The organism is Streptomyces sp. NPDC054872, assembly GCF_053610705.1.
Genome location: NZ_JBSGYY010000009.1, coordinates 1 through 57,671, shown reverse-complemented (window position 1 = coordinate 57,671; position 57,671 = coordinate 1). Strand labels below are relative to the sequence as shown.

General features: G+C 70.1%; 40 protein-coding genes (1 of these 40 running past the window's edge). 28 read left to right on the top strand and 12 right to left on the bottom strand.

Annotated features, from left to right (window positions below):
* The 4 genes from ACWGIH_RS13315 to ACWGIH_RS13300 form a co-directional block, all read left to right on the top strand.
* On the top strand, positions 1-643 hold the 3' portion of the coding sequence (locus ACWGIH_RS13315) for a polynucleotide kinase-phosphatase (protein ID WP_453443283.1). Its footprint begins 1,964 nt before the window's first position; the window shows 643 of its 2,607 coding nt (coding positions 1,965-2,607); its start codon lies beyond the left edge, outside the window; the stop codon is at positions 641-643.
* A gap of 144 nt (positions 644-787) precedes the next feature.
* A complete protein-coding gene (locus tag ACWGIH_RS13310; protein ID WP_453443281.1) occupies positions 788-2,014 on the top strand; it encodes an arginine deiminase in 1,227 nt (408 codons plus the stop codon).
* Between the two features lie 119 nt (positions 2,015-2,133).
* Complete coding sequence (gene argF / locus ACWGIH_RS13305) at positions 2,134-3,132, top strand: ornithine carbamoyltransferase (protein WP_453443280.1); 999 nt, start codon at positions 2,134-2,136, stop codon at positions 3,130-3,132.
* 111 nt (positions 3,133-3,243) lie between these two features.
* On the top strand, positions 3,244-4,689 hold the full coding sequence (locus ACWGIH_RS13300; RefSeq protein WP_453443278.1) for an amino acid permease: 1,446 nt from the start codon (positions 3,244-3,246) through the stop codon (positions 4,687-4,689).
* Here ACWGIH_RS13300 and ACWGIH_RS13295 read toward each other — a convergent pair.
* The gene (locus ACWGIH_RS13295; protein WP_453443276.1) at positions 4,670-5,086 is read right to left on the bottom strand and encodes an ATP-binding protein; all 417 of its coding nucleotides are present in this window, start codon (positions 5,084-5,086) and stop codon (positions 4,670-4,672) included. The two genes, ACWGIH_RS13300 and ACWGIH_RS13295, sit on opposite strands and share 20 nt — an antisense overlap.
* Positions 5,087-5,370: 284 nt before the next feature.
* On the opposite strand from ACWGIH_RS13295, the gene ACWGIH_RS13290 reads away from it, so the two are divergent.
* Positions 5,371-6,198, top strand: coding sequence for an enoyl-CoA hydratase family protein (locus tag ACWGIH_RS13290; RefSeq protein WP_453443274.1), 828 nt, complete (start codon positions 5,371-5,373; stop codon positions 6,196-6,198).
* A gap of 2 nt (positions 6,199-6,200) precedes the next feature.
* Entirely contained in the window at positions 6,201-8,504 is a 2,304-nt protein-coding gene (locus ACWGIH_RS13285) for a bifunctional salicylyl-CoA 5-hydroxylase/oxidoreductase (RefSeq protein ID WP_453443272.1), read from the top strand.
* Here ACWGIH_RS13285 and ACWGIH_RS13280 read toward each other — a convergent pair.
* Entirely contained in the window at positions 8,488-9,303 is an 816-nt protein-coding gene (locus tag ACWGIH_RS13280) for a PaaX family transcriptional regulator (RefSeq protein ID WP_453443271.1), read from the bottom strand. The two genes, ACWGIH_RS13285 and ACWGIH_RS13280, sit on opposite strands and share 17 nt — an antisense overlap.
* Before the next feature lie 4 nt (positions 9,304-9,307).
* Positions 9,308-10,948 carry an AMP-binding protein gene (locus ACWGIH_RS13275; RefSeq protein WP_453443269.1) on the bottom strand — a complete coding sequence of 547 codons (1,641 nt, stop codon included), beginning with the start codon at positions 10,946-10,948 and terminating at the stop codon, positions 9,308-9,310.
* A gap of 103 nt (positions 10,949-11,051) precedes the next feature.
* Between ACWGIH_RS13275 and ACWGIH_RS13270 the strand changes: the two genes are divergently transcribed.
* On the top strand, positions 11,052-12,257 hold the full coding sequence (locus ACWGIH_RS13270; protein ID WP_453443267.1) for an acyl-CoA dehydrogenase family protein: 1,206 nt from the start codon (positions 11,052-11,054) through the stop codon (positions 12,255-12,257).
* The gene (locus ACWGIH_RS13265; protein ID WP_453443266.1) at positions 12,254-12,652 is read left to right on the top strand and encodes a RidA family protein; all 399 of its coding nucleotides are present in this window, start codon (positions 12,254-12,256) and stop codon (positions 12,650-12,652) included. Before ACWGIH_RS13270 ends, ACWGIH_RS13265 begins: the two co-directional genes overlap by 4 nt.
* Before the next feature lie 61 nt (positions 12,653-12,713).
* Here ACWGIH_RS13265 and ACWGIH_RS13260 read toward each other — a convergent pair whose 3' ends face one another.
* The 3 genes from ACWGIH_RS13260 to ACWGIH_RS13250 form a co-directional block, all read right to left on the bottom strand.
* The gene (locus ACWGIH_RS13260; RefSeq protein WP_453443264.1) at positions 12,714-14,057 is read right to left on the bottom strand and encodes an FG-GAP repeat domain-containing protein; all 1,344 of its coding nucleotides are present in this window, start codon (positions 14,055-14,057) and stop codon (positions 12,714-12,716) included.
* 95 nt (positions 14,058-14,152) lie between these two features.
* A complete protein-coding gene (locus ACWGIH_RS13255; protein WP_160507723.1) occupies positions 14,153-15,682 on the bottom strand; it encodes a helix-turn-helix domain-containing protein in 1,530 nt (509 codons plus the stop codon).
* 142 nt (positions 15,683-15,824) lie between these two features.
* The gene (locus ACWGIH_RS13250) at positions 15,825-17,714 is read right to left on the bottom strand and encodes an amidohydrolase (protein ID WP_453443262.1); all 1,890 of its coding nucleotides are present in this window, start codon (positions 17,712-17,714) and stop codon (positions 15,825-15,827) included.
* Positions 17,715-17,925: 211 nt separating this feature from the next.
* Between ACWGIH_RS13250 and ACWGIH_RS13245 the strand changes: the two genes are divergently transcribed.
* On the top strand, positions 17,926-18,933 hold the full coding sequence (locus tag ACWGIH_RS13245) for a LacI family DNA-binding transcriptional regulator (protein WP_453443260.1): 1,008 nt from the start codon (positions 17,926-17,928) through the stop codon (positions 18,931-18,933).
* Here the strand turns inward: ACWGIH_RS13245 and ACWGIH_RS13240 are convergent.
* Entirely contained in the window at positions 18,915-20,024 is a 1,110-nt protein-coding gene (locus tag ACWGIH_RS13240; protein WP_453443258.1) for an alkene reductase, read from the bottom strand. The two genes, ACWGIH_RS13245 and ACWGIH_RS13240, sit on opposite strands and share 19 nt — an antisense overlap.
* A gap of 87 nt (positions 20,025-20,111) precedes the next feature.
* Between ACWGIH_RS13240 and ACWGIH_RS13235 the strand changes: the two genes are divergently transcribed.
* From ACWGIH_RS13235 to ACWGIH_RS13215, 5 genes are all read left to right on the top strand, one after another.
* Positions 20,112-21,029, top strand: coding sequence for a sigma-70 family RNA polymerase sigma factor (locus ACWGIH_RS13235; protein ID WP_453443256.1), 918 nt, complete (start codon positions 20,112-20,114; stop codon positions 21,027-21,029).
* 156 nt (positions 21,030-21,185) lie between these two features.
* The gene (acnA, locus tag ACWGIH_RS13230) at positions 21,186-23,900 is read left to right on the top strand and encodes an aconitate hydratase AcnA (protein WP_453443254.1); all 2,715 of its coding nucleotides are present in this window, start codon (positions 21,186-21,188) and stop codon (positions 23,898-23,900) included.
* Between the two features lie 98 nt (positions 23,901-23,998).
* On the top strand, positions 23,999-27,232 hold the full coding sequence (locus ACWGIH_RS13225) for an NACHT domain-containing protein (RefSeq protein WP_453443253.1): 3,234 nt from the start codon (positions 23,999-24,001) through the stop codon (positions 27,230-27,232).
* A 130-nt stretch (positions 27,233-27,362) separates the two neighbouring features.
* On the top strand, positions 27,363-29,585 hold the full coding sequence (locus ACWGIH_RS13220; RefSeq protein ID WP_453443251.1) for an ATP-binding protein: 2,223 nt from the start codon (positions 27,363-27,365) through the stop codon (positions 29,583-29,585).
* Positions 29,582-31,156, top strand: a complete 1,575-nt coding sequence (locus ACWGIH_RS13215; RefSeq protein ID WP_453443249.1) for an ABC transporter substrate-binding protein — start codon at positions 29,582-29,584, stop codon at positions 31,154-31,156. Before ACWGIH_RS13220 ends, ACWGIH_RS13215 begins: the two co-directional genes overlap by 4 nt.
* 16 nt (positions 31,157-31,172) lie before the next feature.
* Here ACWGIH_RS13215 and ACWGIH_RS13210 read toward each other — a convergent pair whose 3' ends face one another.
* The 4 genes from ACWGIH_RS13210 to ACWGIH_RS13195 all read right to left on the bottom strand — a co-directional run bounded on the left by ACWGIH_RS13210 (position 31,173) and on the right by ACWGIH_RS13195 (position 38,288).
* Positions 31,173-31,562: a VOC family protein gene (locus ACWGIH_RS13210; RefSeq protein WP_453443248.1), complete on the bottom strand. Its 390-nt coding sequence runs from the start codon at positions 31,560-31,562 to the stop codon at positions 31,173-31,175.
* Positions 31,563-31,660: 98 nt separating this feature from the next.
* On the bottom strand, positions 31,661-33,625 hold the full coding sequence (locus ACWGIH_RS13205) for a HEAT repeat domain-containing protein (protein ID WP_453443247.1): 1,965 nt from the start codon (positions 33,623-33,625) through the stop codon (positions 31,661-31,663).
* The gene (locus tag ACWGIH_RS13200) at positions 33,626-34,270 is read right to left on the bottom strand and encodes a DUF7019 family protein (RefSeq protein WP_453443245.1); all 645 of its coding nucleotides are present in this window, start codon (positions 34,268-34,270) and stop codon (positions 33,626-33,628) included.
* Positions 34,271-34,412: 142 nt separating this feature from the next.
* Complete coding sequence (locus ACWGIH_RS13195; protein ID WP_453443244.1) at positions 34,413-38,288, bottom strand: GH92 family glycosyl hydrolase; 3,876 nt, start codon at positions 38,286-38,288, stop codon at positions 34,413-34,415.
* Between the two features lie 523 nt (positions 38,289-38,811).
* On the opposite strand from ACWGIH_RS13195, the gene ngcE reads away from it, so the two are divergent.
* From ngcE to ACWGIH_RS13130, 13 genes are all read left to right on the top strand, one after another.
* Complete coding sequence (gene ngcE, locus ACWGIH_RS13190; protein ID WP_453443243.1) at positions 38,812-40,245, top strand: N-acetylglucosamine/diacetylchitobiose ABC transporter substrate-binding protein; 1,434 nt, start codon at positions 38,812-38,814, stop codon at positions 40,243-40,245.
* A 163-nt stretch (positions 40,246-40,408) separates the two neighbouring features.
* Complete coding sequence (locus tag ACWGIH_RS13185) at positions 40,409-41,350, top strand: carbohydrate ABC transporter permease (RefSeq protein ID WP_453443483.1); 942 nt, start codon at positions 40,409-40,411, stop codon at positions 41,348-41,350.
* A 21-nt stretch (positions 41,351-41,371) separates the two neighbouring features.
* Entirely contained in the window at positions 41,372-42,265 is an 894-nt protein-coding gene (locus ACWGIH_RS13180; RefSeq protein ID WP_453443242.1) for a carbohydrate ABC transporter permease, read from the top strand.
* A 150-nt stretch (positions 42,266-42,415) separates the two neighbouring features.
* Positions 42,416-43,678: an ABC transporter substrate-binding protein gene (locus ACWGIH_RS13175; RefSeq protein WP_453443240.1), complete on the top strand. Its 1,263-nt coding sequence runs from the start codon at positions 42,416-42,418 to the stop codon at positions 43,676-43,678.
* A 42-nt stretch (positions 43,679-43,720) separates the two neighbouring features.
* Positions 43,721-44,668 (top strand): carbohydrate ABC transporter permease, encoded by a 948-nt coding sequence (locus tag ACWGIH_RS13170; protein WP_453443239.1) that lies wholly within the window; start codon positions 43,721-43,723, stop codon positions 44,666-44,668.
* A complete protein-coding gene (locus ACWGIH_RS13165) occupies positions 44,668-45,552 on the top strand; it encodes a carbohydrate ABC transporter permease (RefSeq protein WP_453443238.1) in 885 nt (294 codons plus the stop codon). The genes ACWGIH_RS13170 and ACWGIH_RS13165 overlap by 1 nt, the downstream gene beginning before the upstream one ends.
* 199 nt (positions 45,553-45,751) lie before the next feature.
* Positions 45,752-46,951, top strand: coding sequence for an ROK family transcriptional regulator (locus tag ACWGIH_RS13160; protein ID WP_453443236.1), 1,200 nt, complete (start codon positions 45,752-45,754; stop codon positions 46,949-46,951).
* Between the two features lie 120 nt (positions 46,952-47,071).
* Positions 47,072-48,190, top strand: coding sequence for a sugar ABC transporter substrate-binding protein (locus ACWGIH_RS13155; protein WP_453443234.1), 1,119 nt, complete (start codon positions 47,072-47,074; stop codon positions 48,188-48,190).
* Positions 48,191-48,409: 219 nt separating this feature from the next.
* Entirely contained in the window at positions 48,410-49,198 is a 789-nt protein-coding gene (locus tag ACWGIH_RS13150) for an ATP-binding cassette domain-containing protein (protein WP_453443233.1), read from the top strand.
* Positions 49,195-50,487, top strand: a complete 1,293-nt coding sequence (locus ACWGIH_RS13145) for a sugar ABC transporter permease (RefSeq protein ID WP_453443231.1) — start codon at positions 49,195-49,197, stop codon at positions 50,485-50,487. Before ACWGIH_RS13150 ends, ACWGIH_RS13145 begins: the two co-directional genes overlap by 4 nt.
* A gap of 201 nt (positions 50,488-50,688) precedes the next feature.
* Positions 50,689-52,659, top strand: coding sequence for a 1-deoxy-D-xylulose-5-phosphate synthase (gene dxs / locus ACWGIH_RS13140; RefSeq protein ID WP_453443229.1), 1,971 nt, complete (start codon positions 50,689-50,691; stop codon positions 52,657-52,659).
* Positions 52,660-52,805: 146 nt separating this feature from the next.
* On the top strand, positions 52,806-54,308 hold the full coding sequence (locus tag ACWGIH_RS13135; RefSeq protein WP_453443227.1) for an amino acid permease: 1,503 nt from the start codon (positions 52,806-52,808) through the stop codon (positions 54,306-54,308).
* 83 nt (positions 54,309-54,391) lie between these two features.
* Positions 54,392-55,870 carry an ArnT family glycosyltransferase gene (locus ACWGIH_RS13130; protein WP_453443226.1) on the top strand — a complete coding sequence of 493 codons (1,479 nt, stop codon included), beginning with the start codon at positions 54,392-54,394 and terminating at the stop codon, positions 55,868-55,870.
* 179 nt (positions 55,871-56,049) lie between these two features.
* Here the strand turns inward: ACWGIH_RS13130 and ACWGIH_RS13125 are convergent, their stop codons facing one another.
* A complete protein-coding gene (locus tag ACWGIH_RS13125; protein ID WP_453443224.1) occupies positions 56,050-56,421 on the bottom strand; it encodes an NTP pyrophosphohydrolase in 372 nt (123 codons plus the stop codon).
* Positions 56,422-56,499: 78 nt separating this feature from the next.
* On the opposite strand from ACWGIH_RS13125, the gene ACWGIH_RS13120 reads away from it, so the two are divergent.
* Complete coding sequence (locus ACWGIH_RS13120) at positions 56,500-57,636, top strand: hypothetical protein (RefSeq protein ID WP_453443223.1); 1,137 nt, start codon at positions 56,500-56,502, stop codon at positions 57,634-57,636.
* Positions 57,637-57,671: the final 35 nt, after the last annotated feature.

Sequence of the window (57,671 nt, the reverse complement as noted above, 5' to 3'; positions counted from 1 at the left end):
GGCGCGCGGTGTGGACACCGGCGGGCTCCTGGCCAAGCAGCGGGAACGCGCCGTGGACGCAGCCGCGTTCACGGACGCCTACCGCCGTTACTGCTGGCCGACCGAGGGCCTGGAAGGCGTGCGTCTCGCGCCGTTCCAGATCCTGGCCGTCCAGGGCCGCAGCCTCGCCGCCCTCCCGCACGACGAACAGCTCGGCCTGATCGACCGCATGGTGGAGCACGACGGCACCGGCCTGCTGCAGACCACCCGGCGGCTCTATGTCGACACGGGCGACGAGGCGTCGGTCCAGGCAGGCATCGACTGGTGGCTGGAGATGACCAGCCGCGGCGGCGAGGGCATGGTCGTCAAGCCGGTCGAGGCGCTGGTCAGGGACGCGAAGGGCAGGATCGTGCAGCCCGGCATCAAGTGCCGCGGACGCGAGTACCTCCGGATCATCTACGGCCCGGAGTACACCCGCCCCGACCACCTCGACAAGCTGCGCAACCGGTTCCTGGGTCACAAGCGCTCGCTGGCGATCCGTGAGTACGCCCTCGGTCTGGAGGCCCTGGACCGCCTCGCGGCAGGCGAACCGCTGTGGCGCGTGCACGAGGCGGTGTTCGCCGTCCTGGCCCTGGAGTCGGAGCCGGTGGACCCGAGGCTCTAACCGACGAGACCCGGCCTCGGGCCACGAATTCCGGCTTCGGCCCGTGAACAAGGCTTCGGCCCGTGAACTCGGGCTTCGGCCAACGGGACCCGGGGTTTGGTCAACGTCGGGCGTCGGCCGTCCGGCAGGGGAAAGATGGACCCCATGGGATTCCATGTCGACTCCGAGGCCGGGCGGCTGCGCCGCGTGATCCTGCACCGCCCTGATCTGGAGCTCAAGCGGCTCACGCCGACCAACAAGGACGCGTTGCTCTTCGACGACGTCCTGTGGGTCCGCAGGGCCCGCCAGGAACACGACGGATTCGCCGACGTGCTGCGCGACCGCGGGGTGGCCGTCCACCTCTTCGGTGACCTGCTGACCGAGGCGATGGACGTGCCCGGGGCGCGCCTGCTCGTGCTCGACCGGGTCTTCGACGAGAAGGAGTACGGTCCGCTGGCGACGGACCATCTGCGGGCCGCGTTCGAGACGTTGCCGTCGGCGGAGCTCGCCGAAGCGCTGGTCGGCGGGATGACGAAGCGGGAGTTCCTCGAGCGCCATCCCGAGCCGACGTCCGTGCGCTTCCACTGCATGGACCTGGACGACTTCCTGCTCGGTCCGCTGCCCAACCACCTCTTCACGCGCGACACCTCGGCGTGGATATACGACGGCGTCTCCATCAACGCGATGCGCTGGCCCGCTCGGCAGCGCGAGACCGTGCACTTCGAGGCGATCTACCAGCACCACCCGCTCTTCCGGGCCGAGGAATTCCACATGTGGTCACAGGGGCAGTCGGACTACCCCTCGACCATCGAGGGCGGTGACGTCCTGGTGATCGGCCGGGGCGCGGTCCTCATCGGCATGAGCGAGCGCACCACGCCGCAGGCGGTCGAGATGCTCGCGCACAAGCTCTTCGCGGCGGGCTCGGCGCAGACGATCGTGGCGCTGGACATGCCGAAGAGACGCGCGTTCATGCATCTCGACACGGTGATGACGATGGTCGACAGCGACACGTTCACGCAGTACGCGGGCCTGGGCATGCTGCGCTCGTACACCATCGAGCCGGGCGTCGACGGACGGGAGCTGAAGGTCACCGACCATCCGCCCGAGCACATGCACCGGGCGATCGCGGCGGCGCTCGGGCTGCCGGGGATCCGGGTGCTCACGGCCACCCAGGACGTGCACGCGGCCGAGCGGGAGCAGTGGGACGACGGCTGCAACGTGCTGGCGGTCGAGCCGGGCGTCGTCGTGGCATACGAGAGGAACTCGACGACGAACACGCATCTGCGCAAGGAGGGCATCGAGGTGATCGAGATCCTGGGCAGCGAGCTGGGGCGTGGCCGGGGCGGTCCGCGGTGCATGAGCTGTCCGGTGCAGCGGGATGCCGTCGACTGAGCCGGAGCGGGACCGTGCCGGAGCGGGACGGCCGGGCCGCGGAAAATGGGCCTGTATAGAAATGTGGAGTGTCGTATAGACTTCCAGTGTCCCCTTACGCGTACCCCTGGAGCGCCATCATGGCCATCGACCTCACCGGCCGCCACTTCCTGAAGGAGCTGGACTTCACCGCCGAGGAGTTCCGCGGCCTGATCGATCTTGCCGCCGAGCTGAAGGCGGCCAAGAAGGCGGGGACCGAGACGCAGAACCTGCGCGGCAAGAACATTGCGCTGATCTTCGAGAAGTCCTCCACGCGGACGCGCTGCTCCTTCGAGGTCGCCGCCGCCGACCAGGGCGCGTCGACGACGTACCTCGATCCGAGCGGATCCCACATCGGCAGCAAGGAATCCGTGAAGGACACCGCCCGGGTGCTCGGCCGGCTGTTCGACGCCATCGAGTTCCGCGGCGACGCCCAGTCCACGGTCGAGGAGCTCGGCGCCCACGCGGGTGTGCCCGTCTACAACGGCCTGACCGACGACTGGCACCCCACCCAGATGCTCGCCGACATGCTCACGATGACCGAGCACAGCACGAAGCCCCTCACCGGGATCGCCTTCGCCTACCTCGGTGACGCCCGTCTCAACATGGGCAACTCGTACCTGATCACCGCGGCGCTCCTCGGCATGGACGTACGCATCGTCGCCCCCAAGGCCTACTGGCCCGCGGCCGACGTCGTGGCCCGGGCCCGCAAGCTCGCCGAGGGCAGCGGCGCGCGGATCACGCTCAGCGAGGACGTCACCGAGGGCGTCGCCGGCGCCGACTTCGTCGTGACCGACGTCTGGGTCTCCATGGGCGAGCCCAAGGAGGTCTGGGACGAGCGCATAGCGGCGCTCGCGCCGTACGCCGTGACCATGGACGTCCTGCGCGCCACGGGCAACGCCGACGTGAAGTTCATGCACTGCCTCCCGGCCTTCCACGACCTGGGCACGAAGGTCGGCCGCGAGATCCACGACCGGCACGGTCTAAGCTCTCTCGAGGTCACCGACGAGGTCTTCGAGTCGGCGCACTCCGTCGTCTTCGACGAGGCCGAGAACCGCCTGCACACCATCAAGGCGGTCCTCGTCGCCACGCTCGCCTGAACGCGTTACCTCACGCTCACACGGGTGGGGCCGGGGAACACCTTCCCCCGGCCCCGCTTTTTTGCGGCACACCCCAGCCGCTCCCCGCACCACCGAAATGAGAACCACCGCATGCGCTCGACCGGTCCGGCAGGACTCCGCATCAAGTCCCCCGAACTCCTCGTCGCCGAATCGGGCGCCGACCTGGAAGGCCACGGCCTCAAGCGCACGATGGGCCTGTTCCAGCTCGTGTGCTTCGGCGTCGGCGCGATCGTCGGCACCGGCATCTTCGTCGGCCTCTCCGACAGCGTCGCCGAGGCGGGCCCCGCGGTCGCCGTCTCGTACTTCCTGGCCGCCGTCACCTGCATCTTCACCGCCTTCTCGTTCGCCGAGCTGGGCGGCGCGATTCCGGTCTCCGGCAGCTCGTACTCCTTCGCGTACGCCTCGCTCGGCGAGCGCACCGCGTTCCTCGTCGGATGGTGCCTGCTCCTGGAGTACGGCGTCTCCGTGTCCGCCGTGGCGGTGGGGTGGAGCCAGTACCTGAACGAGCTGCTCGAAAGCCTCACCGGCTGGCACCTGCCCGACGCGCTCTCCGCCGGTCCCGGCGAGGGAGGCGTCGTGAACCTGCCCGCCGTGGTCGTGATCCTGCTTGCCGCCGTGCTGCTCGTCCGCGGCATCCGCGAGAGCGCGCGGGCGACCGCCGCCATGGCCATGCTCAAGATCGGAATCCTGCTGCTGTTCCTCGCGATCGCGTTCACCGCGTTCAAGGCCGGCAACCTCACCCCGTTCGCGGGCGCCGGAGCCTCCGGCATCACCGCGGGCGCCTCGCTCGCCTTCTTCTCGTTCATCGGCTTCGACGCGATCACCACGGCGGGCGAAGAGGTCAAGAACCCCCGCAGGAACATCCCGATCGCCATCCTGATCTGCATCGGAGTCGCCACGCTGCTGTACGTCGCCGTCGCCCTCGGGGCGATCGGCGCTCTGGGCGCGGACGCGGTCGCCGACAAGCCCGCCGCGCTCTCGCTGGTCGTCAACCAGGTCACCGACTCGGCGGTCGGCGGCGGCATCATCGCCTTCGGCGCCGTCGTGGCCATCGCGTCCGTCGTCCTCGCCGTGATGTACGGACAGACCCGCATCCTGATGTCGATGTCCCGCGACGGGCTCATCCCGCGCGTCTTCGAGCGGGTGTCGCCGAAGACGTCGACGCCGGTCGCCAACACCTGGATCGTCGCCGCGGTCTTCGCCGTCCCGGCCGCGTTCTCGTCGCTCGACGTGGTGGTCAACCTGACGACGATCGGCACGCTGGCGATCATGGTCGTGGTGAATGTCGCGGTGCTCGCGCTGCGCCGCTCGGCGCCGGAGCTGAAGCGCACCTTCCGGGTGCCGCTCTACCCGGTGAGCCCGGTCCTCGGCGTGGGCTTCTGCCTCTACCTGATCTGGGGCACGGGCTGGACGACATGGGTGCAGTTCGCCGTGTTCCTGGTCGTGGGCTCCCTGGTGTACGCGCTGTACGGGCGCCGTCACTCCCGGCTCGGCAAGGCCGCAGAGGCCGAGCCGGCTACGCCGCGGGGAGTGTGAACCAGACCGCCTTGCCGGAGTCGGTGGGGCGGTGACCGCAGGAAGAGCTGAGGGTGCGGATCAGGAGCAGGCCGCGCCCGTGCTCCTGCCAGGGGTCCGGCTCGCTCATCGGGCCGGGATTGCTGAGATCACCGGGCGGCTGCGGGTTCGAGTCGTGGACCTCGACCTGGCAGCCGGTCGGCAGGAGCTCGATGACGAGCTCTATCGGGTCGTGCCCCGAGGTGTGCTCCACCGCGTTGGCCACCAGCTCGGCCGTGAGCAGCTCGGCGGTGTCGCTGTCGGCGGGCGACTCGATCTCCGTGAGCGCGGTACGCACCAGCGCGCGGGCGATCGGTACTGCCGCGGCGGTGTGCGGCAGCGCGATGCGCCACGAGGTGGGAGCGGAGGGTTCGGGCAAGGGGTGTCCGTTCAGGGCAGCAGGCGATCCTGCTTTCAACCGTACGAATCTTAAGCGCTATGTCGACAGGGTCGACGGTCGGGCATGTCCGGGACGTCCGGCCCTGAAGGGCTTCAGGGGAAAAGACGTGTATGTCACCACGTGAGTTCCCGCCGGGACGTGTGACGCGCGTCGTATATAGCGCGCTCGTGACGGCAGTCACGGATGGGTGATAACTTCGAGAGGCAGCGAGAACGTCAAGAGCTGGACCGCCGCCGCCCCTACCGAGGAGGCCGCACGTCGCCATGAGTCCCTTCACCGGCTCCGCCCCCCGCACCCCCGACTGGCAGCACCTGCGCTTCGAGGTGGACGACGGGGTCGCCACGGTCACCCTCGCCCGCCCCGACAAGCTGAACGCGCTCACCTTCGGGGCCTACGCCGACCTGCGCGATCTCCTCGCCGAGCTGTCCCGCGACAAGTCCGTGCGCGCCCTGGTGCTCGGCGGGGAGGGGCGCGGCTTCTGCTCGGGCGGTGACGTCGACGAGATCATCGGCGCGACCCTCGGCATGGACACCGCGCAGCTGCTCGACTTCAACCGCATGACGGGACAGGTCGTCCGCGCCATCCGCGAGTGCCCCTTCCCGGTGGTCACCGCCGTGCACGGGGTGGCAGCGGGCGCGGGTGCCGTGCTCGCCCTCGCGTCGGACTTCCGGGTGGCGGACCCCTCGGCGCGGTTCTCCTTCCTCTTCACGCGGGTCGGCCTGTCGGGCGGCGACATGGGGGCGGCCTACCTCCTGCCCCGCGTCGTCGGACTCGGCCACGCCACCCGCATCCTGATGCTGGGCGACCCGGTGCGCGCCCCGGAGGCCGAACGGATCGGCCTGATCAGCGAGTTGACGGACGAGGGTAAGGCCCCCGAGGCCGCACGGGCCCTGGCCCGCCGCCTCGCCGACGGCCCCGCGCTGGCGTACGCGCAGACCAAGGCGCTGCTGACCTCGGAACTCGACATGCCGCTCGCCGCCGCCGTGGAGCTGGACGCGGCGACCCAGGCCCTCCTGATGACCGGCGAGGACTACAAGGAATTCCACGCGGCGTTCACGGAGAAGCGCCCGCCCAAGTGGCAGGGGCGCTGACGATGGCAGCCACCGGCCAGGGAACGGCCCACCGCATCGCCGTCATCGGCGGCGGCCCCGGCGGGCTCTACGCGGCGGCCCTCCTCAAGCGCCTCGACCCGGAGCGCGAGATCACCGTGTGGGAGCGCAACGCCCCGGACGACACCTTCGGCTTCGGGGTCGTCCTCTCGGACGAGACGCTGGGCGGCATCGAGCACGCCGACCCCGTCGTCTACGCCGCGCTCCAGGCGGAGTTCGTACGCTGGGACGACATCGACATCGTGCACCGCGGGAGCCGCCACACCTCGGGCGGCCACGGCTTCGCGGCGCTCGGGCGGCGCAGACTCCTCGGCATCCTGCACGAGCGGTGCCGGGACCTTGGCGTCGACCTGCGCTTCCGTGCGGAGGCGCCGCCCGCCGCCGAGCTCTCTGCCGCGTACGACCTGGTGATCGCGGCGGACGGCGTGCACAGCCTCACGCGCGAGGCACAGGCCGAAGCCTTCGGGCCGAGCATCGAGACGCACCGCTGCCGCTACATCTGGCTCGCCGCCGACTTCGCCTTCGAGGCCTTTCGCTTCGAGATCGCCGAGACCGAGCACGGCGTGATGCAGCTGCACGGCTACCCCTTCTCCACGGCGGGTACGGGCGAGTCCACGGTCATCGTCGAGATGCGCGAAGAGGTGTGGGAGGCGGCCGGGTTCGCGGACCTCGACGAGCACGAGTCGACCGAACGCTGCGCCAAGATCTTCGCCGACGCGCTCGACGGCCGGGCGCTGCGCGGCAACAAGTCCGCCTGGAGCAACTTCCGCACGGTCGTCAACAAGCGCTGGTCGCACGGGAACACGGTGCTGCTCGGCGACGCCGCCCACACCGCCCACTTCTCCATCGGCTCCGGCACCAAGCTCGCCGTCGAGGACGCCCTCGCGCTGGCCGCCTGCCTTCAGGAGCAGCCGGGCATCCCCGAGGCCCTCGCCGCGTACGAGACGGAGCGCCGTCCCGTCGTCGAGTCCACGCAGCGCGCGGCCCGCGCGAGCCTGGAGTGGTTCGAGCGGCTCCCGGACTACCTCGCACAGCCGCCGCGGCAGTTCGCGTTCAACCTGCTCACCCGGAGCCGCCGCGTCACCCACGACAACCTCCGGCTGCGCGACGCCCACTTCACCGAGTCCGTCGAGCGCGAGTTCGGCTGCCCGGAGGGTACGCCGCCGATGTTCACGCCCTTCCGGCTGCGCGGCCTCACCCTGCGCAACCGCGTGGTCGTGTCCCCGATGGACATGTACTCCGCCGTGGACGGCGTCCCCGGCGACTTTCACCTCGTCCACCTGGGCGCGCGGGCGCTCGGCGGCGCGGGCCTGGTCATGACCGAGATGGTGTGCGTCAGCGAGCGCGGCCGCATCACGCCGGGCTGCGCCGGGCTCTACACCGACGAGCAGGCCGACGCCTGGCGCCGCATCACCGACTTCGCGCACGCACAGGCGCCGGGTACCGCGATCGGCGTCCAGCTGGGGCACTCGGGCCGCAAGGGTTCGACGAAACTGATGTGGGAGGGCATCGACGAACCCCTCGACGACGGCAACTGGCCGCTGGTCGCGCCATCGCCCCTCCCGTACAAGGCGAACAGCCAGTGCCCGGACGAACTGGACCGGGCCGGGCTCGACGCGATCCGTGAGCAGTTCGTCGCGGCGGCCGGGCGGGCCGAGCGCGGCGGATTCGACCTTCTCGAACTGCACTGCGCGCACGGCTATCTGCTCTCGGGATTCCTCTCGCCGTTGACCAATCACAGGACGGACGAGTACGGCGGATCGGCGGCGAACCGGCTGCGCTTCCCCCTCGAAGTCTTCGACGCGATCAGGGAGTTGTGGCCCGACGGCAAGCCCATGACGGTCCGCGTATCGGCCACCGACTGGGCCGACGGCGGCACGACCGCGGACGACGCCGTCGAGATCGCCCGCGCCTTCGCCGCGCACGGCGCCGACGCGATCGACGTCTCCACGGGCCAGGTCGTCTCCGACGAGCGCCCCGCGTACGGCCGCTCCTACCAGACCCCGTTCGCCGACCGCATCCGCAACGAGACCGGCGTGCCCGTCCTCACCGTCGGCGCCATCTCCTCCTGGGACGACGTCAACTCACTGATCCTGGCGGGCCGTACGGACCTGTGCGCACTCGCGCGCCCGCATCTGTACGACCCGCACTGGACCCTGCACGCGGCGGCCGAGCAGGGCTACGCGGGTCCGGGCGTCAGCTGGCCCCTCCAGTACGGCGCGGGCAGCCGCCGCCCGCAGACGGGACGTACGGACGCGCCCAAGCCCCGCCTCACGCTGGGGAGTTGACGAACTCCGCACCGGCGCCCCGCAGCCGTCCGTCGAGCGCCGTGAACACCTCGGCGGACCGGTCGCCGGGCCACCCGTCCGGCAGGAGTTCCCCCGGAAGCCCCGGATCCGCGTACGGCAGCCGGCGCCAGGAGTCCAGGGCCAGGAGATAGTCGCGGTACGCCTCGTCCGCCGGGGTGTCCGTACGCCCCTGCCAGGCCCGCAGCACCGGCTCGTGCCGGTCGAGGAACGCCTCGTGCTCCTTGGCGATGGAGGCCAGGTCCCACCAGCGGGCCACCGCCTCCGCCGTCGCCGCGAAGCCCAGGTGCTCGCCCCGGAACAGGTCGACGTAGGTGGCGAGTTGGAGGCGCTGCAAGGTGTGCCTGGTCTCTTCGTAGAGGTGCGCCGGGGCGATCCACACCCCCGGAGCGGCCGTTCCGAAGCCGAGTCCGGCGAGGCGCGAGCGCAGGACGTGCCGCTTCTGGCGCTCGGACTCCGGCACGGAGAAGACGGCGAGCACCCAGCCGGCGTCCTGCCGCGCGGCCGGGGGAGAGGCGTAGATGCGCCGGTCGCCGTCCTCCAGGAGCTGCCGCGCGTCCGGCGACAGGGCGTACCCCGCCGCGCCCGCGGCCGTCCGCGCCGGGAGAAGGAGCCCGCGCCGCTTGAGCCGGGACACGGACGAGCGCACGGACGGGGCGTCCACGCCGACCGGGGCGAGGAGCCTGACCAGCTCGGCGACGGGCACCGGGCCGGGGGCCGCGCGCCCGTAGGCGCCGTAGAAGGTGACGATCAGGGACCGTGGAGTGTGCTGCTCGGACACGTGATCACTCTACGGGCCCCGGCTCCCGCAGCCGGAACCGTTGCAGCTTGCCTGTCGCGGTGCGTGGCAGCGCGTCCAGGTAGACGATCTCGCGCGGGCACTTGTACGGCACGAGCTCGCCCTTCACGAACTCGCGCAGCCGGTCGGGGTCCCGTTCGGTGCCCGCGCGCGGGACGACGTAGGCGACGACCTTCTGCCCGCGCAGCTCGTCGGGGAGCCCCACGACGGCGGTCTCCAGGACGTCGGGGTGGCGCATGAGCGCCTCCTCGACCTCCGGGCCCGCGATGTTGTACCCGGCCGAGATGATCATGTCGTCCGCACGGGCCACATAGGTGAAGTAGCCGTCGGCGTCGCGGACATAGGTGTCCCCGGTGACGTTCCAGCCGTGGCGTACGTACTGGAGCTGCCGTTCGTCGGCCAGGTACCGGCAACCGACAGGGCCGCGCACGGCGAGCAGACCGGGCTCGCCGTCCGGCACCGGAGCCCCCGAGTCGTCGACCACGCGCGCGTGCCAGCCCGGGACGGGGCGGCCGGTGGTGCCGGGGCGGATCGCCTCGTCGGCGGCGGAGATGAAGATGTGCAGGAGCTCCGTGGCGCCGATGCCGTTGATGACGCGGTGCCCGGTGCGCTCGTGCCAGGCCTGCCAGGTGGCGGCGGGCAGGTTCTCGCCCGCGGAGACGCACCGCCGCAGGGTGGAGATGTCCGGGGCGTCCGGCTTGCCCAGCTCGTCGAGCATCGCGCGGTAGGCGGTCGGCGCCGTGAAGAGCACCGTCACGCCGTGCTCGGCGATCGCGGGCAGCAGTTGCCTGGGCCCCGACTGTTCGAGCAGGAGCGAGGAGGCGCCGGCCCGCAGCGGGAAGATCACGAGGCCACCGAGACCGAAGGTGAACCCCAGCGGCGGGCTGCCCGCGAACACGTCGTCAGGGCCCGGCTTGAGGACGTGGCGCGCGAAGGTGTCGGCGATGGCGAGCACGTCACGGTGGAAGTGCATGCAGCCCTTGGGGCGGCCCGTCGTGCCGGACGTGAAGGCGATGAGGGCGACATCGTCGGCGGAGGTGGCGACGGGTTCGTAGACCTCCGGTTGCCGGGCGGCGCGCACCGTCAGGTCGTCGTCCGCTTCCCCGCCGAAGGTGGTGACGCCGAGCCCGGGAATCCCGGCCTTGATCAGGTCGTCCACGGCGCGGGCGTCGCAGAGGGCGTGGCGGACCTCGGCGATCTCGCAGATCGTGGCCAGCTCGTGCGGGCGCTGCTGGGCCAGGACGGTGACCGCGACCGCGCCCGCCTTCATCACCGCGAGCCAGCAGGCAGCGAGCCAGGGGGTGGTGGGGCCGCGCAGCAGGACGCGCTGGCCGGGCAGGACGTCGAGCTCGCCGGTGAGGACGTGCGCGATCCGGTCGACGTGGCTTCGCAGCTCGCCGTACGTCCACACGTCGCCGGAGCCCGACCGGAACGCGGGCCGGTCGCCGCCGAACCGCTCCACCGTGCGGTCAAGGAGCTCGGCGCCGCAGTTGAGGCGATCGGGGTAGTGCAGCTCGGGCCGGTCGTGGACGAACGCGGGCCACTGCTCCGGCGGCGGGAGATGATCCCGGGCGAAGGTGTCCACGTGAGCCGATGGGTGGAGTCGGAGTGCACTCTTGGCGTCCACAGCGGGTCGCCCCCTTGCCGTTCGGGCTTGTGGTGAGCTCGCGCAACGAGCGTATCGTGTTGGTGACGGCAGTCAACGGTGCGCGATAGAGGAGGGGCCCGGCATGACGGCATTCTCGCTCAATCCGGAACAAACGGCCTGGTGTGCGGAGCTGCGCACACTCGCGGACGAGCGGCTGCGCCCGCTGGCGGAGAAGGGCGAGCCGGGGCGCGTGAACCGCCCCCTCGTGGAGGCCCTTGGGGAACTCGGTCTGCTCGAACCTCTCTTCGCCGGGGAGGGGCCCGGCGCCGGTTCCGCCTCCCGCACCCCGCACGTCGCTTCCGGCGCCCTGGGGCTCTGCCTCCTGCGCGAGTCCCTCGCCCACGCCTGCACGGAGGCCGAGACCGCCCTCGCCCTGCAAGGGCTCGGTGCGCATCCCGTGGCCGCGTTCGGCTCCGCGCGGCAGCGCGAACAGTGGCTCGCGCCCGCCCGCGCGGGGCGCGCCGTCGCCGCCTTCGCGCTCTCCGAACCAGGGGCGGGCTCGGACGCCGCGGCGCTCTCGCTGAGCGCCGCATCGGACGGCCCGTCCGCGTGGCGGCTCACCGGCGAGAAGTGCTGGATCTCGAACGCCCCCGAAGCCGACTTCTACACCGTCTTCGCGCGCACGACCCCCGGCGCCGGTGCCCGTGGTGTCACCGCCTTCCTCGTGCCCGCCGACCGCGCGGGACTCACCGGCACGCCCCTGGACATGCTCTCCCCGCACCCGATCGGCGCACTCGCCTTCGACGGTGTGACCGTCACCGGCGAGGACGTGCTCGGCGAACCCGACCGCGGCTTCCGCGTCGCCATGACCACCCTCAACCGCTTCCGCCCCAGCGTCGGCGCCTTCGCGGTCGGCATGGCGGCCGCCGCCCTGGACGCGACGCTCGCGCACACCGCTGAACGGGAGGCGTTCGGCGGCAAGTTGAAGGATCTCCAGGCGGTGGCCCACCAGGTCGCCGAGATGGCCACCCGTACCGAGGCGGCCCGCCTCATGGTGCACGCGGCAGCCGCCGCGTACGACCGCGGCGAACCGGACATCGCGCGCCGCGCCGCGATGGCCAAGCTGCTTGCCACGGAGACGGCGCAGTACGTCGTGGACGCCGCGGTCCAGCTGCACGGCGCACGCGCCCTGCAGCGGGGGCACCTCCTTGAACACCTCTACCGAGAGGTGCGGGCTCCGCGCATCTACGAAGGGGCGAGCGAGGTCCAACGGACCATCATCGCCAAGGAGTTGTACGCGGCGCAGTCCGGCCCGCGGGCCGCCACCTCTGAGGAGCCCACCGCATGAGCCTCGAACGCGTCAACCCCGCTGAACTCTCCCCGCCCACCGGCTTCTCGCACGCCGTCACCGTCACCGGTGGCCGTCTCGTGTTCCTCGCGGGCCAGACCGCGCTCGACACCGACGGCAAGGTCACCGGCACGACCCTGCCCGAGCAGTTCGAGCGGGCGCTGACCAACCTCCTCACGGCCCTGCGTCACGCGGGAGGCACCCCCGCCGACCTCGCCCGCGTCACCGTCTACGCCACGGACGTCGCCGACTACCGCGAGCAGGCCTCCCAACTGGGCCGCATCTGGCGGCGGTTGGCGGGACGCGACTACCCCGCCATGGCCGTGATCGGCGCGGTCCGGCTGTGGGACGAGCAGTGCCTGGTGGAGCTGGACGGAGTGGCGGTCATCGACTGAACCGCACGGCGTCGGGCCGACCACGTGAGGGAATCGGGGACGCCGCAGGGGCGCGGGCGAGCTACCCGCGACCCGTGAAGGACGTCGTGGCGAACGCGGCCATGTCCCGTGCCGTCGTGCCGTCCGTGATCCACCAATGCGTCGGATTCTCGCCGTAGAGGCCGAAGCCGACGCCGGAGGCCCAGTTCAGGATCAGCTCCTCCTTGCCGTCGGCGTCGAAGTCGGCGGCGGCATACGGGCGGGCGTGCCGCCAGCGGGCCGGGCCCTTCCTGCCGTTGGTGCGGGCGGGCCCTTCCCGGAGGACCTCCGTCCGCTTCTCGCCCTCGATCAGCAGCGCGCCCTCGTCCGTCGCCACGAGAATGCCGTCCTTGCCGTCACCGTCGGGGTCGGCGGCCGTGTAGTCGCCCGGCCCGTAGGAGGAGTTGGTGCTGGGCGGGATCTTGTGGGCGAGCGGCGCACCGCCCTTGCCGGGATAGACCGCGAGGGAGGCGGCCACTTCCGGCGCCTCGTCCATGTCCGGTTCGTTGTTGCGGCTTCCGTCGTCGCCGATGGCCAGATCGCGGATGCCGTCCCCGTCGTAGTCGCCGAACGCCACCGCGTTGCCCTTGCGCAGAGGGACGGAGGTGTCGGAGAGGCCGCTTTCGTCGCGCGCCGGGTAGAGGACCCCGCCCGTCTGTTCGCCGTCGCTGTCCTCATGGACGAGGAGACCGGTCGCGCGCGTCTCGCCCGACGGATCGATGTCGTCCGCGACGAGCCGGCTTCCGCCGCCGGACCGTGTGTCGGTGCGGGCCGGGGCGCCGGAGCGGGTGAAGGGGCCGTACACAAGCGTCACGGAACCGTCCTGCCGGAGCGCCGCGATGTCGTGGTGTCCGTCCCCGTCGAAGTCGCCCCGCACCGGCCTGGACAGGCCCTCGCTCGACCCGCCGTCCGGCGCCTGGATCCGGGTCGGCGCCGCGTCCGTCCCGGGCCCGCTCGGGCTGCCCCAGCCCACGGCCAGCACCCCTCGTCGTGACGCGGACCTGTCGACGGAGACGAAGTCGGGGTAGCCGTCGCCGTCCAGGTCGGCGGTGGTGGCGATGCCGGGGCTGTAGGCGTACACGGCGTGTGTCGACGGGTCGAGCCCCTTGGCGGAGCCGAAGACGACGGCGGTCCGCCCTTCTCCGTTCTCCATGCTGGGGGTCACGGGCAGGCGCAGGTCGCGGTGTCCGTCCCCGTTGATGTCGTCCGGATCCTCGGATCCCTTGCCCGCGGGCGGCGCGACAGCAGTGCTCGGGGTCGCCACGGGGTTGCCCTTGCTCGACGGGGAAGGGCTGTCCTCGCCGCCGCACCCCGCCGCGAGCAGAGCCAGCGAGGCGCAGAACACGACGAGGGCGCGTGTGCCGGGGGCGGGGGTGCGATCTGCCATGCGCCCCACCTCAACACCGCGCCCTCGCCCGCCTCCAGTGACGACCGCCGATCGTTGCCCGGTCGTAGCGGGAGGCCTCGGTTCCGCGGCCGTTGCTAGATGTCGCGGAACGTCTCGATCTGCGCGCCCACGGAGTTGAGCCGCTCGGCCAGCTCCTCATAGCCACGGTTGATCACGTACACGTTGCGCAGGACGGATGTGCCCTCGGCGGCCATCATCGCGAGCAGCACGACCACGGCGGGCCGCAGCGCGGGCGGGCACATCATCTCGGCGGCGCGCCAGCGGGTCGGCCCCTCCACGAGCACCCGGTGCGGGTCGAGGAGCTGGAGCCGCCCGCCGAGGCGGTTGAGGTCGGTCAGGTAGATCGCCCGGTTGTCGTAGACCCAGTCGTGGATCAGCGTCTTGCCCTGCGCCGCCGCCGCGATGGCCGCGAAGAAGGGGACGTTGTCGATGTTCAGGCCGGGGAACGGCATCGGGTGGATCTTGTCGATCGGCGCCTCCAGCTTGGAGGGCCGGACGGTGAGGTCGATCAGGCGCGTACGGCCGTTGTCGGCGAAGTACTCCGCCGTGCGGTCGTGGTCGAGCCCCATCTCCTCCAGGACCGCGAGCTCGATCTCCAGGAACTCGATCGGCACGCGGTTCACGGTCAGTTCGGACTCCGTGACGACCGCCGCGGCGAGCAGGCTCATCGCCTCGACCGGGTCCTCGGACGGCGAGTAGTCCACGTCGACGTCGATGTTCGGTACGCCGTGCACCGTGAGGGTCGTCGTGCCGATGCCCTCGACCTTGACGCCGAGCGCCTCCAGGAAGAAGCACAGGTCCTGGACCATGTAGTTCGACGAGGCGTTGCGGATGACGGTCGTGCAGTCGCTGCGCGCCGCGGCGAGCAGGGCGTTCTCGGTCACCGTGTCGCCGCGCTCGGTCAGCACGATCGGGCGGTCCGGGACGACGTCACGCGCGACCTCCGCGTGGTAGAGCCCCTCGGTCGCGGCGATGTCGAGGCCGAAGCGGCGCAGCGCGATCATGTGCGGCTCGATCGTGCGGGTGCCGAGGTCGCAACCGCCCGCGTACGGCAGCTTGAAGCGGTCCATGCGGTGCAGCAGCGGACCCAGGAACATGATGATCGAGCGGGTCCGGATCGCGGCTTCCGCGTCGATGGCCTCCATGTCGAGCTTGGCCGGCGGCACGATCTCCAGGTCGACCCCGTCGTTGATCCAACGGGTGCGGACGCCGATCGAACCGAGGACCTCAAGGAGGCGGTAGACCTCCTCGATGCGCGCCACGCGGCGCAGCACCGTGCGTCCCTTGTTGAGCAGGGAGGCGCAGAGCAGCGCCACGCAGGCGTTCTTGCTCGTCTTGACGTCGATCGACCCGGAGAGCCGGCGGTTGCCGACCACGCGCAGATGCATCGGCCCGGCGTACCCGAGAGAGACGATCTCGCTGTCCAGCGCTTCGCCGATACGGGCGATCATCTCAAGGCTGATGTTCTGATTGCCGCGCTCGATGCGGTTCACGGCGCTCTGACTTGTGCTGAGCGCCTCGGCAAGCTGCGACTGCGTCCAACCCCTGTGCTGCCGGGCGTCGCGGATGAGCTTGCCGATACGTACGAGGTAATCGTCTGCCATGTTCCGCAGGTTATCTCAGATATGAGATGACGCACGCGCTGGGGTGGGCCATTCGGGAAACGACCGATTCGGTACGGGAAACCACCGATTCCGCACGGAAGTTCCCGTACGTCGTTTCCGTACGCCACACGCCCGTGCCGGGTCAGCCGCATCCGCACGACGCGTGCCGCCCACCGTGCACCGCGGCCTGCGCCGTCAGTCGCGGCCCGGCCGCCGCGCGCGTCACCCGGGCGGCGGCAGCGCGCCCGGCCGACGAGTCGGCGTCATGCACCACTGTGCCTCCGGTCAACGTCAGACGCACCTCGGAGGAGCTGATATCGGCCACCGGACACCGCGTCACATCACGGTCGAGCAGCACCAGATCGGCCGACTTTCCCGTTTCCACCGACCCCGTCAGGTGGTCCATACGGAGCTGTCGCGCCGTGCCGAGGGTGTGCATGAGCAGGGCGGACGAGCGGCTGAGGCCCTCCTCCTCGCGGTACAGGACGCCCTCGCCCTCGGCCCCGAACCGGTCGACGGCGGTACGCACCTGGTTCCACACCTGGAGCGGATCGACCGGCCAGTCCGAGCCACCGGAGAGCCGCGCCCCGTGCCGCTCCAGGCTGCGCGCGGGGTACAGCCAACGGTGCCGCCCGGCTCCGATGTAGGGCAGCAGGGCGTCCATGGTCCAGGTGTTGCGCGTGGCCCACTGGAGCTGCATGCAGGGGATGACGCCCAGGCGGGCGAAGCGGGGCAGGTCGGCGGGGTCGACGAGTTGGAGGTGGGCGGTGGTGTTGCGCAGGCCGCGCGCCCCGGTCGTGCGCAGGGCGTACGCGTACCCGTCGAGGGAGGTACGGACGGCGCGGTCGCCGATGGCGTGCGCGTGCATCTGCCAGCCGTCCTCGTTGAAGGCGGCGGTGAGCCGGCCGTAGTCCGCCGCCGACACGTACAGGTCTCCGCGGTGGCCGGTGGGCCTGCCGTCCTTGTCGAGATAGGGCTTCAGGAGCGCCGCGGTCTGCGCCGGGTACTCGATGACCCCGTCGAGGAAGACCTTCACGGTGCCGAAGCGCAGCGCGCGTACGTCCTTGAACTCCTCGCGCAGGCCCCGCGCGTACGCCAGCGCCGCCGCCGGGTCCTTCGTCTTGTCGGTGTCGATGCGCAGGGCGGGAACGATGCGCTGCGGCAGCCGCCCGCTCTCGGCGAGCGCCTTGTAGAGGGCCAACTCGCCCTTGCCCACGACCGCTTCCATGAAGGTGGTGATCCCTGATGCGGCGGCCTCGGCGAACACCTTCGCAGCCGCCGCGGCGAGCTGCTCCTGGTCCGGGTCGGGGATGTGCCGGGCGACGAGCGGCTGGGCGTCGTCCTTGAGCACGCCGGTCGGCTTGCCGTCCTGGCCCTTGACGATCTTGCCGCCGACCGGGTCCGGGGTGGACGCGGTGATGCCGGCGATCTCCAGGGCACGCCGGTTGACCCACATGTTGTGTCCGTCGCCGCCGCGCAGCGCGACGGGACGCCGGGTCGGCAGTGCGTCGAGCATCGAGTGGTGCGGAGCGGTGCCGTGCGGAAGGAGCCCCACGGGGTTCCAGTCCTCCACCACCAGCCATCCGTCGGGTTCCTGGTCGGCGGAGTCCTTCAGGAACGCGGTCAGGGTCTTCTGCAGGTCCTCGACGGTCTGCTCGGCTCCGGCCAGGGACGGCCGCAGCGAGCGGCTCGCGGCGTCCATGGGGTGGGCGTGCCCGTCGTGGATGCCGCTCATGAGGGTGCCGCCACGCCCGTCGACGACTTCGGTGTCCCGTCCGATGAACCGCTTGAGGGCGGCGTCGCGCCCGACGGCGAGGATCTTCCCGTCCCGCCCGACGGCGACGGCCTGCGCGGGGGCGTGCCCCCGGGCGCCGCTGAACACACGGGAGTTGTGCACGACCAGAGCGGCGGAGCGGCGGGGCGAGGCGGACGCGGACGCCCACGAGGCCACGGTGAGCCCGGCGGCTCCGGCGGCGGCGAGGAGGGTGCGGCGGGAGAGGGAGGCAGGGGAGCCAGGGGAGAACGGGGGCATGGGGACTCCAGGGGGTCAGGGGCAGGGCGCCGAACGCCCCGTACGCGGATGCGAGGTGAGCGCCGCCCTCATCCGGCACGGGTGGGCGGGCGGCGGGAGAGAATCCGGCGCGGCGGCATGGAGAACACTCCGCGAGTAACCCCTTAACCAGAACCCGCCGCCGACGACGGTTTCCGTGGAGGAGAGGCCCTTGGGCACGGGGATCCGTAGGATGACCGCCGTGCAAAGGCCCACCCTCGCCGACATAGCCCGCGCAGCGGAGGTATCGAGCGCGACGGTCTCGCACGCCCTCAACGGCACGGGCCGCGTGGGCGAACCCACGCGCCGCCGCGTACGCGAGGTGGCCACCGCCCTCGGCTACGGGACCCGCCGCACTGCCCCGCGCACGCGGACGCTCGGCATCGCCGTGACCACGTTCGCCACCGCCTGGAACTACACGGAAGTCGCCTACTTCTCGCGTGCCGTCACCGCGGCCACCTCCGCGGCCCACGCACGCGGCTACGCCCTCACCACGCTGCCCGCCGACCGTGCCGCCGACGACACGTGGCACAGCCTCGCCGTCGACGGCATGCTGATCATGGACAGCCCGCGCGGCGACCCGATGGTGCACGCGCTGCGCGCCCGCGGCATCCCGCTCGTCTTCGACGGCGCCCCCGGCGACCCGCGCCCCGGCGACCACTGGGTCGACAACGACCACGAGGCCACCACCCGCGAGGTACTCGACCACCTCGCCGCGGCCGGCGCCCGCCGCGTCGCCCTGCAGTCCGGCCACGGCGACGAGCACTACGCGCGCGCGGTGACGGCGGCGTACGCCGGATGGTGCGCGGAGCACGGCGCCGATCCGCTGGTCGTGCCCTTCGACGTGACGGACGGCCAGGGGCGCGCGTTCGACGCGCTGTTGCGCGGCCCGGACCGTGCCGACGCCGTGTACGCGGCGTACGACCCGGGGGGCCGTCAGCTCCTTGCCGCCGCGGCGCGCCTCGGCCTGCGGGTCCCTGACGAGCTGCGTGTGGTGTGCGCGAGCGAGGACCCCGGGTACGCGGCGACGCTCCCGCCCGTGACCACGGTGACCCTCGACCCGGAGCGGGCGGCGCGCGCCGCGGTCGGCCTTCTCGTCGACCTGATCGAGGGCGCCGTCGGGCTGCCGCCGGGCCCCGTCGTCGTACCGGCGGCCCTCCTGGTGCGTGACTCCTCGCGCGCTCAGCCCGCGGCCGGATAGTCGACGTACCCTTCCGCGCCCCCCTGGTAGTACGTGGCGGGATCACCGGCGGCCAGTTCGCGGCCCAGGGCGAACCGGCTCACCAGATCGGGGTTGGCGACGAAGTGGGTGGCGAAGGACACGGCGTCCGCGCCTCCCGCGCCGATGAGGCTGTTCGCGGAGTTCTCGTCGAAGCCGTTGTTCGCGATCAGCGGCCCGTCGAACCGCTTGCGGTAGCGCGCGAACGCCTCGGGGTCGGGGGTCGCCCCGGGTGCCGAGAGGTCAGGACCGCGCAGGTGGAGATAGGCCAGCGGTCGGTCGTTCAGCGCCGTCACCAGCTCGTCGAAGTCGCCGAGCAGCTCCTCGTCCACGACGAAGCGCTCGGTCGCCGCCATGTACGGCGAGAGGCGCACGCCCACCCGCCGCCCCTCCCACTCGGCGACGACCGCGTCGACGACGTCGAGCAGCAGCCGCCGCCGTCCCGCGCGGTCACCGCCGTAGGCGTCGGCGCGGTGATTGAGCCGCGGGTTGAGGAACTGGGCGAAGAGGAACGCGCCGAGGGCACCGATCTCGACCCCGTCGAACCCGGCACGCCGCGCGTTGGCCGCCGCCGCGCGGAACTCGTCCACGGTCGCCTCGATGTCGCCCGCGGTCATCGCGCGCGGTGTGAGCGTCTCCTTGAACCCGCCGGGGGTGAAGGTCTTGGCGCGGGGGTCGATCGCCGAAGGCCCCGCGGGGAGTTCGCCGCCGAGGTGGTCGGGGTGCGAGGCGGCCCCGGTGTGCCAGAGCTGCTGCACGATGCGGCCGCCGAGGGCGTGGACGACGTCGGTGACCCGGCGCCATCCCGCGATCTGGGCCGCGGTGTGGACGCCGGGGACGTTGACGAACCCGACGGCCCGTTCGCTGACCCAGGTCCCCTCGGTGATGATGAGCCCGGCGCCGGCCCGCTGCCCGTAGTAGGCGGCGTGCAGTGCGGTGGGGACGAGACCGGGGTTGTCGGCGCGGGCCCGGGTGAGCGGCGCCATCACCACGCGGTTGGGCAGCCGGAGCTCGCCCAGGTCCATGCCGTGCAGGAGCGTCTGGTCGAGGGTGGTGGGCAGGGTGGCGGTCATGGCGGTTCTCCTTCGTGGCGTTACTGTCACGGCGGCTCTGGCGCCGGGGACACGAAGGTGACGGCGTACGACGGGGAAAGGTGACCGATGGACCGGCAGGAGATCCTCGCGGACCGCTTCGAGGCGCACCGCGGCCATCTGCGCGGGCTCGCCTACCGCATGCTCGGCTCGCTCAGCGACGCGGACGACGTCGTGCAGGAGGCCTGGCTGCGTCTCAGCCGTACCGAGGCCGACGCCGACGCCGCCGAGATCGAGAACCTCACCGGCTGGCTCCGTACGGTCGTCTCGCGCCTCTGCCTGGACATGCTCAGGTCGGCCGCCGCACGCCACGAGCAACCGGCGGGCGAGCATCTGCCCGACCGGGTCCCGGAGACCGGCGACGGCGGGGACCCGGAAGAGGAAGTGCTCCTCGCCGACTCGGTGGGCCGCGCGCTGCTCGTGGTCCTCGACACACTGGGGCCCGCCGAACGGGTCGCCTTCGTGCTGCACGACCTGTTCGCCGTGCCGTTCACGCAGATCGCCCCGATCGTGGAGCGCACCCCGGTCGCGGCCAAGAAGCTCGCGAGCCGCGCGCGCCACAAGGTGCAGGCCCCGCCCGACGTCCTTGCCGCTCCCTCACTCGCGGGGGACCGGCGTGTCGTCGAGGCCTTCCTCGGGGCGGCGCGCAGCGGCGACCTGGAAGAACTGCTCACCGTCCTGGCCCCCGACGTGGTGCGCACCGCCGACCTCACCGCGGTGCTCCGCGGCGCACGGGCCGTGGCGGAGGAGTCCGTGCTGCTGCGGCGCAACGCCCGCTTCGCGGAGCCCGCGCTCGTCGACGGCTCGGTGGGCCTGGTCGTGGCCCCGTACGGACGACTGGTCCTCGCCCTGCTGATCAGGGTCGCGGACGAGCGGATCGCCGCGTACGAGGTGGTCGCGGATCCGGTTCGGCTGCGTGCGCTGGAGTTCTCCGTGCTCCCTTCGGCGAGCGGGCAGGCGGGCGCGCCTCGTCGTACGCGCGGGTGATGTACTAGAGTTATCTCGACATCGAGATATCTGCCGAGGCGCACCAGAAGCCGCCCCCCGGTAAGGGTTACCTAACTAAGCCTTACCTTAGCGGATCGACGAGGAGTCGTGGCGGCAGGATGTGATTCAACGCGCACACATATGAAGGAGACTGTCGTGTCGGCGAACAGCTTCGACGCCCGCAGCACGCTGCGCGTGGGCGACGAGTCGTACGAGATCTTCAAGCTGGACAAGGTCGAGGGCTCCGCGCGCCTCCCTTACAGCCTGAAGGTGCTTCTGGAGAACCTGCTCCGCACCGAGGACGGCGCGAACATCACCGCCGACCACATCCGTGCGATCGGCGGCTGGGACTCCCAGGCCCAGCCCTCGCAGGAGATCCAGTTCACGCCGGCCCGCGTGATCATGCAGGACTTCACCGGCGTGCCCTGCGTCGTCGACCTCGCCACCATGCGTGAGGCCGTCAAGGAGCTCGGCGGTGACGCGGACAAGGTCAACCCGCTCTCCCCGGCCGAGCTGGTCATCGACCACTCCGTGATCGCCGACAAGTTCGGCACGGCGGAGGCCTTCGGCCAGAACGTCGAGCTGGAGTACGGCCGCAACAAGGAGCGCTACCAGTTCCTGCGCTGGGGCCAGACCGCCTTCGACGACTTCAAGGTCGTCCCCCCGGGCACCGGCATCGTCCACCAGGTCAACATCGAGAAGCTGGCCCGTACGGTCATGGTCCGTAACGGCCAGGCCTACCCCGACACCCTCGTCGGCACCGACTCGCACACCACGATGGTCAACGGCCTCGGTGTGCTCGGCTGGGGCGTCGGCGGCATCGAGGCCGAGGCCGCGATGCTCGGCCAGCCGGTCTCCATGCTCATCCCGCGCGTCGTCGGCTTCAAGCTGACCGGTGAGCTGCCCGCGGGCACCACCGCCACCGACCTCGTCCTCACGATCACCGAGATGCTGCGCAAGCACGGCGTCGTCGGCAAGTTCGTCGAGTTCTACGGCGAGGGCGTCGCCGCCACCTCGCTCGCCAACCGCGCCACCATCGGCAACATGTCGCCGGAGTTCGGCTCCACCGCCGCGATCTTCCCGATCGACGACGAGACGCTGAAGTACCTGCGCCTGACCGGCCGCGACGAGCAGCAGGTCGCGCTCGTCGAGGCGTACGCGAAGGAGCAGGGCCTCTGGCTCGACCCGGCCGCCGAGCCCGACTTCTCCGAGAAGCTGGAGCTCGACCTCTCCACGGTCGTCCCGTCGATCGCGGGTCCGAAGCGCCCGCAGGACCGCATCGTCCTCGCCAACGCCTCGCAGCAGTTCGCCCAGGACGTGCGCAACTACGTCGCGGACGACGAGGAGGCCGGCAAGGAGTCCTTCCCGGCGTCCGACGCCCCGGCCTTCTCCAACGGCGTCCCGTCGAAGCCGACCACGGTCACCGCCCCCGACGGCTCGACGTACGAGATCGACCACGGCGCCGTCACCGTCGCCGCGATCACCTCCTGCACCAACACCTCGAACCCGTACGTGATGGTCGCCGCCGCGCTCGTCGCGAAGAAGGCCGTCGAGAAGGGCCTGACCCGCAAGCCGTGGGTCAAGACCACCCTCGCCCCGGGCTCCAAGGTCGTCACCGACTACTTCGACAAGGCGGGGCTCACCCCCTACCTCGACAAGGTCGGCTTCAACCTCGTCGGCTACGGCTGCACCACCTGCATCGGCAACTCGGGCCCGCTGCCCGAGGAGGTCTCCAAGGCGGTCAACGACGCCGACCTGGCCGTGACGTCCGTCCTCTCCGGCAACCGGAACTTCGAGGGCCGCATCAACCCCGACGTCAAGATGAACTACCTGGCGTCCCCGCCGCTGGTCGTCGCGTACGCCATCGCGGGCTCGATGAAGGTGGACATCACCAAGGACGCCCTCGGCGCCGACCAGGACGGCAACCCCGTCTACCTGAAGGACATCTGGCCCTCCGAGGCCGAGGTGAACGACGTCGTCGCCAACTCCATCGGCGAGGACATGTTCAACAAGTCCTACCAGGACGTCTTCGCGGGCGACGCCCAGTGGCAGGCCCTGTCGATCCCGACCGGCAACACCTTCGAGTGGGACCCGCAGTCGACCTACGTCCGTAAGCCCCCTTACTTCGAGGGCATGACGATGGAGACCACCCCGGTGGCCGACATCACGGGCGCCCGCGTCCTGGCCAAGCTGGGCGACTCGGTCACCACCGACCACATCTCCCCGGCCGGTGCGATCAAGGCCGACACCCCGGCCGGCAAGTACCTCACGGAGCACGGCGTCGAGCGTCGCGACTTCAACTCCTACGGCTCGCGCCGAGGCAACCACGAGGTCATGATCCGCGGCACGTTCGCCAACATCCGCCTGCGCAACCAGATCGCGCCGGGCACCGAGGGCGGCTTCACCCGCGACTTCACGAAGGAGGACGGCCCCGTCTCCTTCATCTACGACGCCTCGCAGAACTACCAGGCGGCCGGCACCCCGCTCGCGATCCTCGCGGGCAAGGAGTACGGCTCCGGTTCGTCCCGTGACTGGGCCGCCAAGGGCACCGCGCTCCTCGGCGTGAAGGCCGTCATCGCCGAGTCGTACGAGCGCATCCACCGCTCGAACCTCATCGGCATGGGCGTCCTGCCGCTCCAGTTCCCGGAGGGCCAGACCGCCGAGACCCTCGGCCTCACCGGCGAGGAGTCCTTCTCCTTCACCGGCGTGACCGAGCTGAACGAGGGCCGCACGCCGCGCACCGTCAAGGTCACCACCGACACGGGCGTGGAGTTCGACGCGGTCGTCCGCATCGACACCCCCGGTGAGGCGGACTACTACCGCAACGGCGGCATCATGCAGTACGTGCTGCGTTCGCTCATCCGCAAGTAGGCATTGCCGGAGGCCAGTTGGGCCCGCGCCCCCCAGGAGGGGGGTGCGGGCCCTACGCTTTGTGTGCGGGGGAACGCTCGGCGGTGACGGGGGTTTGCGTGGACGCAGGAGCAGTGGGAATCAAGGTCGCGTCCTCGGTCGCGGTGCCGTTGCTGAAGCGGCTGCTGCTGCCGCCGCCCAAGGCGCCGGGAGCCGAGTACACCGAACAGCCCATACGCATCAAGGGGTTGCTGGCCTTCGCCGGGGACCACCCCTCGCTCAGCAAGGACGACATGCACCGGCTCGCCCAGGAGCTGGTGCGCCGCGCGGTGCGGTCGGCGGGGCCGCACGAGCGGCCGATCGCGGACGACGAGCACGACGCCGTCGGCCAGGCCCTGACCCGTACGCTCTTCGCCCTCGGCGAGCTCGACATGGACGACGTGCAGGTCTTCGTGCTCGGGCCCGAAGGTCTTGCCGCCGAACTGTCCCGCAAGGCCGGCACCGAGACACGCAGGCTGCTCACCCGCGACGCGGCGCTCTTCCACGACGAGCTGCTGCGCACGGCCTGCATCCATCTCGTGCGGTTCTTCACCCAGCGCCCCGGCTTCGCGGCCCGCGCCCAGCTCGAGGAGTTCCACGAACTGCGGCGGCAGAGCGAGCAGTTGGAGGTCATTCTGCGCCGCGTCTCGGGCGACGACTGGACGACGGCGGACGCGCGCTTCGAGGAGAAATACTCCGACTACGTCATCAAGGAGCACGGCAGCCTCACCCTCTACGGAGTCGATCTGCGCAATACCGACCGCAAGGTGTGGCCCCTGGAAACCGCCTACCTGAGCCTGCGGGCGGTCGCGACGGCCGCCGCGGACGACGAACCCGACCTGGACACCGAGGGAAGGGCGGCGGTGCTCGAGGAGAGCGTCGAGTCCGTCCTCGTCGGACACCGGCGCGTACTCCTCCAGGGGGTCGCCGGCACGGGCAAGACGACGCTCGTCCAGTGGTTGGCCCTGACCACCGCGCGGCAGGACACCGTGCCGGGGCATCTGCCCCAGCTCCTGGGCCGCGTACCGTTCGTCCTCCCGCTGCGCACCCTGGTCCGCGAAGGCACCGAACTGCCCCTGCCCGAAGACTTCCTGCGCCGGACGGGCTGCCCGCACGTGGGCACCGAACCCGACGGCTGGACGGCGCGCGTGCTGCAGAACGGCCGCGGGCTCCTGCTCATCGACGGCCTCGACGAGATCCCCAAGGCCGACCGCGCGCGCACCCGGGAGTGGCTGCGCCGGCTCCTGTCCGCCTTCTCCGGCAACCTGTGGCTCGCCACCACCCGGCCCTCCGCACTCGCCCCCGGCTGGCTGGAACGCGAGGGCTTCCACGAGTTCACCCTGAACGCGCTGCGCCCCGACGACTTGCGACGCTTCATCCAGCGGTGGCACACGGCGACAGCGGCGCGCGAAGGGAAGGACGACGAACTGATCCAGTCCTTGCGCACCCGGCCGGAACTGAGCAGGCTCGCCACCAACCCGCTCATGTGCAGCCTGATGTGCGCCCTGCACGAGGAGCGCCACGGCTTCCTGCCCGAGGGGCGGGCCGCCCTCTACAAGGCCGCCCTGTCCATGCTGCTCGAACGGCGCGACAAGGAGCGCGGCGTGCGGCCCAAGATCGGCGAGACGAAAGCCACGCTCAGCGAGACGGAAACCACGCTCAGCGAGGAGGAGGCCTCCGAACCCCTCAAGCGCTTCGCGTACTGGCTGATCCGCAACGAACGCACCCAGATCGAGCGCCCGGACGCCGTGGACCTGGTCCGCAGGCTCCAGCCCCAGGTGCCGAGCCTCCAGAAGATGGGAGCACCCGAGGAGGCCCTGCAGTACCTCATCGAGCGCACCGGTGTCCTCCGTGAACCCGCCTCGGGAGCCGTCGACTTCATCCACCGCACCTTTCAGGATTATCTCGGCGCCAAAGCGGTGCTCGAAGAGCGGGACTTCGGCATCCTGGTGAAGAACGCCCATGCCGACGAGTGGGAGGACGTGGTGCAGATGGCCGTCGCGCAGAGCGATCACAAGGGACGCGCCGATCTGCTCATACGGCTCAGCGACCGCTCCCACCGCGAGAAGGATTCCACGGTCCAGGCCAGGCTGCGGCTGCTCGCCCTCGCGTCGCTCGAACAGGCCACTCGTCTCGACCCCGAGGTGCGGCGGACCATCGAGTCCGAGGCGGCGCGCATGGTCCCGCCGCGCAGCCTGCGCCAGGCCAGGGTCCTCGCGCGCACGGGGCCGCTGCTGCTGGGCCTGCTGCCCAGGGCGCGGGACCTGGACGGCGACGAGGAGCTCGCGACCGTCCACGCGATCTGCCAGATCGGCGGGGACGCCGCCATCCCGCGTCTGAGGGAGTTCCTCGACACTCACCAGCCCGTGGTACGGGCCCAACTCCTGGGCCACTGGGACCGGTTCGAGACGCGCGTGTATGCCGAGGAGATCATCAAGCCGCTCCTCACCGCGGACCCCTCGCAGCCCGTCACCGTGCGCTCGGACGCAGAACTCGACGCCCTCGCGACGCTGCCCGGCTGCGAACGCGTAGGCATCCACGGCGACTTCACCCCCGCGGCCGTCCGCGCGGCGCTGGATCCGCGGCGCCTTCGCGAGCTGCGGCTGCGGGGCGCGCTCCAGCTGGAGGACCTCGGCCTGCTCGCGGACTTCCCCGCGCTGGAGAGCCTCACCCTGCGGGGCTGCCGCAACCTCAGGGAGCCCGCGCCGCTCACCCGGCTGCCCCAGCTGCAGACCCTCGTCCTCGAGGACCTTCCGCAGTTCGAACCACTGGCCAAGCTCGCGGAATGCCCGCGCCTCAGCGCCCTGCACCTGGGGCTGCAGGTGCCCTGGCGCGGGCTCGACGATCTGTCCCGCCTCAATGACCTGCGCGTCCTCGCGCTGCCGATGGGCACGGTCGAGCTGACGGAGATCGGGAACTTCCAGGCGCTCGAGGAACTGCGCCTGCACGAGGCGGGCGAGCGCCTGCTGCCGGACGGGTGGGGCGCCCTGCTCGGCCGCCTGCCCGAGCTGCGCACGCTGACCCTCTCCCCGGAGCAGCTGAGCACGCTGCTCTTCGATCCCAAGGCGCAGGTCTCGCAGGTCACGCATCTCTACGTGTACGCCAAACCGGGTGCGCCCGTGTCGCTGCGGCGCATCGCCCGGAGGCTGCCGGGACTTGTCGAAATACATCTCACCCAGGGCTCCGACATCGATCTCTCGCACCTGGCAGGACTTTCCGGGCTGCGGCGGGTCAGGCTCGCGTACCCGGGTGAGGTACGGGCGGCGGTGAATCTGCCGGACCGGGTCGATCTGGAGATTTACCCGCAACCCTGAACCGAAGGGGGGTAAGTTCCACTGTTCCGAGGGGAGTTGGAGCAACAGTCAGCGGCTGGTTTCCGGGGGAGCGGTGCGCCTCGCCCCGGTGGTGGCCGAAGGCTCCCAGGGGGAAGCAGGAAGTCGTCGGATGGGCAAGCCGCAAACGCCACTGCTGTACGGTCGCGATCCACTGGTGGGCTCACTCATCCCGTCACTCACGGGTCTGGCGTACGACGAACGGGCGCGCAGGAAACGGGAGTTCGGGGAGGACGTGCCCGTCGTGCTGCTCACCGGGCAGCACGGTCTCGGCCGCAGTGCCGTCCTTGACGGTCTCGCGCGGCATTACCACAAGCGCCTGCCGCTGGCCCATGTGCGGGTCGTGGTGCCGGGGGCACCCGCGGCCGTGCCCGTCGTCCCCGCGCAGGACGGTGACGTGCCTGCCGCGCCTGCCGCCGACTTCGTGCAGGTGCTCGAGCGGATCGTGTGTGCGCTCGCGCCCGGGATCGGCCTCTTCCCCGTCCTGCTGCCCGGCTTGTTCGCGGTCTCCGGCTGGTCCCTGGACGACGCGGACGGGCGGGACGCCGTGTGCGCCCGGCACGCCCGGCTCCTGATCGCCTGCGGCCTCATCACCGGGGGTGAGCGGGATGTGGCGCGGCAGTGGTCGGAGCGGGTCGGCGCCTCCGCCGCCGAGGCGAAGAGCGCGGCCGGCGACGGCGATGCGGTGGAGGACGACGACGGCGTGGCGGTGCAGGACGACGACGGTTCGCTGCCGGTCACCGCGGCGATCCTGCGTGAACTCCAGTCCCTGCAGGGACTGGGCCCGGCCCGCAACTGGTACGGGCGGCGGCACACCGCACCGGACGGCGTCACCGGGACGCCCGATGCCCTGCTCGAGCTCGGCCGGCGCTTCCACCGGGGCGGCGACTACCGGCACGCCGTCGAGAACACCCTCATGGCCGCCTTCCTCAAGGAGGTGGCCGACGCCTACGGCATGGTGCGGCACCTGAACCGCGAACCCTGGCCCTTGATCCTCATCGACGAGGCACACGCCCCCGCCGGGCAGCGCTTCCTGAACCTGCTCCTCGAACACCGCGCCGCCGCGCAGCGCCCCCACCGCGACCGGATCACCGTCGTCGCCACCCGCCTCGGGGACGTACCGCAGGAGGAGGCGCCGCAGGCGGTGTGCCGCGCACTGGCCGACCTGCTGCCCGCCGCGGGCGGCGCACGGCGCAAACAGGCCGCCGCCATCTGGCGCCGCAACGGACACGATCCGTCCGCCGGACTGCTCGTCGTGCCGCTCACCCCGCTGAGCAGGGACGACGTCCTGTCGATGCTGGACCGGGCGTCCGTGCGGCTGCTCCACCCGCACCTGGCGTCGGCGCTGCACTCACTGACCGGCGGGCACCCGGCGGCCAGCACCGTGCTGTGCGACGCCGTGGTGCACGCGGCCCGGCAGAACCGCGTGGTGGCCCCCAGGGATCTGCTCGACCTGCCCACCCCGCAGGGGCGCCCCGTCACCCAGGTGCTCCTGGAGGATCTGCTGCCCGACCGGCGCCAGCGTGACCGGCTCCTCGTGCTGTGCCTGGCGCGGGACAACGCGACCGCGGAGGCGCTCGCCGAGGACCTGCGTCTCGACGGGCCCGAACAACTGCCTGCCAACGCGGCCGCGCAGTATCTGGTGGAGCGGCAGTGGCAGCAGTCCGTCCCCGTCGACGCGCCGCTGGTCGAGAGCCGTCTCCTGCAGTCGCTCCTCGTCCACGAGGCGCGCCGCACCTCGCCTCCCTCCGACGATCCGCACAGCTGGTACGAGATACACCGCTTCCTGCACGCGCACCACGTGCAGCGCTCCGACACCGAGGACTCCGGGGAAGCGGACGCGTTGCGGCACAGCCTGGCCACCGGGAACGCGGCGCAGGTGGTGGACATGCTGGCGGACGAGTTCGGCGCGGAGGAGGCGGAGCAGAGCGTCCAGCACTGGTTGGAATGCCTGCGGCACTGCGCCACCGCCCCGACACCGCCGGCCAAACGTACCGAGCAGGACACGAACTCCCTTGATGAGCCCGGTGGTTGGAGCGACCACCGGGTGGAGATCGCCCTCGGGGAGCACGCGGCCCGCTACACCCACCTCGACGAGGCGGGCCGCAGCATCAACCGGCTGCTGCACGCCCTGTGGTACCTGTCCGAGCCGTACGCCGACGCGGCGATCGACCCGGACGCCGAAACCCTGTGCCAGGCGGTGGGCGACGAACTCGGGTTCCTCTGCCGCCGTCACCCCACCTGGTACGCGGCCCTCGGCCGAGCCGCCCGCGACTGGCCGGTGGCCGCCCGCAAACGGCAGACCCTGCCCGTGCCCGCCAGTGAGGGGTCATGATGTTCAACCACCCGCCCAAGGAGTGGGGCCCCCTCGAATGGCTCGTGGCCGCGGTGGTGGTCGCCGCCCTCGTCGCCGGTTTGGTCACCTGGAGCGGTTCGCGCCCCGGTCCGTGCGGGGACGGCCTCGAAGAGATCGCCGGGGAGTGCATAGGGGTCACCGACCAGGCCTTCGACGCCGACGAGGAGGCCGAGAGCCTCATCGAGGCCGTGGCCGACGAGAACGCCCGCGTCGAGCAGGACTGGGAGAACCCGCCGGACGGCAGCGCCCGCATTCCCTACGTACGCATCGCCCTGATGATGCCCTTCACGTCGGACGCCTCCAGCGCGATGACCGGCGACATGATCCGGCGCGCCCTCGCGGGTGCCCACGCGGCACAGCTGCAGGCGAACAGCGCGAGCGGGCCGCACTACCAGCTGCTCTTCGCCCCCGACGGCAGACACCTCAGCGAATGGGAGCCCGTCGTCGACCGTCTCGCCGAGATGACGCGGGACACCGAGGCCCCGCTGGTCGGCGTCACCGGCATCCCGAGCAGCACGACGGAGACCCGCAGGGCGGTCGCCGCGCTCACCGCACGCGGTATCCCCACGGTCGGCCCGGTCATCACCGCCGCCTCCATGAACTTCAAGTACTTCTTCAAGACGTCGCCCAACAACAAGCAGTTCGTCCAGGCCCTGTCCCACTACGTCGACCGCTATCCGCAGAAGAAGAAGGGCCTCCTGCTCTGGGACAGCCGCGAGGGCGACGTGTACTCCAAGGACCTGCGCAAGGTCTTCGAGCGGAACTTCGGCAAGACCTACGACCTGAAGAACCACAACTCCCACTACATCGGTTCGTCCGGCAAGGACCAGGGAGTCCCGCAGCGCTTCGCCGACGCCGTGGCGAGGATCTGCCGCGACAAGACGGACACCGTTTTCTTCGCGGGGCGCGACCAGGACCTGCCACGCTTCATCAACCGCCTGGCCAATGAGGGGGGTTGTACCCGCAGCGGCAAGCTGCGGATCCTCAAGATCGGCATCGGCCTCGAACCGACGCTCACCTCCGCCGAGATCGAACGCAGTCTGCGCCGGGCGAACGCCACGATCGTCGACGCCTCGGCCTACGATCCCGCCTGGCCGGACGACCCCGGCGGCGCGCCCTCGGGTTTCTCCCCGTTCCAGGCGCGATTCAACACGATCGACAACGAACACAAGCTGGGGCACAAGGCCTTGGCGGACGGGTACGCGGCCATGTACCACGACGGCTTCGCGCTCCTCGTGTCCGCCGTCGACCGGACGTACACCGAGATCAGCGAGGAGGACAAGAAGACGCCCGCGCATCAGCTGCCCTCCACCAAGGACGTGTACAGCACGCTCACCATGTCGACCCTCAGCGGCGACACCTGCACCGGCTGTCTCGTCGGGGCAGGCGGGACCTACGGGTTCACCGGCCCGGGCGAGAACGACCAGTGGGCCGTCTGCAAGCCCGTACCGATCATCGAGTTCCCCCCGGTGGCCCGCTCCGACGACAAGGAGAAGCTGCCGCTGTACCGGACGTACCGGGGGGACAAGGAGAAGAGCTGCCCGTCATGAACGGGCGACGCGGCGACTACGCGGGGAAGCCGCCGTAAGGCACCGTGATGAGCTCCATGGCGTGCCGTGAGGGATCCAGGAAGTACACGCCACGGCCGCCGTCATTGGTGTTGATCTCACCCGGCAGCTTCTGATGGGGGTCGGCCCAGTGCTCGACGCCGCGTGCGCTGATCTTCTCGTACGCGGCGCCGAACTCCTCTTCGGAGACCAGGAAGGCGTAGTGCTGCGGGGTGATCTTGTCCGCGGGGACGGTCGCGAAGTCCAGGGTGACGGAGTTGCTCAGCTCCACCGCGATGAACGGGCCCCACTCCGAGGTGATCTCAAGGCCCAGCAGGTCCGCGAAGAACTCGGCGGACTCCCGGTTGTCCCGGGCGTGGATGATCGTGTGATTCAGTTCTACTGACAAGGAATGCCTCCAGAAGGCATCTCCCGACACCTCCATGCCTCACCCAGCCGGTGACCGACACGCGATGTCGCCGTGGATCGTATGCGCACCGACCGTCGTTACTCAAGACCGTCCGCTGAGAGCCGCCGCCCGCGTACCTCCCGGTGGTCCCGGTCCGCCATGACGGTGAGGGCCGCGCGCTGTGCGTCGCCGTCGTGGCCGGCCCTGCGGCAGTAGGCCAGCACATGCGCGTCGGCCTCCTCGGTGCCCAGCTCGGCGAGGGCCCGCAATGCGGCGGCGGCGCTTCGGCCGTGGTACTGGAGTTCGCCGGCCAGCAGCGCCGCCAGGGGCCCGGCACTTTCCGGAGCGCGCCGCGCTCCCAGCGCCTCGACCACCGCCACGTGGACGTTCTCCGACAGGGGCGCCCCGGCCAACCGGCAGAGCCCCGCAACCGCTTCGTCCCCGGGGAGGCGCGTGAGCGCGGCGCCCAGCTCATCGGCGACATCGCCCCGGAGCCGCTGCGCCAGCGAGGCGAGGACAGGTCCGGCAGGGGCGCCGACCCGGCCCAGGGCTTCGACGGCGGCCCGTGCGACATCGAGGTTCGCGTCCCCCTCCGCGACCGCCCCGAGGGCCTCGGCCGCCTCGGGCACGGGGAACCCGCCCAGCGCCTGCGCCGCCTGGAGCCGCACCGGCTCCGATGGGTCCCGTACAGCGGCCAGCACCACCGGCAGTGTCTCCCGCACTCCGAGCAGCCCCAGCGCGTGCAGGGCACGGGCCCGGAGCGTGCCGGGTTGTTTCTCGTCCCCGGCCAGGTCCGCCAGGCGTTCTGCCGCCGGCCGGTGGCGCAGGGCGGCGAGCGCGTCGACGGCGGCGGTACGCAGGCCCGTGGCCCCGTCATCATCCAGTGCCGCAAGGAGCGCGGGCGTGGCTTCCGCGATGCCCAGAAGCCCCAACGCCGTTGCGGCGGCCGGGCGTTGGGTCGAGGCGCCCTCGCCGGACAGCAGCGAGAGCAGCTCCCGTACGGGTGGTTCCGGCAGGCGGGAAAGCGCCCGCGCGGCTGCCTCCCCGATCCGTTCGTCGCCGAGCGCGGCGAGGAGCGCGTGGACCGCGGCAGCACCGCCGACGGCGCCGAGTGCGGAGGCCGCAGCTCTGCGCAGGGCCGGATTCGCCTCGTCGAGGAGGTGGATCAGAGCCGGGACGTCCCGGTAGTCGTGTGCCTCGCCGAAGAGTTCGGGCCGGTTCTGGATGAGGGTGCAGACCGTGACGCCGGAACAGCTCGGAGCCCGGTAGGCGGCCCGGCGCCCCGGCCTGACGTCCCTGAGATGACCCCGCAGTTCGTCCCTGCCTCTCCCGGTCCTGGAGAGCAGCTCGGCCGCGGGCAGCGCGGTCGCGGCATCCGGATCGCGCAGCGCCCGCCGCAACATGATCTCCGGGATCGCGCCGGCCGGTGGGGGCCAGGAATCCCCGGGGAGTTCGACGAGTGCCTCCACGGCCGCCCTGCGCAGGTCGGGAGGGGTGCCTGCCGAGTCCGCGAGGAACAGCAGCGCCGGCCCCGTACGCAGATCGCGCATCGCACCGAGCGCCCGTACTGCCTGCACCCCGTCACGGGGCAGCAGAACCCACAGCGCGGCCAGCATGCCGGGCACGGCCTCCGGCAGGCGGAGCGCGGCCACCGCCTCCACCACCAGCTGCGAAGGGCACGGCTCGGCAAGCCGGTCGACCAGCTCACGGGCGACCTCGGGCCCACCGATGTCGGTCAGGGCCCGGAACACCCTCTCCTCCTGGCCGTGATTCTCCAGCCGCCCGTCGTGCAGCAGCCGCCGCAGCAGGGGGACCGCGCGACGCTCACGCAGCCTCCCCAGGGAGGTGAGGGCCCGCAGATGGAGGTAGCGGGGGTAGTCGCCGGGCCGCTCCAGGCAGTCCAGGAGCGCGTCGACGGCCGTCGGGCCACCGATGTCCCCGAGGAGCCCCGCAGCCTGCCGTGCCATCGGGAATTCGCCGGACCGCAGGACCCGGCACAGGCCCTCGACATCCCGGGCAAGCCGCATCCGGCCCAGGTCGGCGCGTGCCGCACCTTGTTCCACTCAGGCCCCCTGTTCCTGGTCCTCGTCCGCCATCGCCACGTACAGCGGGGTCCCGACGAGGATCTGCAGTTCACGCCCGTCCTCCCCGGTGACGGTGCCGTGCAGCAGCCGCCGGGCGAGGAACTCGCAGTAGACGGGCGGCTCGGTCAACGACGCGGAGAAGTCGAGGACTTGGTGGAGCGGGGACTGTCTGTTCGCCGTGGCCCGCCCCTCCGGAGCCTCGTTCAGGAGCCGGAACAGGGACGGCAGGCTGGAGGAGGCCGCCTGGATCGTGTCGACAGCCGTCCGCTGCCCGATCAGGTGGTGCGCCGACCCGATGAGCGCGATGACGGTGTCACCCTCGCGTCCCGTCATGAACGTCGGCCGGTCGGGCGTGCCGTACCCCCCGATCCGAAGCCCCAGATCGCCCCGGAACCAGGGTCTCGGCTCCGTCATCCAACTGACGTCGCACTCCCGCTCGAGGTAGGCCTCGACGAGGTCGAGCCGGTCGTACGCACTCTGGTCGGCGCGCGGCGACTGAACGGCGACGCTCAGCACCTTCAGATCGACCTTCGCCTCGACGGCGAGCCGCTTGAGGAGCTTGGGCGGGATCTGCCCGTACAGCATGTCCAGCTTGGAGCCGGACACGTAGAGGTAGTAGCGCATGTGGCGGCAGCATCCCATACTTGCGTCGGTTTTCGCGTGGAATGTGCAAGCCCGAGAGCCCCGGGCAGGACGCGAGAAAGTCCCGCCGACAGGCCGTGATCACGGCCTCCCGACGGGACTTCTCTGCAACTCGCCCCGCGGATCAGCTCAGCAGCTCGACCTCCGCGAGGGTCGCGGAGCCGTCGGGCACGAGCCGGTAGTGCGCGTACGTCCCCGGATCATCGACCGTGAACACCCGGGTCTGCTGGTCCCAGGCGAAGGACTCGCCCGATCGTTTGTCCAGCTCCTTCCACTTCTCGCCGTCGGCGGAGCCTTCGAGGACCCAGCCGTCCGGTGCCTTCGACTTGTCGGTGGACGACGTCAGCGTGTACTGCACGGCCTTCGTCTCCTTGGCGACCGGGAGGTCGACGGCCGCGTCCGAAGTGGCGTCCGTGGCCGAGGTGTTGTCGAAGAGCGCGCCGTCACCCTTGATGGCGTCACCGCGCGGCGAAGGCACCTTGTCGTCCTGCGTGACCGACGTCGGCTGGGCGTTCTTGCCCGTGCCCCACGACGACGGCTCGGGGCCCATGTCGAACTCCAGGACGCCGCCGCGCGCGATCTCCTTGTGGGGGAGCGCGGTCGAGGTCCACTTCTTGCCGTTGACCTTCAGGCCCTGGACGTACACGTTCTTCGCGCTGTTCTTCGGCGCCTTGACGACCAGGTCGCGGCCGTTGTCCAGGTGGACGGTCATCTTGGTGAACTGCGGCGAACCGATCGCGTATTCGCCGCTGCCCATGACGAGCGGGTAGAAGCCGAGCGAGGAGAAGAGGTACCAGGCCGACTGCTCGCCGTTGTCCTCGTCGCCGTGATAGCCCTGCCCGATCTCGCTGCCGGTGTAGAGGCGGGAGAGGACCTCGCGGACCTTCTCCTGCGTCTTGGACGGCTCACCGGCCGCGTTGTACATGTAGGCGGCATGGTGGGCGACCTGGTTGGAGTGCCCGTACATGCCCATGCGCACGTCGCGTGCCTCGGTCATCTCGTGGATGACGCCTCCGTAGGAGCCCGCGAACTCGGCGGACCCGGTCTCCGGAGTGGCGAAGTACGTGTCGAGCTTGTCGCCGAGTCCCTTGCGGCCGCCGTACAGGTTGGCGAGGCCGCGCGAGTCCTGCGGGGCGGTGAAGGCGTAGCCCCAGGCGTTCGTCTCCGTGTAGTCGTGGCCCCATACGCGCGGGTCGAACTTGTCGGAGGGGACGCGCCAGTCGCCCTTCTTGTCCTTGCCCTGGAAGAAGCCCGGGGCGGTTCCTCCGCCTGCCGCCTTGGCGTCGAAGAGATGCACGTAATCCCGGGCGCGGTTGAGGAAGTACTCCGACTCCTCCTTGTAGCGCTTCTCGCCCGTCTTCTTGTAGAGAGCCGCGCCCATGCGGGAGATGCCGTAGTCGTTGACGTAGCCCTCAAGCGCCCAGGACAGGCCCTCGTGGGTCTCGCTGGGGGTGTAGCCGAGGAAGGGGGAGTTCTCCATGCCCTTGCGGCCGACGCCCTTGCTCGGCGGTACGACCGTCGCGTTCTTCAGGGCCGCGTCATACGCGTCCTTCGCGTCGAAGTCCACGCCCTTGACGTACGCGTCGGCGAACGCCACGTCCGAAGACGTGCCCGTCATCAGGTCCGCGTAGCCGGGCGACGACCAACGGGAGGTCCAGCCGCCGTCCTTGTACTGCTGCACGAAGCCGTCGACGAGCTCACCCGCCTTCTTCGGCGTGAGGAGCGAGTAGGCGGGCCAGGTCGTGCGATACGTGTCCCAGAAGCCGTTGTTGACGTACGGCTTGCCGTCGACGATCTTCGCGCCGGTGTGCGTCGGGGTGTCGGGACCCGTCTGCGGCGAGAAGGGCGACGCGTACTGGTACTTCGACTTTCCGTCCGCCGACGTGACCTTCTCGAAGCCCGAGTTGGGGTAGAGGTAGAGGCGGTAGAGGGAGGAGTACAGCGAGGTCCGCTGGCCCTCGCTCGCGCCCTGGACCTCCACCTTGCCGAGGATGTCGTCCCAGCTCTTCTGCGCGCGGTTCTTCACGCGCTCGAAGGAGGTGCCGGACGGGATCTCACTGTTCAGGTTGGCCTTGGCCTGGTCGAGGCTGATGAGCGAGGTCGCGAGGCGCAGGTTGACCGTGCGGTCCTTGCCCGGCTTGAAGCGCAGGTAGCCGGTGACGTCACCGCCGCCCCCGCCGTCGAGCTTGCCGCCCGCGGTGACGGGCGAGTCGAAGGTGCCGTACACGAAGAGGCGCGTGGCGCCGGTGGAGAGCCCGGACTTCACGTCCGAGAAGCCGCTGACGATCCCCTTCTCCTCGTCGAGGGTGAGGCCGCCCTTCTCCGAGACGTTGTCGAAGATGACGCTCGCGTCGTCACCGGGATAGGTGAACTTCATCATCGCCGCGTGATCGGTCGGGGCCATCTCGGCCTTCAGACCGTTCTCGAACGTCACGCCGTAGTAGTGCGGGCGCGCCGTCTCCTTCTCGTGCCTGAAGGGCAGCGCGCGCTTGGTCCGGGACGCGGACGGGGTGTCCTTGTCGACCGACGGCATCATCTGGAAGGTCTGCCGGTCACCCATCCAGGGGCTCGGCTCGTGGCTCGCGCTGAACGCCTGGATCGTCGGCAGGTTGTCCGCGTTGTTGCCGCGCGCGTAGTCGTAGAGCCAGCTCAGGGAACCGGCGTTGGTCACCGGCGTCCAGAAGTTGAAGCCGTGCGGCACGGCCGTCGCGGGGAAGGTGTTGCCGCGCGAGAAGCCGCCGCTGGAGTTCGTGCCGCGGGTGGTGTCCGCGTAGTCCGAGGGGTGGGCCTTCGGCTTCGCCGGGGCCTTCTCCTTGAGGGAGACGTCGTCCACCCAGCCACGGAACTTCGCGGGACCCTTGGGGGAGTCGTACGCGACGAGCACCCGGTCGACGGTCTTGCCGCGCGCGACCTGCCCGATCCGGGAGGCCACGTTGTTCCACTGGTTGACGTAGAGGCCCTTCGCGGCGCCCTGGCCCTGCGGGGAGAGCGGGAAGCCGTTCTGATCCATGGCCTTGAGGTCACTCAGATAGGTGCCGTCGGTGAAGGCCAGGTCCACCGACACGTTCGTGGCGTCGTAGTCGAGGTCGCCCTCCGCCATGGACGGGAAGATCCGGTAGGAGAGCTCGGTGTCCCGGCGCACCGACACGTTCACGTCGAAGACCTTGTTGTACGAGTAGCCGCGCCCGTCCACCTTGTGGGTGCCCGCGTAACGCAGCGCGCGCTTGCCGGTGAACCCGGCGCCCGACTTCGCGGTCGGGGAGCCGCTGGGGCCGCGGTCCACGAGGGAGAGCATGTCCTCGGGGACGGGCGACTCGGTGCCGCCGACGGAGAGCTGGACGTCGGAGAGCTGGAGGGCGTCGGACGCGCCGTTGTTGGCGGTGACCTCCAGGCGGTAGTGGGCGTACGCCGTGCCGTTCTCGAATTCGTACTTCTTGGTCTGGTGACGCTTGTCGAACGTCTCGCCCTTGCGGGTGTCGAGGACCTTCCAGTCCTTGCCGTCCGCGGAACCCTGCAGGGTCCAGTCCTTGGGGTCGCGCTCGTCGTGGTCGTTCGCCGACGTCAGTGCGTACGTCACGGCCTTGGCGGGCTCGTCCAGGTCGAACTCGACCCACCCGGTGGCGGCGAAGGTGAGCCACTTGCTGGTGGGCTCGCCGTCGATCAGGTTCTCCTTGACCTCGCCGCTGCCGGAGTTCTCGCCGCTGGCGCGGACCTCCGTGACGTGGTCGTTCACACTTCCGGGTATTCCCGCACTGAACGCGCCGTTGACGCCGGCGGTCCGCTTCTTGCCGTCGGGGCCGGTGTCCACGGTGTTCAGCCAGTCGGGCTGGGCGTCGTCCTCCTCGAACGAGGAGACGAACTCCCGCGCGGCTTTGGGCGGTGCCTCCGGTTTGGCCACCGCCGCGCCCTGCGCGGTCGCGACGAGCGTGAACGCGGCCGCTCCGAGGACCGCGGCCGAACGGTGGTGTCTGAAGCGAGGTCTGCGTGATCTGTGCGGCATCCCCGAACCCCTCCCTGCGAGTTGGACAACGTTGTCAAGTCGCTGCTCAGGGTCCAGTAGGGAGGCAAGTGGTGGGTGGTGTCAAGGCTGTTGGAAGCGTCGGACGAGCCGCCAGGGGTGACGGGGCGCGGGGGAAAGTCCAAGGGGACCCGGGAGAAAGTCCAATGAGGTGCGAGTGAGCGCCGGGGAAGATCAATGAAGGGGAGCGACAGCGGGTCCCGGACGCGGCCGATTCCGTCGGCTGAATTTGCTCACGCCGTGAACGAACCAGGCCGTGTCTCCGCGAGGTCTCAACTCGGGAAAGACTGCTGGCCCAAGCTGCGTTCGATCTTGCTCTGCTGCCGAGAAGTGGACTATACCTATCGGCACCCTGAGTGGCGGGTGCGAGCCCTTGCCATGTAGTTGTCGCACGCAACGCACCACGAAAGCTTCAACTGACCCGCGGTGTCGGGCCCTTCGCCAATGGCGAGCTGTCGGGAGCCCCGTACGCCGCCTGAGTCCTGGAGAAGGCGAGGACTTGAGCATGGGATCCACCAGCATCAACCGTCGTGACGTGATGAAGAGGGCGGCGGCCACCAGCCTTCTCGCAGTGCCGGCCGTGGGCGCCCTGAGCTCCTGCGCGAGCGGTGGCGGGGACGAGAACAAGGCGGAGAAGGGCGAGAAGTCCAAGAAGAACCCGCTCGGCGTGAAGTCGGACGCCGGGCTCGCCGTGGTCGTCTTCAACGGCGGTTATGGCGACAAGTACGCCCAGTTCGTGACCGACATGTACAAGAAGCGGTACCCGGACTCGGACGCGGGCCAGAAGTCGACGACGAAGATCGCCACGCAGGTCCAGCCGAAGATCGTCCGCGGCAACCCGACGGCCGACGTCATCAACAACTCCGGCGCCGACCAGATGAACCCCGGCAAGCTGGTCTCCAACAAGCAGGTGGCGGACCTCACCGAACTGCTCGACGCGCCGTCGTGGGACGACCCGAGCGTCAAGGTGCGCGACATCCTCGAACCGGCGGTCGAGGCGAGCGGCAACTTCGGTGGCTCGGGGACGTTCCAGGCCGGCATCTCGCTGACGGTCTACGGAACCTTCTACTCCAAGAAGCTCCTTGAGGAGGGCCTGGACTCCGCGTACCCGAAGACGTGGGACGAGATGCTGGCCGTCTGCAAGAAGGCCAAGGCCAAGGGCATCCACGGCTGGAGCTACCCGGGCGGTCACCCGCGCTACATGTTCTTCAGCATCTACACGATGTTCGCGCAGCGCGGCGGGCGCGAGATCACCACGGCCATGGACTACCTGGAGCCGGGCGCCTGGAAGAACGACGCGGTCAAGGACGTCTTCGAGGCGTGGGAGGAACTGGTCGCCAAGAAGTACGTGCTGACCGGCTTCGACGGCACCGAGGCGCACACCGAGATGCAGACCGCCTGGACCAAGGGGGGCAAGTGCGTCTTCGTGCCCAACGGTTCCTGGGTGGAGAACGAGGCCAAGGACACCACCCCGAAGGACTTCGGGATGTCGTTCGGCCCGAGCCCGTCTCTGGACTCCGGCGACAAGATGCCGTTCGGCACGATCAACGCGCCGGCCGGTGAGTTCTACGTCGTCCCCGAGAAGGCGCAGAACCGGCAGGGCGGCCTGGAGTGGCTGCGGGCGATGTACAGCAAGGAAGCCGCCCTCAACAACTTCAAGGAGCTCTCCGCTCTGCCGGTGGTCAAGGGGGCCATCGACGGCCAGAAGATGCCGCACGGTGTGGCGAGCGTGCAGGCGGCGATCAAGGCCGCCGGCGACAACGTCGTCATCGCGAAGCACATGGACTGGTACAACGAGCTGTTCCGCGAGGACTTCAACAACATGATCGCCAAGTTCATGCTGGGCCAGATCGGCACCAAGCAGGCCATGGACATCATGGAGAAGGCCGGGGCCCGGATCCTCAAGGACCCTGACGTCGTCAAGGTCAAGAAGTCCTGATCAGCGGCGGATCGACCGAGAACGCGGGCACGTGAACGAGGCGGGGCGGAGTGGCGTGAAGACTGACACCCGGGTGGACGATTCCCCACCCCCGAAGAAGGCACCGGACCCGAAAGGCCGGCCCAAGTCGCCGAACGGGCTGCTGTTCCTTCTGGCAGTGCTGCTGCCGCCCCGCTTCACCCCGCAGAGCGTCCGCTACGACCGGCGCTACCGGACGCTCGACAAGTACCGCTTCATCGCGGGCTTCCTGACGCTGCCGCTCGCGTTCTACGCCCTGTTCGTCATCTCGCCCTTCATCCAGGCGATCTACTACTCGTTCACCGACTGGTCCGGCGGGCCGGTGGCGAACTTCATCGGCTTCGACAACTTCACGAAGATGTGGAACGACGAACGCTTCTGGGAATCCCTGGAAGTGAGCGTCATCCTGGCGGTCGTCGCCCCGCTGATCACGCTCGTGCTCGGCATGTTCTTCGCGTACATGATCACGTCGGGTGGCCGGCACCGTAAGGGCCGGGCCATCGCGGGTGTCGCGGGCTCGTCGTTCTACAAGGTCGTCTACTTCTTCCCGCAGGTCCTGTCCGTCGCGATCATCGCCGTCGTGTGGGGCCGCGTCTTCAACACCAACAGCGGCCTGATCAACGGCGGGCTCGACAAGGTGGGCATCGACGGCCCCGCCTGGCTGGGCGGCGACCGCTCGCTGGCTCTCATCGCGGTGATGGCCGTGCTCTCCTGGAGCTTCGTCGGCTTCTACGTGGTGCTGTTCTCGGCCGCGATGGGCGCGATCCCCAAGGACATCTACGAGGCGGCGCTGCTCGACGGCGCGGGCCGGGGGCGGACCTTCTTCAGCGTGACGCTCCCGCTGATCTGGGACACCGTGCGGACCGGCTGGATCTACATGGGCATCCAGGCGCTCGACTCGTTCGCGATCGTCCTGGTCATGGTGCCCGAGCACGTCCTGAAGGTGACCCCGGTCTTCCTCTACGAACGGTTCCGAGACGGCCAGTACGGCTATGCCACCTCCATCGGCGTCGTCCTCCTCGTCCTCAGCATGGCGTTCTCGCTGATCGTCATGAGGATCGGGAATCGCGACCGGATCGAATACTGAGACCGCGGGAGCCACTGCATCATGACCACCACCACCGCGCCCCGCGCCGAGTCCGCCGACACATCCCGCCGAGAGGGCGATTCGGCGAGCGGTGCGACCCTGAACGTCTTCTCGCACGCCTTCCTCGTCCTGTGGGTGGTTCTCGCGGCGGGCCCCCTCGTCTGGGTCGCCCTCACCGCGTTCCGCCCGTCGGTCGAGATCCTCAGCGATCCGATGGGCTGGCCGACGTCCTTCCACTGGGAGAACTTCACCAACGCGTGGACCGAGGCGAGCATCGGTCAGTACGCCATCAACTCGCTGATCATCCTGGCCGGTTCACTGACCGGCACGATGCTGCTCGGTTCGATGGCGGCGTACGTGATCGCCCGCTTCACCTTCCCGGGCAACCGGTTCATCTTCATGCTCTTCGCGGGCGGCATGATGTTCCCCGTCATCCTCGCCCTCGTCCCGCTCTTCGCGGTCATGGAGAACTTCGGCCTCCTGGACACCCGTCCCGGCCTGATGATCGCCTACATCGCGTACTCGCTGCCCTTCACCGTCTTCTTCCTGACGTCCTTCTTCCGTACGCTGCCGACCGGCGTCCAGGAGGCGGCGATGGTCGACGGGGCCTCGCACACCCGCACGTTCTTCCAGATCATGCTGCCGATGGCCAAGCCGGGCCTGGTGAGCATCGGCATCTTCAACTTCCTCGGGCAGTGGAACCAGTACCTGCTTCCGCTGCTGCTCAACAACGAGGAGGAGAGCAGGTACGTGCTGCCGCAGGGGCTCGCCACGCTGGCGGTCTCGCAGGGCTACCGGGGCGACTGGGGAGCCCTCTTCGCGGGCCTGACGATCGCGATGCTTCCGGTGCTCGTCGTGTACGCGGTCTTCCAGCGTCAGGTGCAGGCCGGGCTCACCGCGGGCGCTCTCAAGTGACCCTGCGCGTCGGTGATTTCAGCTTGGCCACGAAAGTGGTCTAGGCCTGTTGTGCCAATTCCGGCCGTGAGTAATGTCGGCCCCACGGCGCCGCGGGGGGAACCTTTTGCCCGCGTTCAAGTCGACACCGATGTCGAAGGGTTGAACAGCATGAGGAATCGATTGATCGCCACCGGTGCGGCGACGCTCGCGATGGCCATGGGAGTCACCGCATGCGGCGGTGACAGCGACAGCGGCGACGGCAAGACCATCAAGATCGTCGCCGCCGACTACGGCGACAAGGCGTCGAACGCCTCCAAGAAGTACTGGAACGGCGTGAAGAAGGACTTCGAGGCGGAGAACAAGGGCTACAAGGTCGACGTCCAGGTCATCAACTGGAACGAGATCGACAAGCAGGTCAAGAACATGATCCAGGCGGGCGACCAGCCCGACCTCCTGCAGACCGGCGGCTACGCCGACAAGGTCGCGGACGACCTGCTCTACAAGGCGGACGAGGTCCTCTCGCCCAAGACGCAGGAGAACCTCATCCCCACCTTCGCCAAGGCCGGCGAGGTCAAGGGCACGCAGTACGGCATCCCGTGGGTCTCCTCGAGCCGCGTCATGTTCTACAACAAGGCCGTCCTGAAGAAGGCGGGCGTCAAGACGCCGCCCAAGACCTGGGACGAGGTCGCCGCGGCCGCCAAGAAGATCAAGTCCTCCAAGGCCGCCGAGACCCCGTACGCCCTGCCGCTCGGCCCCGAGGAGACCCAGGGCGAGACGATGATGTGGGAGCTCGGCAACGGCGGTGGCTACACCGACGCGAGCGGCAAGTACACGCTGGACAGCGCGCAGAACGTCGAGACGTTCGACTGGCTGCAGAAGAACCTCGTCAAGCCCGGCCTCACGTACTCCAACCCGGCCTCCACCGACCGCAAGACGGCCTTCGCGGACTTCGCGGCCGGCAAGGTCGGCATGCTCAACGGCCACCCGAGCCTGATCCAGATGGCCAAGGACGGCAAGGTCGACTACGGCGTCGCGCCGATCCCCGGCAAGGACGCGCCGCTGGAGTCCACCCTCGGCGTGGCCGACTGGATGATGGCGTTCAAGGACGGCGGCGCCGAGAAGGAAGGCGTCAAGAAGTTCCTGGACTTCACGTACTCCAAGAAGATGCTGGAGTTCGACGAGATGTACAACCTGATGCCCGTCACCCAGGACGCGCTCAAGGAGATGCAGACCAACGGCAAGCACAAGGACCTGGAGCCGTTCTTCGAGGTCCTGCCGAACGCCAAGTTCTACCCGCTGGGCGACACCGCGTGGGACGTCATCTCCGCCGAGATGAAGAAGACCGGCGGCAAGGCCGCGAGCGACGACCCGAAGACGGTCCTCGGTGACCTGCAGAAGAAGGCGGAAGCCGCGGCGGCCGAGGCCAAGTAGCAGGCAGCCAGCTCCCGTTCGCTCCGCACGCAAGGAGTCGTTGTGTCACTGAAGGCCCCTCCGCCCCCGGCCGACACCGGCCGGGGACGGAGCGGGCGCGCACCCAGGCCGGTGAGCCGTCGCAGCGGCATCGCCCGGCTCGGCCCGCTGCCCTGGATAGCGCCCGTCATCCTGCTGATCCTCGCCGTGGTCATCTGGCCGGTCGTCGAACTGATCCGCACCTCGTTCCTCAACATCTCCATCGCCGGCATCGTGCGCGGCAGCGCGGGGACCGACAAGTACAAGAAGCTCTTCGAGGAGAGCGACTTCGGGGCGGTCCTGCTCTGGACGGTCGTGTGGACCGTCGTCGTCGTGAGCGTGACGATGCTGCTCTCGCTGGCCCTCGCCCAGCTCTTCAACCAGAAGTTCCCCGGCCGCACCGTCACCCGCTGGGCGCTCATCGCGCCCTGGGCGGCATCCGTCCTGATGACCGCCATCGGCTTCAAGTGGATGCTCAACCAGACGGCGGGCGTGCTCAACACCCTGATGCTGGACCTCGGCCTCATCGACAAGTCGAAGGACTGGCTGGGCCAGCCGGAGACTGCCTGGCCCTGGATGATGGCCGTCGCGATCTTCGTGTCGCTGCCCTTCACCACGTACACGCTGCTCGCCGGTCTGCAGACCATCCCGCACGAGGTCTACGAGGCGTCGCGGATCGACGGGGCGAGCCCCTGGCAGACGTACCGACACATCACGGTGCCGATGCTGCGGCCCGCGTTCCTGGTCGGCGTGGTCATCAACCTCATCAACGTCTTCAACTCCTTCCCGATCATCTGGGCCATGACGCAGGGCGGTCCCGGCTATGACACCTCCACGACCATGGTGTTCATGTACAAGCTGAAGGAGACCGACATCGGTGAATCCGCCGCCATGTCCGTGGTCAACTTCGCGATGGTCGTCGTACTCGTGCTGATCTTCCTGAAGGTCAGCCGATGGAACGAGGAGGACTGATGGCCACCGCGACGCAGACCCGCGCGGGGTCCCCGAAGCGTCCCGCGCCCCGGCCCAAGGCCAAGCGCACGTTCCGGCCGCGCACCCTGGTCATCACCGTCGTCGCCTGGGCGCTCGCGGCGATCTTCCTGGCTCCGTACCTGGAGATGGTGATCACCGCGCTCCGTCCCAAGGACGAGCTGCGGGACCGGACGTACCTGCCGCAGAACCTGGAGTGGTCGAACTTCATCGAGGTCTGGAAGGAATCGGAGCTCGGCCAGAACCTCCAGGTGACCCTCCTCGTCGCGGGCGGGGCGACGCTCCTCGTCCTCCTGGTCTCGCTGCCCGCCGCGTACTACACGGCGCGCATGCGGTACCGCGGGCGCAAGGCCTTCCTGCTCCTCGTCCTGATCACCCAGATGTTCCAGCCCACCGCCCTCCTGGTCGGCCTCTACCGCGAGTTCCACCAGCTGGACATGCTCAACTCGGTCTGGACGCTGATCATCACGAACGCGGCGTTCAACCTCGCGTTCGCGGTGTGGATCCTGACGGCCTACATCGGCTCCATCCCGAAGGAGCTGGAGGAGGCGGCGATGGTGGACGGCACCAGCCGCTTCGGCGCCATGGTGAAGGTGACGCTGCCGCTCGCACTGCCCGGTGTGGTGACCGCGGTGATCTTTACTTTCATCACCTCATGGAACGAGTTCGTGATGGGCCTCACGCTCACCACCGAGCCCGACAAGCAGCCGCTGACGGTCGGCATCAACAACTTCATCGGCGCCTACACCGTGGAGTGGAACTACCTCTTCGCGGCCTCCGTGGTGGCGATCGTGCCGGTCATCGTGCTCTTCGCCTTCATCGAACGGCACGTGGTCTCGGGTCTCACCGCGGGCTCGGTCAAGTAACGGATCGGCCCGCACAGGCCGGGTCTGGGTGGTTTGGGGTGCATCCTCGCCACTTGGACCCGGCCTGTCCTGCTGTTCAAGAGTGCCGATTTGGGTCAAGGACTTGACTGCGCCAACCCGTTCAGCAGAGCTTGGAGTTCACAACTTGTACGGGCAGCGACGTCGCTGTTACGTCATACGGAAAAGGGTGGCTGAGTCAATGGAGACTCCGGGGTCGCAGTCGTCGCTGCACCGGGCCAATCTCGAGCGGGTCGTACGTGCCGTACGGCTCGCCGGGTCGCTCACTCAGGCGGAGATCGCCAGGACGACGGGACTGTCCGCGGCCACGGTCTCCAACATCGTCCGGGAGCTCAAGGACGGCGGAACGGTCGAGGTCACGCCCACCTCGGCAGGCGGTCGCAGGGCCCGCAGCGTCTCGCTCAGCGGCGACGCCGGCATCGTCATCGGCGTGGACTTCGGCCATACGCACCTGCGCGTGGCCGTCGGGAACCTCGCCCACCAGGTGCTCGCCGAGGAGTCCGAGCCGCTGGACGTGGACGCGTCGGCCGCGCAGGGCTTCGACCGCGCCGAACAGCTGGTCAGCAGGCTGATCGGGGTGACCGGCGTGGACCGCGCGAAGATCGCGGGCGTCGGCCTCGGCGTGCCGGGACCCATCGACGTGGAGTCCGGGACGCTCGGCTCGACGTCGATCCTGCCGGGCTGGACCGGCACCAAGCCCGCGGAGGAGCTCAAGGACCGCCTCGGCGTCCCCGTGCACGTCGACAACGACGCCAACCTCGGCGCGCTCGGCGAGCTGGTCTGGGGCAGCGGCCGCGGGGTCAGGGACCTGGCGTACATCAAGGTCGCGAGCGGCGTCGGCGCCGGTCTGGTGATCAGCGGACGGATCTACCGCGGCCCCGGCGGCACCGCAGGCGAGATCGGGCACATCACCCTGGACGAGTCGGGTCCGGTCTGCCGCTGCGGCAACCGCGGCTGCCTGGAGACCTTCGCCGCGGCCCGCTACGTCCTTCCGCTGCTCCAGTCCAGCCACGGCACCGAGCTGACCATGGAGCGCGTGGTCGCCCTGGCGCGCGAGGGCGACCCCGGCTGCCGTCGTGTGATCGCCGACGTCGGCCGCCACATCGGCAGCGGTGTGGCGAACCTCTGCAACCTCCTGAACCCGAGCAGGGTCGTCCTCGGCGGTGACCTCGCGGAGGCCGGTGAGCTGGTCCTGGGGCCCATCAGGGAGTCCGTGGGGCGCTACGCGATCCCCAGCGCGGCCCGGCAGCTGTCCGTCCTTCCAGGGGCCCTGGGCGGCCGCGCGGAAGTGCTCGGGGCGCTGGCGCTCGCACTCAGCGAGATGGGCGATTCGACCCTTTTGGACGGCTCTCTGCCCGCCACCGCACCTGCCTTCACTTAGATAACGCATGGCACCGTTGTCATCTCGTTAAGGATTTACTCCTTGACGCTGGTGTGGCGGCCGAGTTGACTTCGAGCCACCTCGGCCGCAACGACGCGGCCACGTCAGGGAGGTTCCCGAATGAACACGCGTATGCGTCGTGCCGCCGTTGCCGTTGCCGCCACCACCATGGCCGTCACCCTTGCTGCCTGTGGCAGCGCCAAGGAGTCCGGCGGTGACAAGGATGAAGCGGGCTCCGGCTCGAAGAAGGGCGACGCGCTGAACATAGGTCTGCTCCTGCCGGAGAACCAGACCGCGCGTTACGAGAAGTTCGACAAGCCGCTGATCGAGAAGCACATCAAGGAGCTGACCGACGGCAAGGCCAAGGTCACCTACGCGAACGCCAAGCAGGACGCGACCGTACAGAACCAGCAGGCCGACACCATGATCACCAACAAGGTGGACGTGCTGATCGTGGACGCGGTGGACTCCAAGGCCATCGCCGGTTCGGTCAAGAAGGCCAAGGACGCGGGCATCCCGGTCGTGGCGTACGACCGCCTCGCCGAGGGCCCCATCGACGCGTACACCTCGTTCGACAACGAAGAGGTCGGCCGCGTGCAGGGCAAGGCCCTCCTCGAAGCCCTCGGCGACAAGGCCAAGGGCGGCCAGATCGTGATGATGAACGGCGCGATCACCGACCCGAACGCCAAGCTCTTCAAGAAGGGCGCCGAGTCGGTGCTCAAGGGCAAGGTCAAGGTCGGCAAGTCGTACGACACCAAGGAGTGGAAGCCGGAGAACGCCAACGCCAACATGGAGGGCGCGATCTCGTCCCTCGGCAAGGGCAAGATCGACGGCGTCTACTCCGCGAACGACGGCATGGCGGGCGGCATCATCACCGCCCTCAAGGCCGCGGGCCTCTCCAAGCTCCCGCCGGTCACCGGCCAGGACGCCGAACTCGCCGGTGTGCAGCGCATCGTCGCGGGCGAGCAGTTCATGAGCGTCTACAAGTCCTACCCGGCGGAGGCCAAGGTCGCCGCGGAGATGGCCGTCGCGCTCGGCAAGGGCGAGAAGCTCGACTCGATCGCCAAGACGACCGTCGACAGCCCCACCGCCAAGGACGTTCCCACCGTGCTCGTGCCGGTCGTCTCGCTGACCGACAAGAACATCAAGGAGACCGTCATCAAGGACGGGATCTACGCGGTCGACGAGATCTGCACCGCCAAGTACAAGGCTGACTGCGCCAAGGTCGGCCTGAAGTAAGTCCCCGCTTCCTCCCGGGACTTCACCACCATTGAGGCCTGTCCGGCGCCCCGTTCCAACAGCCCCGCAGCTCTAGGCGGGGCGCCGGACAGAAACGCGCTCCGGTCGCGTACAGGTCTTTTCGTGCCTCGCGTTCCGCGCGTTCTCTCGTTCTTCTCGCTTTTCTCGTTCTTCTCGTTCTCTTCTGTTCAACCTCCCGCCGGTCAGGCGGCGAAGGAGATGGTTCACGTGTCCGCTACGCCCGTGTTGGCGTTGCGCGGGGTCTCCAAGCGATTCGGTGCCGTCCAGGCGCTCACCGACGTCGAGCTTGAGGTCCACGCCGGTGAGGTGGTCGCCCTGGTCGGCGACAACGGCGCAGGAAAGTCCACGCTGGTCAAAACGATCGCCGGCGTGCATCCCATCGATGACGGCGTCATCGAGTGGGAAAGCAAGGCCGTATCGATCAACAAGCCGCACGACGCCCAGAACCTGGGCATCGCGACCGTCTACCAGGACCTCGCGCTGTGCGACAACATCGACGTCGTCGGCAATCTCTACCTCGGTCGTGAGCTGCGCAGGCGCGGTGTGCTCAACGAGGTCGAGATGGAGCGCCGCGCCCGCGAGCTGCTCACCACGCTGTCGATCCGCATACCCAGCGTCCGCATCCCGATCGCCTCGCTCTCCGGCGGTCAGCGCCAGACGGTGGCGATCGCCCGCTCGATGCTCGGTGAGCCCAAGCTCGTCATCCTCGACGAGCCCACCGCCGCACTCGGCGTGGAGCAGACCGCCCAGGTCCTCGACCTGGTGGAGCGGCTGCGCGAGCGTGGCCACGCGGTCATTCTCATCAGCCACAACATGGCGGACGTCAAGGCCGTCGCGGACAAGGTGGCGGTGCTCCGGCTCGGCCGGAACAACGGCGTCTTCGACGTGAAGACCACCTCGCAGGAAGAGATCATCTCCGCCATCACGGGCGCCACGGACAATGCCGTGACCCGTCGCGCGGCGCGCAACGTGGAGGCCCAGAAGTGAGCAGCATCGACAAGACCTCCACGCCCGGCGACGCACCCGTCGACGCCCCGGCCGCCGCCGCTGACGCCGTCACCGCGGTGGACCCGCGCCTCCTCGTGCGCGAGCAGGGCTTCGCGGGCTACATCACCGAGTTCAAGCGGAAGATGCGCGCCGGTGACCTGGGCTCCATCCCGGTCGTCGCGGGCCTCATCATCATCTGGGCGATCTTCGCCTCGATGAACTCGCGCTTCATGACCGCGGAGAACCTCAGCAACATCTCCGTCGCCATGGTCGGCACCGGCATGATCGCCGTCGGCATCGTCTTCGTGCTGCTGCTCGGCGAGATCGACCTGTCGGTCGGCTCGGTCAGCGGTGTCGCGGGCGCGGTCGCCGCCGTGCTCGCCGTCACGCACGGCGCGCCCGAGTGGATCGCGTTGATCGTCGCCATCCTCTCCGGCACCGTCATCGGCACCATCCACGGCTTCTTCTTCGCGCGCATCGGCGCCCCGGCGTTCGCCGTCACCCTGGCGGGCCTGCTGTTCTGGCAGGGCTTCATGCTCCAGATCCTGGGTGACAACGGCACCATCAACCTGGACTCCGAAGGCCTGATCGCCAAGCTGACCTCGTACTACTTCACGGACGTCGCCGCGGCCTACGGCCTCGCGATCGTCGCGGTCGCGGCCTTCTTCCTCTCCTCCTTCCTGGACAGCCGCCGCCGCGAGGCGGCCGGTGTCCCGTCCAGGCCGCTGAGCGAGATCATCGTCCGTACCGTGATCCTGGCCGTGGTGGCCTTCGCCGCCGCGATCATGTTCAACCAGTACAAGGGCCTTCCGCTGGCCCTGGTGATCTTCCTGGTGGTCCTGGTCGGCACGGACTTCGTGCTCCGCCGCACCGGCTACGGCCGCAAGGTCTTCGCCCTCGGCGGCAGCGTCGAGGCGTCCCGCCGCGCGGGCATCAACGTCACCCTGATCCGTACGTCGGTCTACGCGATCGCCGGTACGTTCGCGGCGGCGGGCGGCCTCTTCATGGCCTCCAAGATCGCCGCGGCCAACCAGGGCGCCGGCACCGGTGACCTCCTGATGAACGCCATCGCGGCGGCCGTCATCGGCGGCACCAGCCTCTTCGGTGGCCGCGGCCGCACCTGGAACGCCCTCCTGGGTGTCATGGTCATCACCTCGATCCAGTACGGCCTGGCACTCGAAGGCATCGCCACGCCGGTCCAGTACATGATCACCGGTGGCGTACTGCTCGCCACGGTCGTGATCGACTCCGTGACGCGCAAGACCCAGAAGACGGCAGGACGCGCCTGACCTGCCCGAACCCAGAGCAGAGCTGCCCGGTACCGCAATGGAGCGGTGCCGGGCAGCTCTCTGTGCGGGGGCCGGACACCGCCGATCGCGTGACGGGGAACTCACGGCCCGGACGCCGTCCGCGACAGCGGAACATTAGACTCAACAGGCCCGGCAACATTCCGGTCAACGCTCGAACAGCTCTACTGCAAGGAGGCACGGGTGCCGCTGCTGACCCGCATCAGGGGACCGCGCGATCTGGACCGGCTCAGCCCGGAGGAGCTGAACCAGCTGGCCGGCGAGATCCGCGCCTTCCTCGTCGACGCAGTGTCCAAGACAGGCGGCCACCTCGGCCCCAACCTCGGCGTGGTCGAGCTGACCATCGCCATGCACCGCGTCTTCGACTCCCCGCAGGACAAGGTGCTCTTCGACACCGGCCACCAGAGCTACGTGCACAAGCTGCTCACCGGCCGCCAGGACTTCGCCAAGCTGCGCACCAAGGGCGGCATCTCCGGCTACCCCTCGCGCGCCGAGTCCGACCACGACGTGATCGAGAACTCGCACGCCTCGACGGTCCTCGGCTGGGCCGACGGCCTCGCCAAGGCCAACGAGGTGCGGGGCAAGGACGACCACGTCGTCGCCGTCATCGGTGACGGCGCGCTCACCGGCGGCATGGCCTGGGAGGCGCTGAACAACATCGCCGCCGCCAAGGACCGCCCCCTGGTGATCGTCGTCAACGACAACGAGCGTTCGTACGCCCCGACCATCGGCGGCCTCGCGAACCACCTGGCGACCCTGCGCACCACCGACGGCTACGAGCGCTTCCTGGCCCGCGGCAAGGACCTCCTGGAGCGCACCCCGGTCGTCGGCAGGCCCCTGTACGAGACGCTGCACGGCGCGAAGAAGGGCCTCAAGGACTTCATCGCCCCGCAGGGCATGTTCGAGGACCTCGGCCTGAAGTACGTCGGGCCCATCGACGGCCACGACATCGAGGCCCTGGAGTCCGCCCTGGTGCGCGCCAAGCGCTTCGGCGGCCCTGTCATCGTGCACTGCATCACCGAGAAGGGCCGCGGCTACAAGCCCGCCGAGGAGGACGAGGCCGACCACTTCCACGGCATCGGCCCGATCCACCCCGACACCGGCCTGCCCATCGCGGCGGGCGGCATGGACTGGACGTCCGTGTTCGGCGAGGAGATGGTCAAGCTCGGCCACGAGCGCGAGGACATCGTCGCGATCACGGCTGCCATGCTCCAGCCGGTCGGCCTGCAGAAGTTCGCCAAGGCCTTCCCCGACCGGGTCTACGACGTCGGCATCGCCGAGCAGCACGCCGCGGTGAGCGCCGCGGGCCTGGCCACCGGCGGCCTGCACCCCGTCTTCGCGGTGTACGCGACGTTCCTCAACCGCGCCTTCGACCAGCTCCTGATGGACGTGGCCCTGCACAAGTGCGGCGTCACCTTCGTCCTGGACCGGGCGGGCGTCACCGGCACGGACGGCGCCTCGCACAACGGCATGTGGGACATGTCGATCCTGCAGTGCGTGCCGACCCTGCGCATCGCGGCCCCGCGCGACGCCGACCAGGTCCGCCTCCAGCTGCGCGAGGCCGTCGAGGTCGACGACGCCCCGACCGTCGTGCGCTACTCCAAGGGCGCGGTCGGCCCCGCGGTCAAGGCCGTCGACAAGGTCGGCGGCATGGACGTCCTGCGCAAGGCGGACACCAACCGCCCCGACGTGCTGCTCGTCTCCGTGGGCGCGCTCGCGCCGATGTGCCTGGAGATCGCCGACCTCCTGAACAAGCAGGGCATCACGACGACGGTCGTCGACCCCCGCTGGGTCAAGCCCGTCGACGAGGCGCTCGCCCCGCTCGCCGAGCAGCACCGCGTGGTCGTCACCGTCGAGGACAACTCGCGCGCCGGCGGCGTCGGTTCGGCCATCTCGCAGGCCCTGCGCGACGCGGGCGTCGACGTACCGCTGCGCGACTTCGGCATCCCGCCGCGCTTCCTGGACCACGCCTCGCGCAAGGAGGTCATGGCCGAGATCGGTCTGACCGCCCCGGACATCGCCCGCCAGGTCACCGGTCTGGTGGCCAAGCTGGACGGCATCCCCCACTCTCAACTTCGTTCGAGCGGGGGGACCCCCACCGAACGCACGGCCGCCGTGGACTCGGTCGAGGCCGGGGAGCCCGCGCGCGACTGACGTCAACGAGCACCGCCGATGGGCCGGTTCCGACACCCTGTACGGGTGGTGGAACCGGCCCATTCGCGTGAATAGGCTCGCGCCACGGCCTACGGGGTACTCGCCCTCTCGATCATGTCGAGGACGACAAGCGTGGAGGTACGTCCGTGGCAAGCAGCCTTTTCAGAACGAAGAGCATCGAGCAGTCCATCCAGGACACCGAGGAGCCGGAGCACGCGCTCAAGAAGTCGCTGTCCGCCCTCGATCTCACGGTCTTCGGCGTCGGCGTCGTCATCGGCACCGGCATCTTCGTGCTGACCGGAGCGGTGGCCAAGGAGACCGCGGGTCCCGCCACCGCGATCGCCTTCGCCGTCGCCGGTGTCGTCTGCGCCCTCGCGGCGCTCTGCTACGCGGAGTTCGCCTCCACGGTGCCGGTTGCCGGATCGGCGTACACCTTCTCGTACGCCTCGCTCGGCGAACTGCCTGCCTGGACCATCGGCTGGGACCTGGTCCTGGAGTTCGCCCTCGGCACGGCGGTGGTCGCCGTCGGCTGGTCCGGCTACGTCCGCTCGCTGATGGACAATGCGGGCTGGCACCTGCCCGCGTCGCTCTCCGGGCCCGATGCGGCCGATGGCTTCAGCTTCGACATCCTCGCCACCGCGCTTGTGCTGGTCCTCACGGTCGTCCTCGTCCTCGGCATGAAGCTCTCGGCCCGTGTCACCACGGTCATCGTCGCCATCAAGGTCGCCGTCGTCCTCATCGTCATCATCGCGGGCGCCTTCTTCATCGACACGGACAACTACAAGCCGTTCATCCCCAAGGCGCAGGAAGTGACCGCGGGCAACAGCATCGACTCCCCGCTCATCCAGCTGATGTTCGGGTACGCGCCCACCAACTTCGGCGTCCTCGGCATCTTCACCGCCGCCTCCATCGTCTTCTTCGCCTTCATCGGCTTCGACATCGTGGCGACCGCGGCCGAGGAGACCAAGATGCCCCAGCGGGACATGCCGCGCGGCATCCTCGGCTCGCTCCTCATCTGCACCATCCTGTACGTCGCCGTGTCGATCGTCGTCACGGGCATGCAGCACTACAGCGAACTGTCCGTGGACGCCCCGCTCGCCGACGCCTTCAAGGCCACCGGGCATCCCTTCTACGGCGGCGTGATCAGCTTCGGTGCCGCCGTCGGCCTCACCACCGTCTGCATGATCCTGCTGCTCGGCCAGACCCGCGTCTTCTTCGCGATGAGCCGTGACGGACTGCTGCCCCGGTTCTTCTCCCACGTCCACCCGAAGTACCGCACGCCGCACCGCCCGACCATCCTGCTCGGTGTCCTCATCGCGATCCTCGCGGGCTTCACCAGCCTCGACGAACTCGCCGAGCTGGTGAACATCGGCACGCTCTTCGCCTTCGTCGTGGTCGCCCTGAGCGTCATCATCCTGCGCCGCACCCGCCCCGACCTGCCCCGTGCCTTCCGCACCCCGCTGGTGCCGCTCGTGCCCATCCTCTCGGTGGCGGCCTCGGTGTGGCTGATGCTGAACCTGCCCGCCGAGACCTGGCTGCGGTTCGGCGTCTGGATGCTGCTCGGTTTCGTCGTGTACTTCGTGTACGGGCGCTCGCACAGCCGGCTCGGCCGGCAGGGCAAGCAGCAGCCGACCGGTGACGTCCGGTAATCGCATCGGTCACTTCCGACCAATCGTCCGGCCCCGTATGTCCTGATCCGATGGGAACTGCGGGGCCGGATAGCGTGCACCTCATGCTCGCCGAGCCCTCCGCCTCACCACGCTCCGTACGCGGGCCGCGGCTGCCGCGGCCGCGCACGGAGCAGGCCTCCGCGTCGTACTGGCCGCGTCTGCTGCCGCTCCTCGCCGCACTGGCCTGCGTCACCCGTGCCCCCTCCTTCCGGTGGCCCCTGTGGAGCCCGGACGAGGGCTATCTCGCCGTCCAGGCACGGATGTTGGCCGACGGGGGAGAGCTCTACGAAACGGTCGTCGACCGGAAGCCGCCGCTCGTCCCCTGGCTGTACGAGGCGGCGTTCGCGCTCTTCGGCGACGCGACGCTGCTCCCGCTGAAGGTGCTCGCGGTCGCGGCCCAGCTCCTGACCGCCGTCCTCCTCGTCTGCGTCGCGAGGCGTCGCTGGGGCGACGGCGCGGGCCGTACGGCGGGCGTGCTCTACCTCCTCGTCTCGGTCGGTCTGAACCCCGAGGACGTCCAGGCGGCCACCTTCGAGGTCTTCATGCTGCCGTGTACCGCGGCCGCCCTCTGGTGCGCGGACCGGCGCCGCTGGGGAGCGGCGGGCACCGCGGTGGCCTGCGCGTTCCTGGTCAAGCAGACCGGGGGAGCGGTCCTGGTGCCGGTGGTGTGGCTGCTGTGGCAGGCGGGCGGCGCCCGAAGGGACGTGCTGCGCCTGGGGATCGGGCTGTGCGGGCCGGTGCTCGCGGTGGCCGCGGCCACGGATCCCGCGGGGTTCCTGTTCTGGACGGTGACGGGGTCGGGGGCGTACGCGTCCTTCACCGGCTCCGAACTCCACGTGCTCTTCCGTGGGTTGACCAACGCGGCGATCCTCGGGGCGGCCTGTGCCGGGATCGTCCCGCCCGTCGTACGGGTCCTGCGCATCGCCCGCACCGGCTCGACGGAGCTGTGGCTCTGGCTCGCCTCATCGGCGGGAGCGGTCCTCGTCGGCTTCCACTTCTTCGGCCACTACTACCTGCAACTCACGCCGCCCCTCGCCCTGTTGGGCACGGCAGCGCTGCAGATCCTGCCCCGCGAGCGCACCCTGACGGCGGTCTCGGTCTCGGTGGGGGCGTGCGCGCTCTTCCTGGCCTGGGGGATGCTGGCGCCGCGCCCCGAACTGGCGCACGCCACGCGCCTCGCGGAGACCGTCCGCGCGCTGACGTCCCCCCAGGACAAGGTGCTGTTCTGGGGGATACACCCGGAGGCGTACTGGCTCGCCGACCGCGCACCCGCCAGCCGCTATCTCACGGCGGGGCTGCTCACCAACTACAGCGGGGGCAGGAACGGGCCCCAGGTGGGCGAGAGGTACGCGGTCGAGGGCTCCTGGCGGGTCTTCCGCCGGGAGCTGACCGAGCACCCACCGGCGCTCGTCGTCGACGACTCCCGGGGCAAGCCGTTCGCCCCGGAGCGGTTGCCGTCACTGCGGAGGGTCCTCGCCGTCGGGTACGAGCCGGTGGCGCGGGTGGGGGGAGCGGTGGTGTACGCGCGGGTCGGGCGGTGAGGGGGGCGCGGGGCTGCCGGGCGGGAACCCCGGAGCGCCGCCCCACCGCGCCTGCCGACGCTGCGGGCCGCTCCCGTCCCCGTGCGGCGCACGACGGACAGGCCGCAGAGCAACCGCGTACCCCACCAGGTCCTGTGCGTGCCGCCCGCCTTCTCGCGGCCTGGCCGAGCCGCGAGAGGTCAGACGTCGCGTACCGTCCGGGGGCCCACGCACTCCGCACCCGACTCGCTGACCCTGCGGCGCAGCTCGCGGTCGGCCGTGACGACCACGCACGGGCGGCCCTGGGCCTCGGTGGCCAGTTCCACGATGCGGTCATCGCCGCTGCCGGGCGCCGGGACCACCTCCACGCCCTCGACGGACTCGACACCCCGGGCGGCCCCCTCGACGACGAGCACGACGTCCAGCGGTCCCGGATGCCCCGCGATGCCCTCGTCGGCGTACGCCACGAGCCTGTCCCGCAGCCGCTCGGCGGCACCGTGCCGGTCGCGCCACCAGCCGTCGGGCACCGAGCCGACGACGTTGGCGGCGTCCACGACGAGGAGAGTTCTCATGGCGCCACCCTGGCACACCGCAAACGTAGACTGATCGAGCCGGAGAACGCACGCCCACAGGAAGGTCCGCGCCGAGTCATGCCGCAGAGGTCCGCCCCCAGGCCCGAGCGGGAGTCCTCCCGCCCGACGGCCGCCGCCGCCGGCCACGTGGCGAGCGGCACCCTCGCGACCGCCCGCTGGCTGCTGCGCGGCAAGGACGGCAGGCTCACCGCCTACGCCCGCTCGGCGGACGGCCTGCTGCGCTGGACGGAGACCCGCCCCGGCGGCCCCGACTGGACGGGCCCCGACCTTTTCGAGACGCCGCACCTGAGCCACCTGACGCTGGCACAGGGCGCTGACGGGTACGTCCACTTCGTCGCCCTGCGCAAGCTGCCCAAGGACGGCGGCGGCACGGAGGTGGACGTCGTGCACGCCGTCCAGTACCAGTCGGGCCGCCCGCTCATGGACTGGCGCTCCCTCGGCAACCCGCACACCAAGATGGTCGAGCGCGCCCCGCACCTCGGCGCCCCGACCGCCGCGGTGGACGCCTCGGGCACGGTCCACGTCTTCGTGCGTGACGCGGTGAACAGCGTCCGGCTGCGGCGCGAGGGCAAGGGCGGCAAGTGGGAGGGGTGGAAGGACTTCAAGGTCCGCGAGGTCCTGGACGGGATCACGGCGCTCGCCACCTCCACCGGCCGGGTGGAGGTCTTCGGTCCGGCCGAGAACAAGACGCTGCACTGGACCCAGGAGAAGCAGGGCGCCGAGTTCCAGCGCACCGACGACATCCCGCTGCCCCCGGCCCCCGGCTCGGGCACGGCCCTGGAGACGGCCCCGGACCGCCTCACGTACTACGCCACCGACGTCCGCGGCAGGGGCGTCCTCGCCCACCGCTGCGACGACGAGGACGCGCGACCGCTCGGCGGCACCCCGGAGGCGGGCCACACGGCCGTACTCCGCGCGACGATAGAGGGCCACGACTGCACGGTCCTCGCCCACCGGGGCGCCGACGGCCGCCCGGTCATCGCGGCCTACCCCACCCAGGACGAGAAGGCGGGCGCCTGGTGGGCCGCCACCGGCGAACCCTGCCTGGGCTCCCCGGCGTTGGCGCTCGACGCGCAGGGCCGCGTGGTCATGGCGACCATCGGCCTCGACGGCACGCTGCGGCTCGCGCGGCAGAAGGCGGAGTCGGGCCTCGCGCTCGGCGCGTGGACGCGCGTGCAGAGGAGCGACCGCTGAAACGGGCGATGCCCGGCCGTCCCTGAGGACGGCCG

Excerpts from the sequence above, each read along its gene's own strand:
- ACWGIH_RS13180 (WP_453443242.1), top strand. The coding sequence starts at position 41,372 with ATGACCACCACCACCGCGCCCCGCGCCGAGTCCGCCGACACATCCCGC.
- argF (WP_453443280.1), top strand. The coding sequence starts at position 2,134 with ATGGCCATCGACCTCACCGGCCGCCACTTCCTGAAGGAGCTGGACTTC.
- ACWGIH_RS13120 (WP_453443223.1), top strand. The coding sequence starts at position 56,500 with ATGCCGCAGAGGTCCGCCCCCAGGCCCGAGCGGGAGTCCTCCCGCCCG.
- ACWGIH_RS13155 (WP_453443234.1), top strand. The coding sequence starts at position 47,072 with ATGAACACGCGTATGCGTCGTGCCGCCGTTGCCGTTGCCGCCACCACC.
- ACWGIH_RS13125 (WP_453443224.1), bottom strand. The coding sequence starts at position 56,421 with ATGAGAACTCTCCTCGTCGTGGACGCCGCCAACGTCGTCGGCTCGGTG.
- ACWGIH_RS13270 (WP_453443267.1), top strand. The coding sequence starts at position 11,052 with ATGACGGCATTCTCGCTCAATCCGGAACAAACGGCCTGGTGTGCGGAG.
- ACWGIH_RS13250 (WP_453443262.1), bottom strand. The coding sequence starts at position 17,714 with ATGCCCCCGTTCTCCCCTGGCTCCCCTGCCTCCCTCTCCCGCCGCACC.
- ACWGIH_RS13220 (WP_453443251.1), top strand. The coding sequence starts at position 27,363 with ATGGGCAAGCCGCAAACGCCACTGCTGTACGGTCGCGATCCACTGGTG.
- ACWGIH_RS13160 (WP_453443236.1), top strand. The coding sequence starts at position 45,752 with ATGGAGACTCCGGGGTCGCAGTCGTCGCTGCACCGGGCCAATCTCGAG.
- ACWGIH_RS13260 (WP_453443264.1), bottom strand. The coding sequence starts at position 14,057 with ATGGCAGATCGCACCCCCGCCCCCGGCACACGCGCCCTCGTCGTGTTC.
- ACWGIH_RS13290 (WP_453443274.1), top strand. The coding sequence starts at position 5,371 with ATGAGTCCCTTCACCGGCTCCGCCCCCCGCACCCCCGACTGGCAGCAC.
- ACWGIH_RS13165 (WP_453443238.1), top strand. The coding sequence starts at position 44,668 with ATGGCCACCGCGACGCAGACCCGCGCGGGGTCCCCGAAGCGTCCCGCG.
- ACWGIH_RS13245 (WP_453443260.1), top strand. The coding sequence starts at position 17,926 with ATGACCGCCGTGCAAAGGCCCACCCTCGCCGACATAGCCCGCGCAGCG.
- ACWGIH_RS13240 (WP_453443258.1), bottom strand. The coding sequence starts at position 20,024 with ATGACCGCCACCCTGCCCACCACCCTCGACCAGACGCTCCTGCACGGC.
- ACWGIH_RS13215 (WP_453443249.1), top strand. The coding sequence starts at position 29,582 with ATGATGTTCAACCACCCGCCCAAGGAGTGGGGCCCCCTCGAATGGCTC.
- ACWGIH_RS13300 (WP_453443278.1), top strand. The coding sequence starts at position 3,244 with ATGCGCTCGACCGGTCCGGCAGGACTCCGCATCAAGTCCCCCGAACTC.
- ACWGIH_RS13200 (WP_453443245.1), bottom strand. The coding sequence starts at position 34,270 with ATGCGCTACTACCTCTACGTGTCCGGCTCCAAGCTGGACATGCTGTAC.
- ACWGIH_RS13130 (WP_453443226.1), top strand. The coding sequence starts at position 54,392 with ATGCTCGCCGAGCCCTCCGCCTCACCACGCTCCGTACGCGGGCCGCGG.
- ACWGIH_RS13195 (WP_453443244.1), bottom strand. The coding sequence starts at position 38,288 with ATGCCGCACAGATCACGCAGACCTCGCTTCAGACACCACCGTTCGGCC.
- ACWGIH_RS13265 (WP_453443266.1), top strand. The coding sequence starts at position 12,254 with ATGAGCCTCGAACGCGTCAACCCCGCTGAACTCTCCCCGCCCACCGGC.
- ACWGIH_RS13175 (WP_453443240.1), top strand. The coding sequence starts at position 42,416 with ATGAGGAATCGATTGATCGCCACCGGTGCGGCGACGCTCGCGATGGCC.
- ACWGIH_RS13255 (WP_160507723.1), bottom strand. The coding sequence starts at position 15,682 with ATGGCAGACGATTACCTCGTACGTATCGGCAAGCTCATCCGCGACGCC.
- ACWGIH_RS13310 (WP_453443281.1), top strand. The coding sequence starts at position 788 with ATGGGATTCCATGTCGACTCCGAGGCCGGGCGGCTGCGCCGCGTGATC.
- ACWGIH_RS13150 (WP_453443233.1), top strand. The coding sequence starts at position 48,410 with ATGGTTCACGTGTCCGCTACGCCCGTGTTGGCGTTGCGCGGGGTCTCC.
- ngcE (WP_453443243.1), top strand. The coding sequence starts at position 38,812 with ATGGGATCCACCAGCATCAACCGTCGTGACGTGATGAAGAGGGCGGCG.
- ACWGIH_RS13285 (WP_453443272.1), top strand. The coding sequence starts at position 6,201 with ATGGCAGCCACCGGCCAGGGAACGGCCCACCGCATCGCCGTCATCGGC.
- ACWGIH_RS13235 (WP_453443256.1), top strand. The coding sequence starts at position 20,112 with ATGGACCGGCAGGAGATCCTCGCGGACCGCTTCGAGGCGCACCGCGGC.